This window comes from Fusibacillus kribbianus, assembly GCF_030053595.1.
Classification (GTDB): domain Bacteria; phylum Bacillota; class Clostridia; order Lachnospirales; family Lachnospiraceae; genus Lientehia; species Lientehia kribbiana.
The window spans coordinates 1-55,348 of record NZ_JASGBQ010000020.1 but is presented as its reverse complement, the minus strand read 5'-3'; the positions used below and the strand labels follow the sequence as shown (position 1 = coordinate 55,348).

53 protein-coding genes, 2 tRNA genes and 2 pseudogenes are annotated in these 55,348 nt (G+C 49.5%); 41 read left to right on the top strand and 16 right to left on the bottom strand.

Features of this window, described 5'->3' with window-relative positions; all coding sequences use genetic code 11:
- Positions 1–158 precede the first annotated feature (158 nt).
- Both QJ036_RS10490 and aroC read right to left on the bottom strand, forming a co-directional pair.
- A complete protein-coding gene (locus tag QJ036_RS10490) occupies positions 159–791 on the bottom strand; it encodes an SGNH/GDSL hydrolase family protein (RefSeq protein WP_283231334.1) in 633 nt (210 codons plus the stop codon).
- Positions 792–813: 22 nt separating this feature from the next.
- Complete coding sequence (gene aroC / locus QJ036_RS10485) at positions 814–1,929, bottom strand: chorismate synthase (protein ID WP_283231333.1); 1,116 nt, start codon at positions 1,927–1,929, stop codon at positions 814–816.
- Positions 1,930–2,060: 131 nt separating this feature from the next.
- Here aroC and QJ036_RS10480 point away from each other — a divergent pair, with 131 nt between their 5' ends.
- Entirely contained in the window at positions 2,061–2,738 is a 678-nt protein-coding gene (locus tag QJ036_RS10480; RefSeq protein ID WP_283231332.1) for an HAD family hydrolase, read from the top strand.
- A gap of 28 nt (positions 2,739–2,766) precedes the next feature.
- On the opposite strand, the gene QJ036_RS10475 is transcribed toward QJ036_RS10480, so the two are convergent.
- Positions 2,767–3,570 (bottom strand): MBL fold metallo-hydrolase, encoded by an 804-nt coding sequence (locus QJ036_RS10475; RefSeq protein ID WP_283231331.1) that lies wholly within the window; start codon positions 3,568–3,570, stop codon positions 2,767–2,769.
- Positions 3,571–3,741: 171 nt separating this feature from the next.
- Here QJ036_RS10475 and QJ036_RS10470 point away from each other — a divergent pair, with 171 nt between their 5' ends.
- The 6 genes from QJ036_RS10470 to QJ036_RS10445 all read left to right on the top strand — a co-directional run bounded on the left by QJ036_RS10470 (position 3,742) and on the right by QJ036_RS10445 (position 7,443).
- A complete protein-coding gene (locus QJ036_RS10470; protein ID WP_283231330.1) occupies positions 3,742–4,176 on the top strand; it encodes a hypothetical protein in 435 nt (144 codons plus the stop codon).
- Positions 4,177–4,258: 82 nt separating this feature from the next.
- Positions 4,259–4,331: transfer RNA gene (locus QJ036_RS10465), tRNA-Trp, on the top strand.
- 21 nt (positions 4,332–4,352) lie between these two features.
- Positions 4,353–4,425, top strand: a tRNA-Ala gene (locus QJ036_RS10460).
- A 172-nt stretch (positions 4,426–4,597) separates the two neighbouring features.
- On the top strand, positions 4,598–5,677 hold the full coding sequence (locus QJ036_RS10455) for an ABC transporter substrate-binding protein (protein WP_283231335.1): 1,080 nt from the start codon (positions 4,598–4,600) through the stop codon (positions 5,675–5,677).
- A 36-nt stretch (positions 5,678–5,713) separates the two neighbouring features.
- Positions 5,714–6,643 (top strand): ABC transporter permease, encoded by a 930-nt coding sequence (locus tag QJ036_RS10450; RefSeq protein ID WP_283231329.1) that lies wholly within the window; start codon positions 5,714–5,716, stop codon positions 6,641–6,643.
- 2 nt (positions 6,644–6,645) lie between these two features.
- Positions 6,646–7,443: an ABC transporter ATP-binding protein gene (locus tag QJ036_RS10445; protein ID WP_283231328.1), complete on the top strand. Its 798-nt coding sequence runs from the start codon at positions 6,646–6,648 to the stop codon at positions 7,441–7,443.
- Between the two features lie 82 nt (positions 7,444–7,525).
- Here QJ036_RS10445 and QJ036_RS10440 read toward each other — a convergent pair whose 3' ends face one another.
- Positions 7,526–9,154, bottom strand: coding sequence for an ASKHA domain-containing protein (locus tag QJ036_RS10440; protein ID WP_283231327.1), 1,629 nt, complete (start codon positions 9,152–9,154; stop codon positions 7,526–7,528).
- A gap of 299 nt (positions 9,155–9,453) precedes the next feature.
- Here QJ036_RS10440 and QJ036_RS14245 point away from each other — a divergent pair, with 299 nt between their 5' ends.
- From QJ036_RS14245 to QJ036_RS10425, 3 genes are all read left to right on the top strand, one after another.
- A complete protein-coding gene (locus tag QJ036_RS14245; RefSeq protein WP_334305452.1) occupies positions 9,454–9,588 on the top strand; it encodes a winged helix-turn-helix domain-containing protein in 135 nt (44 codons plus the stop codon).
- Entirely contained in the window at positions 9,585–10,640 is a 1,056-nt protein-coding gene (locus tag QJ036_RS10430) for a hypothetical protein (protein ID WP_283231325.1), read from the top strand. Before QJ036_RS14245 ends, QJ036_RS10430 begins: the two co-directional genes overlap by 4 nt.
- A 258-nt stretch (positions 10,641–10,898) precedes the next feature.
- The gene (locus QJ036_RS10425; RefSeq protein ID WP_283231324.1) at positions 10,899–12,218 is read left to right on the top strand and encodes an NCS2 family permease; all 1,320 of its coding nucleotides are present in this window, start codon (positions 10,899–10,901) and stop codon (positions 12,216–12,218) included.
- A gap of 164 nt (positions 12,219–12,382) precedes the next feature.
- Here QJ036_RS10425 and QJ036_RS14395 read toward each other — a convergent pair.
- A pseudogene (locus tag QJ036_RS14395) lies at positions 12,383–12,814 on the bottom strand (transposase); the annotation flags it as partial.
- Positions 12,815–13,582: 768 nt separating this feature from the next.
- Between QJ036_RS14395 and QJ036_RS10420 the strand changes: the two are divergent.
- Together QJ036_RS10420 and QJ036_RS10415 are read left to right on the top strand one after the other, a co-directional pair.
- The gene (locus QJ036_RS10420) at positions 13,583–14,410 is read left to right on the top strand and encodes an SH3 domain-containing protein (RefSeq protein ID WP_283231323.1); all 828 of its coding nucleotides are present in this window, start codon (positions 13,583–13,585) and stop codon (positions 14,408–14,410) included.
- Between the two features lie 91 nt (positions 14,411–14,501).
- Positions 14,502–15,536: a DUF2804 domain-containing protein gene (locus tag QJ036_RS10415; RefSeq protein WP_283231322.1), complete on the top strand. Its 1,035-nt coding sequence runs from the start codon at positions 14,502–14,504 to the stop codon at positions 15,534–15,536.
- A gap of 107 nt (positions 15,537–15,643) precedes the next feature.
- On the opposite strand, the gene QJ036_RS10410 is transcribed toward QJ036_RS10415, so the two are convergent.
- A complete protein-coding gene (locus QJ036_RS10410; protein WP_283231321.1) occupies positions 15,644–16,141 on the bottom strand; it encodes a superoxide dismutase family protein in 498 nt (165 codons plus the stop codon).
- Entirely contained in the window at positions 16,138–16,635 is a 498-nt protein-coding gene (locus QJ036_RS10405; protein ID WP_283231320.1) for a manganese catalase family protein, read from the bottom strand. Before QJ036_RS10405 ends, QJ036_RS10410 begins: the two co-directional genes overlap by 4 nt.
- Before the next feature lie 98 nt (positions 16,636–16,733).
- On the opposite strand from QJ036_RS10405, the gene QJ036_RS10400 reads away from it, so the two are divergent.
- From QJ036_RS10400 to QJ036_RS10380, 5 genes are all read left to right on the top strand, one after another.
- Positions 16,734–17,438 carry an SDR family NAD(P)-dependent oxidoreductase gene (locus QJ036_RS10400; RefSeq protein ID WP_283231319.1) on the top strand — a complete coding sequence of 235 codons (705 nt, stop codon included), beginning with the start codon at positions 16,734–16,736 and terminating at the stop codon, positions 17,436–17,438.
- Positions 17,439–17,478: 40 nt separating this feature from the next.
- Positions 17,479–18,165, top strand: a complete 687-nt coding sequence (locus QJ036_RS10395) for a DUF5714 domain-containing protein (protein ID WP_283231318.1) — start codon at positions 17,479–17,481, stop codon at positions 18,163–18,165.
- 123 nt (positions 18,166–18,288) lie between these two features.
- Positions 18,289–18,609: a rhodanese-like domain-containing protein gene (locus QJ036_RS10390; RefSeq protein WP_331487527.1), complete on the top strand. Its 321-nt coding sequence runs from the start codon at positions 18,289–18,291 to the stop codon at positions 18,607–18,609.
- A 126-nt stretch (positions 18,610–18,735) separates the two neighbouring features.
- Entirely contained in the window at positions 18,736–18,924 is a 189-nt protein-coding gene (locus tag QJ036_RS10385) for a hypothetical protein (RefSeq protein ID WP_283231316.1), read from the top strand.
- Positions 18,911–20,407 carry a recombinase family protein gene (locus QJ036_RS10380; RefSeq protein WP_283231315.1) on the top strand — a complete coding sequence of 499 codons (1,497 nt, stop codon included), beginning with the start codon at positions 18,911–18,913 and terminating at the stop codon, positions 20,405–20,407. The genes QJ036_RS10385 and QJ036_RS10380 overlap by 14 nt, the downstream gene beginning before the upstream one ends.
- On the opposite strand, the pseudogene QJ036_RS14240 reads toward QJ036_RS10380, so the two are convergent.
- The 3 genes and pseudogenes from QJ036_RS14240 to QJ036_RS10365 form a co-directional block, all read right to left on the bottom strand.
- Positions 20,365–20,556 (bottom strand): annotated as a pseudogene (locus QJ036_RS14240) (manganese catalase family protein); the annotation flags it as partial. The gene QJ036_RS10380 and the pseudogene QJ036_RS14240 sit on opposite strands and share 43 nt — an antisense overlap.
- A complete protein-coding gene (locus tag QJ036_RS10370; protein ID WP_283231314.1) occupies positions 20,520–20,804 on the bottom strand; it encodes a spore coat protein CotJB in 285 nt (94 codons plus the stop codon). The gene QJ036_RS10370 and the pseudogene QJ036_RS14240, both read right to left, overlap by 37 nt.
- The gene (locus QJ036_RS10365) at positions 20,801–21,211 is read right to left on the bottom strand and encodes a spore coat associated protein CotJA (protein WP_283231313.1); all 411 of its coding nucleotides are present in this window, start codon (positions 21,209–21,211) and stop codon (positions 20,801–20,803) included. Before QJ036_RS10365 ends, QJ036_RS10370 begins: the two co-directional genes overlap by 4 nt.
- A 151-nt stretch (positions 21,212–21,362) precedes the next feature.
- On the opposite strand from QJ036_RS10365, the gene hemA reads away from it, so the two are divergent.
- From hemA to guaA, 16 genes are all read left to right on the top strand, one after another.
- Complete coding sequence (hemA, locus tag QJ036_RS10360; protein WP_283231312.1) at positions 21,363–22,601, top strand: glutamyl-tRNA reductase; 1,239 nt, start codon at positions 21,363–21,365, stop codon at positions 22,599–22,601.
- 15 nt (positions 22,602–22,616) lie between these two features.
- Positions 22,617–23,084: a precorrin-2 dehydrogenase/sirohydrochlorin ferrochelatase family protein gene (locus tag QJ036_RS10355; protein WP_283231311.1), complete on the top strand. Its 468-nt coding sequence runs from the start codon at positions 22,617–22,619 to the stop codon at positions 23,082–23,084.
- Positions 23,085–23,106: 22 nt separating this feature from the next.
- Positions 23,107–25,563 carry a uroporphyrinogen-III C-methyltransferase gene (gene cobA / locus QJ036_RS10350; RefSeq protein WP_283231310.1) on the top strand — a complete coding sequence of 819 codons (2,457 nt, stop codon included), beginning with the start codon at positions 23,107–23,109 and terminating at the stop codon, positions 25,561–25,563.
- Positions 25,564–25,580: 17 nt separating this feature from the next.
- Positions 25,581–26,564 (top strand): porphobilinogen synthase, encoded by a 984-nt coding sequence (hemB, locus tag QJ036_RS10345; protein ID WP_283231309.1) that lies wholly within the window; start codon positions 25,581–25,583, stop codon positions 26,562–26,564.
- Positions 26,565–26,574: 10 nt separating this feature from the next.
- Complete coding sequence (gene hemL, locus QJ036_RS10340) at positions 26,575–27,864, top strand: glutamate-1-semialdehyde 2,1-aminomutase (RefSeq protein WP_283231308.1); 1,290 nt, start codon at positions 26,575–26,577, stop codon at positions 27,862–27,864.
- Positions 27,865–28,060: 196 nt separating this feature from the next.
- On the top strand, positions 28,061–29,029 hold the full coding sequence (locus QJ036_RS10335) for an ABC transporter ATP-binding protein (RefSeq protein WP_283231307.1): 969 nt from the start codon (positions 28,061–28,063) through the stop codon (positions 29,027–29,029).
- Positions 29,030–29,231: 202 nt separating this feature from the next.
- Positions 29,232–30,320 (top strand): PucR family transcriptional regulator, encoded by a 1,089-nt coding sequence (locus QJ036_RS10330; protein ID WP_283231306.1) that lies wholly within the window; start codon positions 29,232–29,234, stop codon positions 30,318–30,320.
- A 15-nt stretch (positions 30,321–30,335) separates the two neighbouring features.
- Complete coding sequence (ftsE, locus tag QJ036_RS10325) at positions 30,336–31,034, top strand: cell division ATP-binding protein FtsE (protein ID WP_283231305.1); 699 nt, start codon at positions 30,336–30,338, stop codon at positions 31,032–31,034.
- The gene (gene ftsX / locus QJ036_RS10320; protein ID WP_283231304.1) at positions 31,024–31,932 is read left to right on the top strand and encodes a permease-like cell division protein FtsX; all 909 of its coding nucleotides are present in this window, start codon (positions 31,024–31,026) and stop codon (positions 31,930–31,932) included. The genes ftsE and ftsX overlap by 11 nt, the downstream gene beginning before the upstream one ends.
- A 31-nt stretch (positions 31,933–31,963) precedes the next feature.
- On the top strand, positions 31,964–33,343 hold the full coding sequence (locus QJ036_RS10315; protein WP_283231303.1) for a murein hydrolase activator EnvC family protein: 1,380 nt from the start codon (positions 31,964–31,966) through the stop codon (positions 33,341–33,343).
- A 45-nt stretch (positions 33,344–33,388) separates the two neighbouring features.
- Positions 33,389–34,600, top strand: coding sequence for a S41 family peptidase (locus QJ036_RS10310; RefSeq protein ID WP_283231302.1), 1,212 nt, complete (start codon positions 33,389–33,391; stop codon positions 34,598–34,600).
- Between the two features lie 170 nt (positions 34,601–34,770).
- Positions 34,771–36,765, top strand: a complete 1,995-nt coding sequence (uvrB, locus tag QJ036_RS10305; RefSeq protein ID WP_283231301.1) for an excinuclease ABC subunit UvrB — start codon at positions 34,771–34,773, stop codon at positions 36,763–36,765.
- 12 nt (positions 36,766–36,777) lie between these two features.
- Complete coding sequence (gene uvrA, locus QJ036_RS10300) at positions 36,778–39,630, top strand: excinuclease ABC subunit UvrA (RefSeq protein ID WP_283231300.1); 2,853 nt, start codon at positions 36,778–36,780, stop codon at positions 39,628–39,630.
- A 23-nt stretch (positions 39,631–39,653) separates the two neighbouring features.
- The gene (locus QJ036_RS10295) at positions 39,654–40,271 is read left to right on the top strand and encodes a histidine phosphatase family protein (RefSeq protein ID WP_283231299.1); all 618 of its coding nucleotides are present in this window, start codon (positions 39,654–39,656) and stop codon (positions 40,269–40,271) included.
- Positions 40,272–40,342: 71 nt separating this feature from the next.
- Positions 40,343–40,819, top strand: coding sequence for a zinc ribbon domain-containing protein (locus QJ036_RS10290; protein WP_283231298.1), 477 nt, complete (start codon positions 40,343–40,345; stop codon positions 40,817–40,819).
- A 215-nt stretch (positions 40,820–41,034) separates the two neighbouring features.
- Positions 41,035–42,576, top strand: coding sequence for a glutamine-hydrolyzing GMP synthase (guaA, locus tag QJ036_RS10285; protein WP_283231297.1), 1,542 nt, complete (start codon positions 41,035–41,037; stop codon positions 42,574–42,576).
- Between the two features lie 224 nt (positions 42,577–42,800).
- Here the strand turns inward: guaA and QJ036_RS10280 are convergent, their stop codons facing one another.
- The gene (locus QJ036_RS10280; RefSeq protein WP_283231296.1) at positions 42,801–43,349 is read right to left on the bottom strand and encodes a helix-turn-helix domain-containing protein; all 549 of its coding nucleotides are present in this window, start codon (positions 43,347–43,349) and stop codon (positions 42,801–42,803) included.
- A gap of 396 nt (positions 43,350–43,745) precedes the next feature.
- On the opposite strand from QJ036_RS10280, the gene QJ036_RS10275 reads away from it, so the two are divergent.
- Positions 43,746–43,931 (top strand): AlpA family phage regulatory protein, encoded by a 186-nt coding sequence (locus QJ036_RS10275; protein WP_015560978.1) that lies wholly within the window; start codon positions 43,746–43,748, stop codon positions 43,929–43,931.
- A 93-nt stretch (positions 43,932–44,024) separates the two neighbouring features.
- On the top strand, positions 44,025–44,999 hold the full coding sequence (locus tag QJ036_RS10270; RefSeq protein WP_283231295.1) for a site-specific integrase: 975 nt from the start codon (positions 44,025–44,027) through the stop codon (positions 44,997–44,999).
- On the opposite strand, the gene QJ036_RS10265 is transcribed toward QJ036_RS10270, so the two are convergent.
- The 5 genes from QJ036_RS10265 to mobV form a co-directional block, all read right to left on the bottom strand.
- Positions 44,979–46,802, bottom strand: a complete 1,824-nt coding sequence (locus QJ036_RS10265; protein ID WP_283231294.1) for a recombinase family protein — start codon at positions 46,800–46,802, stop codon at positions 44,979–44,981. The genes QJ036_RS10270 and QJ036_RS10265 overlap by 21 nt on opposite strands.
- Before the next feature lie 272 nt (positions 46,803–47,074).
- Positions 47,075–47,323 carry a hypothetical protein gene (locus QJ036_RS10260; RefSeq protein ID WP_283231293.1) on the bottom strand — a complete coding sequence of 83 codons (249 nt, stop codon included), beginning with the start codon at positions 47,321–47,323 and terminating at the stop codon, positions 47,075–47,077.
- Positions 47,324–47,496: 173 nt separating this feature from the next.
- Complete coding sequence (locus tag QJ036_RS10255) at positions 47,497–49,119, bottom strand: recombinase family protein (protein WP_283231292.1); 1,623 nt, start codon at positions 49,117–49,119, stop codon at positions 47,497–47,499.
- A gap of 86 nt (positions 49,120–49,205) precedes the next feature.
- On the bottom strand, positions 49,206–49,397 hold the full coding sequence (locus QJ036_RS10250; RefSeq protein WP_107617399.1) for a hypothetical protein: 192 nt from the start codon (positions 49,395–49,397) through the stop codon (positions 49,206–49,208).
- 43 nt (positions 49,398–49,440) lie between these two features.
- Positions 49,441–50,385, bottom strand: coding sequence for a MobV family relaxase (mobV, locus tag QJ036_RS10245; RefSeq protein ID WP_107617398.1), 945 nt, complete (start codon positions 50,383–50,385; stop codon positions 49,441–49,443).
- Positions 50,386–50,589: 204 nt separating this feature from the next.
- Between mobV and QJ036_RS10240 the strand changes: the two genes are divergently transcribed.
- The 6 genes from QJ036_RS10240 to aac(6')-Im all read left to right on the top strand — a co-directional run bounded on the left by QJ036_RS10240 (position 50,590) and on the right by aac(6')-Im (position 54,877).
- Positions 50,590–51,393, top strand: a complete 804-nt coding sequence (locus tag QJ036_RS10240; RefSeq protein WP_107617397.1) for a helix-turn-helix domain-containing protein — start codon at positions 50,590–50,592, stop codon at positions 51,391–51,393.
- A 38-nt stretch (positions 51,394–51,431) separates the two neighbouring features.
- The gene (gene cas1 / locus QJ036_RS10235) at positions 51,432–52,337 is read left to right on the top strand and encodes a type II CRISPR-associated endonuclease Cas1 (protein ID WP_107617396.1); all 906 of its coding nucleotides are present in this window, start codon (positions 51,432–51,434) and stop codon (positions 52,335–52,337) included.
- The gene (cas2, locus tag QJ036_RS10230; protein WP_080568455.1) at positions 52,334–52,639 is read left to right on the top strand and encodes a CRISPR-associated endonuclease Cas2; all 306 of its coding nucleotides are present in this window, start codon (positions 52,334–52,336) and stop codon (positions 52,637–52,639) included. Before cas1 ends, cas2 begins: the two co-directional genes overlap by 4 nt.
- An 85-nt stretch (positions 52,640–52,724) precedes the next feature.
- The gene (locus QJ036_RS10225) at positions 52,725–53,255 is read left to right on the top strand and encodes a phage major capsid protein (protein WP_283231291.1); all 531 of its coding nucleotides are present in this window, start codon (positions 52,725–52,727) and stop codon (positions 53,253–53,255) included.
- Between the two features lie 142 nt (positions 53,256–53,397).
- A complete protein-coding gene (gene aph(2'')-IIa / locus QJ036_RS10220) occupies positions 53,398–54,297 on the top strand; it encodes an aminoglycoside O-phosphotransferase APH(2'')-IIa (RefSeq protein WP_002592615.1) in 900 nt (299 codons plus the stop codon).
- A 43-nt stretch (positions 54,298–54,340) separates the two neighbouring features.
- Positions 54,341–54,877 (top strand): aminoglycoside N-acetyltransferase AAC(6')-Im, encoded by a 537-nt coding sequence (aac(6')-Im, locus tag QJ036_RS10215; protein WP_283231290.1) that lies wholly within the window; start codon positions 54,341–54,343, stop codon positions 54,875–54,877.
- The last annotated feature ends 471 nt before the right edge of the window (positions 54,878–55,348 follow it).

Genomic DNA, 55,348 nt, shown 5'->3' with positions numbered 1-55,348 from the left:
GGACCTCCTATGCTTTTATATTTGTGGTTTGCAGACCTACTTTTATTCTAGCATAGGAGTACTTTAATCTAAAGAACTGCCCTCCCCCTGCATAGCAGGGGGTTTATTTTTACTGTGACACAAAAATGCAGGGGATGCCGGCCGGCATCCCCTGTTATTCAGGCAAACTGTTTTCTTACGATCGCTTCCATGGCGTCGGCCAGCTTTTTGTGGCCTTCCGGCGTCAGATGAAGTCCGTCGCCGCCCAGGTCCTGTTCACTCAGTACCGTCTGGGCGTTGAAGAACAGGCACCCCAGCTCCTCTGCCAGCGCCTCGTACCGGGCCGGCAGCTCCTTTGCCTTTCTGGCGGAAGCCTCGTCAAAGGCCGGATCGTCCTTGTCTCCGATGAGGGGACCGGGCGCCACCAGAAGAATGGGCGGCATGGGATATTTGTCCGTCGGATAATAGAAGCGGAGCTTCTGGATGAGATTCTTCATGCCGTCAGTGATCTCCTTGGAGGAAACGCAGTAACGGGCTTTGGTGTCATTTGTTCCCAGCATAATGATGACCAGATCAAGCGGTGCGTGGGTCAGAATGCAGGGGGCAATGTAGTCGAGGCCGTTGCGGTAGGGCTCCAGATAATCGGTGAAGGCTGTGGTTCTCCCGTTTAAGCCCTCCTCGATGATGTGAAAGTCATCGCCGAGAGCAGCTGCCAGAAGTCCCGGCCAGCGTTCAGCCTCCGTATAACGGGTACGGACAAGGGGCATGTAGCCCCAGGTGTTGGAATCTCCGTAACAGAGAATGTTTATCATAATAAGATGCCTCCTTTTTATACTATTCCTCCGGAGAACGGCCGAAAAAGCTGCAGATCCGATCCATCCGTGCGGTCATGCCCGCAAAGAGCATGTCCACCAGCGTGACGGCTGTCATAGCTTCCACCACCACCACGGCCCTGGGAACAATGATCGGGTCGTGGCGCCCCCGGATGGAAATGCTGATGGGATCGCCGTCTCGTGTCACGGTCTGCTGCTCCTTCCCGATGGAAGGGGTCGGCTTGACGGCAGCCCGGATGCGGATGTCAGAGCCGTCGCTCATACCGCCCAGGATGCCTCCTGCATGGTTGGAGGCCTTTTTCAAAGGCTCCCCTGTATGTTCTGCCGGAAGAAATTCATCGTTATTTTCGGAGCCGGTGCTTCTCGCTGCGGCAAATCCGTCTCCGATCTCCACGCCCTTCACTGCGCCGATGGAGAAAAGGGCCCTGGAAAGGTTGGCATCCAGCTTCTCGAAGACAGGCTCGCCGATGCCTACCGGCATATGCTTCACGACGCAGGAAATAATGCCGCCGATGGAATCGCATTCGCTCATCCGTTTTTCCGCCAGGGCCTGAACCGCTGCGGCAGCGTTTGCGTCGGGCATATAAAAAGGATTCGTGTCCCGCAGGGAAGGATCCACAGTCTCACAGCGGATCCCGCCGATCTCTTCGGCGTAGGCAAACACCTCGATCCCCAGGGCGTGCAGGATCTTCATGGCTACAGCGCCTGCCGCCACGCGGCCGATGGTCTCCCTGCCGGAGGAGCGGCCGCCTCCCCGGTAATCCCGAAAACCGTATTTTGCATCAAAGCAGTAGTCGGCATGACCGGGCCGGTAATAGGAAGCGATCTCCGAATAATCTCTGGACCTCTGGTCCTTATTGAAAACCACCAGAGAAATGGGCGTGCCGGTGGTGCGTCCCTCAAAGACGCCGGACAGGATCTCCACCGCATCGTCCTCGGCCCGTTTCGTGGTATAACGGCTCTGGCCGGGCTTCCTCCGGTCCAGATAGGACTGGATATCCTCCTCACAGAGGGGGATGCCGGCGGGACATCCGTCAATGCAGACGCCGATGGCCTTTCCGTGGGATTCGCCCCAGGTGGTAAATGAAAACAGTTTTCCGTATGATGAACCTGACATGTAAGCCTCCTTGAAATAAATCCGTTATAAACAGTATATCGCAGGAAAAAAGTAAGGGCAACGTCTTCTTGAATTTTGCGGAAAAATTTTCTATAATGACAGGGACAAACGGAAAAGAGGAGAACGAGACAATGCTGAAGAGTATTATTTTTGACATGGATGGAGTGCTTGTGAACAGTGAACCGGTCCATTACCGGGCTTATCTGATGGCTCTGGAGAAGTGGGGACAGACTCTTTCCTATGAGGAATATAAAACCTATATCGGCACCACAAATGCGGTGATCATCGATGCTCTCATTGAAAAATTCAGCCTGCCCATTGACCGGGAGGGCTTCAACGACATGATGAAGGGCTATAAGGCCTTCCTCTACGAGCGGGACGGCTATCCGGGAGTGGACGGAGTGCCGGAAATGCTGGAATCCCTGAAAAAGGCCGGATACCGCCTTGCAGTGGCATCCTCATCCCCCTATGAGAATATTGTGCTGGCCACGAAGGCTCTCGGCATTTATTCCTGGTTTGATGAGCTGGTCAGCGGGGAAAGCGTGGCGAATCCCAAGCCTGCGCCGGATGTGTTCTTAAAAACAGCCGGGATTTTCGGAACCGAGCCGGGAGACTGCCTGGTGGTGGAGGATTCCTGCCACGGTGTTCATGCAGCAAAGAATGCAGGAATGGCCAGCATCGGTTTTGTCAATCCCGATTCCGGCGATCAGGATCTGTCCTGCGCCACAAGGCTGACGGAGAATTTCCATGAAGTGGATGCGGCTTATGTGGAAGCAGTTTACGCGGATTATCACAAAAGTACAGAATAAAGCGACAGGGAAAAGAAGAGCGGCGGTCCTACAGGACCAGCCGCTCTTTGTCATCGGGCACAAAAAGCTGCCCGGAATAATATTCTTTCCCTTCTTTTGTATACCGTTCCTTCCGGTGGGCGATATCCTTGTCCTCCGTATGCCACAGAACCAGATTGGGGATATGGAGGCTTTCGGCCAGCTCGCAGGCATCCTTGACGGTACTGTGGTGTTTTTCATAGGGCTTGAACCGGTCTCTGTCCTCATAGAGGCAGAATGCCTCGTGGAGGAGCCAGTCGCTTCCTGCCACATAACGTTCGCATCCGGGATTGTAGGGCTCGTCCCCGGCACAGGTCAGCTTTTTGCCGTTTTTCAGGACAGTGGTAAAACCGAACTGTCTGGCCTTGGTGGACAGAATATCGAAAAAGGTCACTTCATAATCAAGGATCTGCCTGGTATCCCCGTCCTTCAGAGGGACAAACAGGATCCTGTCGTCAAAGCATTTGCAGAATTTTTTCTGGATGGTGAGGGTGCACAGGGTCTTAATGGTATCTACCAGGCCGTCATGACAGTAGATCGTCAGATTTCCCTCATAGCTTCCTTTCAGGATCGCCGTGGCGATCATCCGGATCATCCAGACCATACCGAGAATGTGGTCATTGTGCTCATGGGTAACGAAGATATGATGGATGCTGGTCAGGGGAATATCCATGTCCTCCAGGATCCTTAAGATCCCGTTGCCGCCTCCGGCATCCACAAGAAAATATTCGTCCCCGTCCCGGACGGCAAAACAGGTATTGTAGCATCTGGTAGCCTGGGCATTGCCCGTTCCCAGAACATATAATTCTTCCATAAAAAAGCTCCTTCCTTTGTCTGAAAAGGCCGTCGGCATCCCTTCGGCCGGCTTTTGCTATTATACTATGGAACGGCGGCAACTGCAAGAAGACATCGAAACAAACTCCTATTTATAAAAAATTCAGAATTGTTTTTTCTGCATTCATTGACGGAGGATGGGAAAGAGACTATGATTAATGGAAAGCAGAGAGGAGAGAATGCGATGAGTGGATTTCGGGATAAGATGACAAGGTTCATGTACGGGCGGTACGGGACGGATCAGCTCAATAAATGTATTATGGTGATCACCATGGTGCTTCTGGTGTTTTCCCTGTTTATCCGATATCAGATCTTTTACTGGCTGGCGGTTGTGGGGATCGTGATCATGTATTTCCGCATGCTGTCAAAGAATATCTACAAGAGGGCGGCGGAGAATACCAGGTTTTTAAATGCCACGACCGGAATCCGGAAGAGTGTTTCCCGCATGAAGAACCGGAGCCGGGATAAGGAGCACTGTTATTTCAAGTGTCCTTCCTGCAGTCAGACGGTACGCGTGCCCCGAGGAAAAGGGAAAATCAGCATTACCTGTCCCAAGTGCAGGACCGAGTTCGTAAAGAAGACCTGAAAAAAGAAACAGGGAAAAAGGAATTTTCAGTTGACAGAGGAGCGAACCTGTGATATAAATGGAGGGTAGGTTTCGCTTACACAGGGGTGTAGTTCAGTCGGTAGAACGTTGGTCTCCAAAACCAAATGTCGAGGGTTCGAGTCCTTCCGCCCCTGCTTCTTTATAATAAAATAAACGGGGCATTAGCGCAGTTGGGAGCGCGCCACACTGGCAGTGTGGAGGCCAGGGGTTCAAGTCCCCTATGCTCCATGAAAAAGGCTCAGAGAGCCTTTTTTTCGTGACGGAGAGGACCGCATGATGAGTGGAGCTTTGAAGGTCACTTTAACACTTTAAATCACAACGCTTTAGTGTATTGACTTTCCGGCGCTTTTGTAGTATGCTGTACATCAGCTTCAAAAAACAAAAAGAGAGGATTTTTATGATGAAAAAAAGAGTATTAGCAGTAGTAATGGCAGCGATGCTTGCCATGGGTGCTCTTGCAGGCTGCGGCAGCAAGGACACAAAGGAAACAGCCAAGTCCGAGACAAAGGCTGCAGAGACCAAGGCAGAGACAACGGCAGCTGAGACAAAGAAGGAAGAGACCACCGCTGCAGCAGCAGACGGTGAGACTGTAAAGATCGGTGTGATCCAGCTGGCAGAGCATCCCGCACTGGATGCCAGCTATCAGGGCTTTGTAGACGCACTGAAGGAAGCCGGCTATGAGGAAGGCAAGAACCTGGAGCTGAATTTCAACAATGCACAGGGTGACACCTCCAACTGTGAGACTATTGCCACAAAGCTTGTGAACAATCAGAGTGATCTGATCCTGGCGATCGCAACTCCCGCTGCACAGGCTGCAGCAGGCAAGACTACTGATATCCCGATCCTGGCAACTGCCGTTACCGATTTTGTGGCAGCAGGCCTTGCGGACAGCGATGAGGCTCCCGGAAGCAACGTATCCGGTTCTTCCGATATGAACCCCATTGCCGAGCAGTTCGATCTTCTGACTGAGCTTCTTCCCGATGCAAAGAAGGTGGGCATCATGTACTGCTCTTCCGAGGATAACTCCATCGTTCAGGCAGACATTGCAAAAGAGGTCTGCAAGGAGAAGGGTCTCGAGTACGAGGAGTTTACCGTATCCGACAGCAGCATGGTTCAGTCTGTGGCTGAGTCCATGATCGGCAAGGTCGACGCTGTTTATATTCCCACTGACAACCTGCTGGCAGAGGCAATGTCCACCGTTTCCATGGTTACCAATCCCAACGGGCTTCCCTGCATCGTAGGCGAAGAGGGCATGGTTGTGAACGGCGGTCTGGCCACCTACGGCCTTGAATATTATGCACTCGGCAAGCTGGCCGGCCAGATGGCTGTTGAGGTCCTGAACGGCGCCGACGTGAGCAAGATGCCCGTTCAGCACATCAGTGCAGAGGACTGCGCACTGTCTGTAAACTCTGAGGCTGCCAAGGAGCTTGGTGTAAGCCTGGACGCTGTTATGGACAGAGCAAAGGACGTGGCACAGTAATCTTCGTTTAGAGAAAGTCAGGAGGAGAGTAACAGTATGGGAATCTTATTGGCGATTCAGGGTGCCGTCAGCCAGGGTGTTCTTTGGGGAATTATGGCGCTTGGCATTTATCTGACCTACAGGATACTGGATGTGGCGGACCTGACCGTGGATGGGAGCTTCGCTCTGGGCGGCTGTACCTGCGCGGCGCTGGTCACAGCCGGGATGAATCCCTGGCTGTCACTGGTGGTGGCCGTGGCGGCAGGCATGATTGCGGGCTTTGTGACCGGCATGTTACATACGAAATGCGCCATCCCCGCCATTCTGGCCGGAATCCTGACTCAGATCGGTTTATATTCCATTAACCTGCGGATCATGGGGCGTTCCAACACGCCGCTTCTCAAGACTCCGACCATCTTCAAAAGTCTTGCTTCCATGACGGGGCTGGCCCAGAACTGGGTCTCCATGATCGTAGGTGCGATTTTTGTGATCGTGTTGATCGCAGTGCTGTACTGGTTCTTCGGTACAGAGATCGGCTCGGCTATCCGTGCCACAGGAAATAATGAAAATATGGTGCGTTCCCTGGGTATGAACACCAACACCCACAAGGTGATGGGGCTGGCTTTAAGCAACGGTCTGGTAGCCCTCTCCGGCGCGCTGGTTACCCAGAGCCAGGGCTACGCCGACGTCAAGCAGGGAACAGGAGCCATTGTCATCGGTCTGGCTTCCATCATCATCGGCGAGGTGATCTTCGGCAAGAAGAACAGCTTCGGTACGAAGCTTGCTTCTGTGGTCATCGGTTCTATCATTTACCGTATCATCGTTGCCGTGGTGCTTCAGATGGGTCTCAATACAGACGACTTAAAGCTTCTGACTGCGCTTCTCGTTGCAGCGGCCCTGACGGTGCCCGTTATCCTTGATAAGAGAAGACAGGCGGCAAGCTACGATCCGATGACAGATAAAAAAGACGGAAAGGGAGGAAAATAAGCATGTTGACCATAAGCCATGTAAGCAAAACCTTTAATCCCGGAACCGTCAATGAAAAGAAGGCTCTGCAGGACATCAACCTGCATCTGGAGCCGGAGGATTTTGTCACGGTGATCGGCGGAAACGGAGCCGGAAAATCCACAACTCTGAATATGATCGCAGGTGTGTATCCCATCGACTGCGGAACCATTTACCTGGACGGCGTCAATATTTCCAGACAGCCGGAGTACAAGCGGGCAGCCCTTTTGGGCCGCGTGTTCCAGGATCCCATGATGGGAACGGCAGCCAATATGCAGATCGAGGAGAATATGGCGCTGGCGCACAGAAGAGGCAGAAAAAGAGGCCTCAGATGGGGCGTCACCAAAGAGGAAAAGGAAGTCTTCCATGAGGAGCTCAAGCGGCTGGGACTCGGCCTTGAGGACAGAATGACTGCCAAAGTAGGACTTTTGTCCGGCGGACAGCGGCAGGCGCTGACTCTTCTGATGGCAACCCTTCAGAAACCGAAGCTTCTCCTTCTGGATGAGCATACGGCGGCGCTCGACCCCAGAACTGCGAAAAAAGTGCTGAGTCTGACTGAGGAGATCGTCACTGAGGAACGTCTGACGGCTCTGATGGTGACCCATAACATGAAGGACGCGCTTCGTCTCGGAAACCGTCTGATCATGATGCATGAGGGACGCATTATTTACGATGTCCGCGGTGAGGAAAAGAAAAAGCTCACCGTAGAGGATCTGCTGAAAAAATTTGAGGATGCCAGCGGCGGCGAATTTGCCAACGACCGGATGATCCTGGCAGAATAAAAAAGGCGAAAGCCTGAAATATGAGAAAAAATATTGGGAGACCATTGCAAAAGCGATGGCCTCCCGGTTTGTTTTTGTTCCGTTATTTTAACACGCCTGCCTCCAGAAGCTTTGCCTTCACGGTGGGATAGGCATCCAGGTTGGTGTGGGGAAAGAATTTGGAGGCCTGCATCTGGGTCACAAAATCCTCCACGGTTGCAAACTGGAGATAGTGCATATTGGGGATGAAGCGGGCAAGCTTTTCAAACAGCCTCCGGTCGGCGAGCAGGGCACAGGCACCCTTTAAGGAACCATTCCCCACGCAGGAGAACCGTTCTCTGGGCACATCAGGGTAAAGACCAATGGTTATGGCTGATTCCAGGTCAAGGTATTTGCCGAAGGAACCGGCCATGTATATGTGATCCATGTCATCGGGAGAGAAGCCGGTTTCCGACAGCAGGCAGGAAACCATGGTACTGGCGGCAGCCTTGGTATCCATAAAGCTTAAAATATCCGACTGGGTAAAATAGCGGTCCTCCCCGTCTGCCGTTTCGCTGCGGCCGTCACCGGGGCAGGCACCCCAGCCGTAGACGACAGCCGGTTCTCCATCCTTCATAACGATCCGTTCCGACTGCTCCGGCTGCAAAGTTCCCCGAAGATCCATCCATCCGTTTAAGAGAAGCTGGGCCAGAAGGTCCACGATACCGGAGCCGCAGATCCCTCTGATCGGTTCTCCACCGATAGTGGTGACCGTAAAAACACCGTCTTTCACGGATACACTGTCCACTGCACCTGCGTCGGCCCGCATGCCGTAACGGCTGATGCCGCCCTCCAGTGCAGGACCGGCGGCTCCGGCACCGGCCACCAGAAATTCTGAGCTTCCGATGACCATTTCTCCGTTTGTTCCGATGTCGATGTAGAGGGAAATTTCTTCGTTTTTCATCATGTCGACGGCCAGAAGGCCGCTGAGAATATCACCGCCCAGGTAATTGGCAGCGGAGGGAATGCAGTAGACGAGCCCTTCAAAGGGCATGGACAGTTCCCTTCCGGGGATAAATCCGCCGTCATTGAATACAGGAGCAAAAGGTGACATAAAGACCGGGAAAGCATCAATGCCCAGCAGAAAATGGATCATGGTGGTATTGCCTCCGATGACCATAACGGAGCTTTTGGATACGTCGATGCCCGTATGGGCAGTCAGCCGGTCCATGAGCCCGGTGAAGGTGGAAACCGTGGCTTCCTGAAGCTCCTTCTTCTGAGCCTCCCCTGCCTGAGTGTGGAAGATCCTGGTGAGAATATCCTCGCCATAGGAAATCTGCCCGTTGAAGCAGCCCTCTTCCCGGATGATCCTTCCGGTATTCAGATCCATGAGATTCATGACGACGGTGGTGCTTCCCAGATCAACCGCCAGACCGTAATGGAAGGCGGTGGTATCGCCGGCCTCCAGAGCGGAGACCTGCCAGCCGTCCCCGGTAAACACCAGGGTGACGGTAACCCTCCAGTGATCCAGCCGAAAGGCCGGGTAATCTCTTTTTAAAACAGAATAAGGAAAGCTTACCGGCCCGTCCACCTGGTTTTCCAATGCGTACAGAAGCCGCTCACGGTCAGCCATGGTGTCTCCCTCCGACGGGGGCGTAAGCTCCAGATACAGCTTTTTGCTCAAGGAAAGGCCGGAAAGGCAGCCGGTATAGACCTCTGAGATATTTTCTGTGGTTGCAGTCGAAAATGCCATGGAAGACCTCCTTACAGAGATATTATGTCAATGGATAAATTGTACGTAAGAAACAGAATCTGTCTATATTCTAGCACATTTACAACTTGTTTACAAAGAGAATCGTGCTTCTTTGCATGGATATGGTAAAATAAAAGAGACGAAGAGGAGGGGAACTCCATGGATAATCATATTTTTATTATCGAGGACAATCCGGCCATCGCAGAGCTTCTGGTGCGGGTGGAAAAGGTTCTGGAACGGACTGGCCGGCTGCAGAGCCGCATCAGAGTGGGGAATGTGGAGATCCGCCTGGACAGGAGGTGTGGGGAGATCTGTATATCGGAGAGACAAGGACAGTGGACGTTCATGTTGGGCAGCTCAGAAAAAAGCTGGGTGAGCCGGAGCTGATACAGACTATTCCCAAAATCGGTTACCGGCTGGAGGATACGGAATGAAGCTTTATCAGAAAATAATGGTTTCGATTTTTGCAGTACTGACGGTCTGTGGGATCTTCTTTGGCTGGTTCATGGGTACATATTTTGAAAACCGGCAGATAAGCAGAGCGGCGGAAACGGAGCTCCATAGCTACGAGACAGCTCTCTATACACTGGAAAAGCTGTATGCGATGGAAACAGAGGAGGATGCTTCGGAAAAAAATGCCCGGATGATCATGGACAGTCTGTTCAGCCACAAAATGTACCGGGATTATATCTGCCTGAAAAACGGTCAGGTCTTCAGCGATTCCTCGGAATATGTTATCCGTTTTGATCCGGGGTGGCTGGAGCAGGGGAGGTTTGAGGAGACTGAATATGTGATCGAGGAGAATAACGGGGAATATCTGATGGTCATCGGTACAAGGATTCCCTGGTTTCAGGAGAACGGGTATCTGTTTACCGTGCGGGATCTGACGGATATTCACAGGGATGTAAGGGATTTTCTTGGACAGTTTGCCATGCTTCTGATCGTGGGCCCGATCCTTGATACCAGCTCGGTATTTCTGACTCTGCCTCAAATCACAGGCAGCGGCGCTCTGGCAATTTTTCTTCGGATGGTGCCCAGATGCAGACAGGAGGCCGGAAGAATCCATAAAGCACAGCAGGGAATCGGTCGGGGGATCGGCCAGGGAAGTGTTTTGCAGAGAATCCGAATCGGATTGCGTATCTTTTCCATGTTAATCACCTGGCTGATCGATCACCTGACAGCTGCCTCTGAATCCGTGCGCAGCCGGGGCAGCAGTCTACGGGGAAAAACTGCCTTTTCTGCCTACCGCTTTGACAATCGGGATCGTGCGTATGTGATCGCACTGTTTACCTGCCTGAGCATGATATGGATGGCAGTGATGCTGCGCCAGACGGATATGGTCTATGATCCGAGAATGATCTGGACATCAATCACTTCCATGTCCTGGCTGTTCTATGGCGGCTATGTGATCTTTTGCCGCATGCCAATGTTTTTGGATCTGTGGACAGAATATCGGTTCCGAAATGCAGGGAGGAAAGCGTTTTGAAACGAGAACAGTTTTATATCTCGACTATTGCACCGGATGCCGCAGAAGCTGCCCGGATGCGACCTTTACGCTGGAGGTGACTGAGGTAGAATATGCCATGAACTGGCTGGAGGATAATTTATGGAATTTTATGCATTTTTCTCATTGAGTTTATAAAAATTTTATGATATTATAAAAATTGATTTTATATTATTCCAGCCGGAATGGGGAAGTTCCACCCTGTTCCGGCATGTTATGTTCAAGAAACGGAGGATAAAAATGGAAAAGCTTTTCAAACTGAAAGAGCACGGTACCAACGTAAGGACTGAAGTCGTTGCAGGTATCACCACCTTCTTTGCCATGGCTTACATCATTTTTGTAAATCCTACCTATCTGTCCCAGACCGGTATGGATTTCACTGCAGTCATGGTTGCCACCTGCCTTTCTGCAGCAATCGGAACTCTGCTCACCGCGTTCATTGCCAATGTGCCTTTCGCACAGGCCCCCGGCATGGGTCTGAACGCCTTCTTTACCTACACCGTATGCTTCGGTATGGGCTATACCTGGCAGCAGGGTCTGACTATCGTGCTGATTTCCGGTATTCTGTTCCTGATCGTTACGGTTTCTCCTCTGAGAAGCAAGATCATTGAGGCGATTCCCGCCTGCCTTAAGAATGCCATTTCCGTAGGTATCGGTCTGTTTATCGCATTTATCGGCCTTCTGAATTCCGGTATCGTACAGTGCTTCGGTCCTGAGGGCGGAAGCTATACCGATATGGGAGCCATCACCGGAGGTTCCGCTCTGCTGGCGATCATCGGCCTGCTGATCACCGGTATTCTCATTGCATACAAGATTAAGGGTGCCATCTTCATCGGCATTATCATCACCACCATCATCGGCATCCCCATGGGAATCACCAAGATGCCTGAGACCATGACCATGAGCCACATCGGCAATATCAGCCTGACCGCATTCCAGCTGGATTTCGGCGGCGTAATGTCCATGGGCATCCTGCCTCTTGTGACGGCAGTGATCAGCTTCTTTATCGTGGACTGCTTCGATACCGTAGGAACCCTTCTCGGTACTGCCGGAAATGCCGGTATGCTTGACAAGGATGGAAACCTTCCCGGCGGTGACAGAGCTCTGATCGCAGATGCTCTTGCTACCTGCGTCGGCGCATGCCTCGGTACCTCCACCGTTACCACTTATGTTGAGTCCTCCACCGGTATCCAGGAGGGCGGACGTACCGGCCTTACTTCTGTTGTGACCGGTCTTCTGTTCCTGCTCTGTGTACTGCTGGCTCCCATTGCCGGTATCGTTCCCAGTGCTGCAACTGCTCCTGCTCTGATCATCGTAGGCGTTTACATGATGATGGGCGCTGCAAAGATCGAGTGGAATGATTTTGAGACAGCGCTGCCCTGCTTCTTAACCATCGCCATGATGCCCTTCTCTTACAGCATCTCCGATGGTATCGGCTTTGGCTTCATCTCCTACGCCGTGATCAAGATCTTCCGCGGCAAGGCAAAGGAGGTACCTGTGCTGGTATACATCCTTTCCGTTATCTTCATTGCCATGTATGTTCTGGGTGCAAGCGTCTAAGCACGTGTAAAAATATACCTTATCGCACGAAGTGCGCCAGCCTGAAGGGCTTGCATTGACGAGTGCCATTAGGTATACAGAGACAGATATTGACCCGCATCGGACGTTGTCCGGTGCGGGTTTTTCGTATTATATTAAAGGAAAGTTCTCCTTTCGGAGAACCCTTAATTGAAAAATGCCCGCTGGAAGCGAGCATAATAAGACAGACGATGGTTAAAAAAGATCAATATAGAAGCCTTCTTCAAATTCATCATCTCAAGAAAGAGCATTTCTTTTTTACAGTTTGGACATTGCAGCGGGTCGTAGCCCATGGTGAGCAGGAAGAGTCTTTCTAACGAAAGAATTATCTTCATGTTTGTTGTAATGAAAGGTCACGTTATCACTATCGTAAGAATCAATTCTGGAAAGGGCGATGACTGGGCGGCCGGGGTGCGGCTGACATACTTGACAATAGAGTTCGGGTCGCAGAGATTTGGTTTTGCGTAAATATAAAAGCCATTTTTGTCTTTAGGGTATATTTCAGATTTTGTTTTTTTAAAAGAAGAGCCAATGCGCTTTTCAAGTTTATTTTTGTACCGGATTTTGAAGAATTTCTGGTTAAACTGATCGTCACAGATAATTATTTCAAATATTCAACCGCTGTTCCAATTCTGGAAAATGTGGAGCTTGAAACCACGAATGACTATGTCCATTATTTTTCATTTCAGATTGATAAATAGAAATGAAGGAGATACTTCCATACTTTTCTGTAGTAAATATAGTTTATTCCGGAGCAATTATTCTTCTGTCGGCAAAATAAAAAACTGACCTATTTCAAATACTGTGGCACGATTTTTAGTTGAAATTTTGCCGCTTAACTGTGAAAAAGAAATCTTAATTCTTTATTAGAATTGACTGGAAACTCCGAATAGGCCTTTACCTGTTCGCCAAAACGTGATAAAATAACGAAAGCTACAAGCAGTGCAGCGGAAAACAGATGCACGCAGAGCCATGCTTGCATGGCGATGTGGGCATCTGTTTTCCGCTATAGGGCGCGAGCCCGAAAGCGTCAGAGCGGAAGCTCTGGCGCGAAGCACTGAGCAGGAAAGCAGAGCGAAAAGGGCGCGAGGCACTGCACAGGAAAGCAGAGCGAAAAGGGCGCGAGCCCGAAAGCGTCAGAGCGGAAGCTCTGGCGCGAAGCACTGAGCAGGAAAGCAGAGCGAAAAGGGCGCGAAGCACTGCGCAGGAAAGCAGAGCGAAAAGGGCGCGAGCCCGAAAGCGTCAGAGCGAAGCTCTGGCGCGAAGCACTGCGCAGGAAAGCAGAGCGAAAAGGGCGCCAGCCCGAAAGCGGCAGAGCGGAGCACAGCGGATAATGGAGGATAGATATGCGGGGAATTCGACAGTGGATGTCCGATCACAGTGAGATAACAGGGATTTTTGTGTTTTTGCTGATTGTTATTATAATCGGAGGCGCCTCATACGGCATCAGCTATGCCGTTGGCGGCGGTGTGAAGAATACAGCACCGTCAGGGCAGGTGGCTGATGGGGGGACAAAGTCTTCTGACAGCCAGTCGGGAGCAGCCGGTGAGTCCGGAGATAACGCCTCCCAGCCGTCAAACGGCGGGGAAAGCAGTCCTTCTCAGCTGGAATCCAGTTCGGAAGCTTCTGAGAGCAGCCAGCCGTCTGACGGCCAGAATGGACAGAACGCGGCCCAGCCGTCAAATGCGGACGGCCAGTATGCTGTGGGCGACACCATCAATGAGTACGGTGTTTATTTCCAGATCGTAGATGAGCAGGTGACAGCGAAGATCGAAACAAATCTGCGGCGTGTGCCCAGTACCGAGAAGGATGAGGATGTCATTGCCACTATCTATAACGGAGACTGGATCAAACGTACCGGTATTGGTCACAATGGATGGTCCCGGGTGGAATATCAGGGACAGGTCCTTTACGCGGTAACCAGCTATCTGTCCACAGACGGAACTTCCTCGTCAGTTCCCACCTATCAGGAAGTGAGCGAGCAGGTGACGGCAAAGGAAGAGGTCCATCTGCGCTCTGAGCCCAATTCCGGTTCGGAGGAGAATATTGTTGCCACCCTGACCAACGGAGAATTCATAACCCGTACCGGTATCGGCAGCAATGGCTGGTCAAGGCTTGATTACAACGGGACGGAGGTCTATGCGGTAACCAGTCTGCTGACAACAGCGCAATAGAGAGGAAAAAAGCAGGCACAGGATGTGAGTTCACGAAGACCGCAGTCCTGTGCCTTTGTAAAACATATCATATGCGGAAGGGGGAAATCGTATGGAACAGCATGAAATCAGGGAACGTCATCCGCTATTGGATGAAAAGGGGCGGCTTGTGGAACCGGGCTATGCAAAAGAGCTTTTGCTGGATTACGACAGAAACGCTATAAAAGCGGGAAAATTAAGGATCAAGGAATGGGATTATTATCTCATTTCCAACGGAGCATTTGCGGTGGCTCTTACCATTGACGACAATTCTTATATGGGCCTGGACAGTATTTCCCTCCTGGATTTTCGAATCCCCTGGTGCCACACCAAGAGCGCCATGGCCGCCTTTACCATGGGGAAAAAGAAACTTCCCTCCTCCAGCAGGGAAGGGGACGTGACCGCCGTCGGAAAGAATTATAAAATGAAATTTGAGAATAACGGAAGCGAGCGGGTGCTCCTGTTTCAGATGGATGATTTCTGCGACGGAAAACCGATTCGCGGCAGGCTTCGGTTGGAATGTCCGGAGACAGAATCCATGGTGATTGCGACTCCCTTTAAAGGTAAAACGAAGGCATTCTATTATAACCAGAAAATCAACTGTATGCCGGCTTCCGGAAAGGTGGAATTCGACGGAAAGCTCTATGAATTTAAAAAGGGAGAGGCCTTCGGTGTTCTGGATTGGGGCCGCGGAGTCTGGACCTACAAAAACACCTGGTACTGGGGAAGCGCTTCAGGCCAGCTGGACGGAGTTCCTTTCGGTTTGAATATCGGTTACGGCTTTGGGGATACTTCTGCTGCCAGCGAAAACATGCTGTTTTATGATCACAAGGCTCACAAGCTGAGTCAGGTCCACTTTAACATCCCCATGAAGGATGGAAAGGAGGATTACATGAGCCCCTGGACCTTTACCAGCGATGACGGCCGGTTTGAGATGGACTTTGTTCCGATCCTCGACCGGGCGTTCTGCGCCGATGTGAAAATCATATGCTCCGATCAGCATCAGGTGTTCGGAACCTTCACGGGTGAGGCAGTGCTGGATGACGGAACGGTCCTTGAAATCAAAGATTTCCCCGGTTTTGCGGAAAAGGTCTTTAATAAATGGTAAATTGCCTGTTTTACTGCAGAGAGAGTATCCCTCAAGTCATGAAATGCGACTTTTGGGATACTCTTTTTCAGATTACCTGTTGAAAACAGAAATGGTCCGGGGCAGTCTCAGGGTTCCTGGTCGCGGATCTCTCCGCAGGCCATTTTCTTCCCGGAATGGCCGGAGGGCTGACTTGTAAAATCATCTGTCATTTCATGGATAACTGCTGTCCGTCCGACCACCTCCTCCGGCCGGAAACGGTCAGTATAGAACATGGTCAGTGCGTAGCCGTTATTTCCAAAGAGAGGCGGCAGATCGCCCGCATGAGCCGGATGCTCACAGTTTTCCGGGTTATAATGTTCTCCTGTCGCTGAGAAGGAATCCTCCTCCGTTCCAAGGCAGATCGTTCCCTCATGAATGTGGAAGCCGAAGATCTTTCCCTCGCAGGGTTCATCGGTGAACGGTAGTCCGGCAGCCTCCACGATCACCAGGGAGCCGTCCCAGAACGGAAAAAGATACATGCTGCCGTGGACATCCGGGTAATCGTCGCTTCCGAGAAGCATGGCATAGGCGGCGGGAGACGAAGTTAAAATCGTGTCAAAGGCCTGATTCAGTTCCTGTCTCATGGCTGCTTCCCACAGGAGCAGTTTTTGCTGTCCATCTTATCAAAGGCAGGATTGAAGGCATAGAAGTTTCTGGAGTCCAGGTGATCCTGAGTTACGCGCAGTGCTTCACCGAACCGCTGAAAGTGAACGATCTCTCTCTGACGGAGGAAACGGATCGGGTCACAGACCTCCGGATCCTTCACAAGACGGAGGATATTGTCGTAAGTGGTGCGGGCTTTCTGTTCGGCGGCCATATCCTCGTACAGGTCTGTGATCGGATCGCCTTTGCTCTGGAACTCACAGGCGTTGAAGGGGATTCCGCCTGCGGCCTGGGGCCAGATACCGGCCGTATGATCCACATAGTAGGGGGAGAAGCCCTGTTCCTGCAGTTGTTCGGCGCTTAAGCCCCGGGTCAGCTGATGGACGATCGTGGCAACGATCTCCAGGTGAGCCAGTTCTTCTGTACCTGCAGAAGCATCGGAAATGCGGATTTTGACAATAAACGTGCTGCACATCGGCTTTTTGTTGGCAGCTGTGAATTGATATAAAGGGCGTTCTGTGATACATTAGGTAAAAAGGACATCGAAACGGTTCTTATGATAAGGGAGGAATCATGTTTCAGGATAAGGTCATTGTTATTACCGGCGGTGCCGGCGGAATCGGCAAAAGCATCCGGGAAGAATTTGAAAAAGAAGGAGCCAGCGTCTGCATTATAGATACTGCAGAAAACCCGTATTTTGTAGGAGATGTCGGTGAGGAAGCGGTTCTCCGCCGCTTTGCGGAAAAGGTGATCACAGAATATGGCAGGGTGGACTGCCTCATTAATAACGCTCCGCCCCTCTTCAAGGGTATCAGCGAATGTACCTACGAGGAGTTTAATTATGCACTTCGGGTGGGGGTTTCTGCCGCTTTTCTGCTGACGCAGCTATTTCTGCCCTGGTTTGCCCCCGGCTCCAGCATCGTCAATATTTCCTCCACCCGTGACCGTATGAGCCAGCCCCAGAGCGAGAGCTATACGGCGGCCAAGGGAGGCATTTCCGCTCTTACTCATGCACTGGCTGTGAGTCTTGCCGGAAGGGTGCGGGTCAATTCTATTTCTCCCGGCTGGATCGACACAGATTACAGGGTTTACGAGGGCTCTGACGCGCTCCAGCAGCCGGCAGGCCGTGTGGGAAATCCCATGGATATTGCCAGTATGGTTCTGTTCCTCTGCTCGGACAAAGCCGGCTTTATTACCGGTGAAAATATCTGCATCGACGGCGGACAAACCCGGCTGATGATCTATCATAACGACTGCGGCTGGAGCTATCAGCCATAAAAGGATATAACCGTCAAAACGGAGAAAGAGGGAACATCTGATGAAGGAAGAATGTCTGATCTGCAAAGCACCGCTTCAATATCTGGTCAGGGATGAGCTGATGGAGTGTGCCATTTGTCATAAACAGGAAATGAGCAAGACCCGCTGTATCAACGGTCATTATGTATGCAGCGAATGTCATACAAAGGGAATGGACAGTATTTTTGGCCTGTGCCTGTCCGAGACCTCGACAGATCCCATGGAGATCCTCGAAAAAATGATGGGGCTTCCCTTCTGTCATATGCACGGACCGGAGCATCATGTGATGGTTGGTATGGCGCTGTTGACAGCCTATAAAAACGCGGGAGGCAGACTGGAGTTTGAGGAAGCTTTGAGGGAAATGTACAGCCGGGGCAAAGCGGTTCCCGGTGGAGTATGTGGATTTTGGGGCGCCTGCGGCGCAGGAATCAGCGCGGGGCAGTTTATTGCTATCGCCACCAGCTCCACACCTCTGGCCCAAGAGCCCTGGGGGCTCAGCAATCGTATGACATCCCAGGCATTGGGCAGCATCGGTGCAGTGGGCGGTCCCCGCTGCTGCAAACGGGATTCATATCTGGCTGTTCTGGCTGCCATCGACTTTGCACGGGAGGAATTGGGCGTGAAAATGACACGGACGGTCCCTGTATGCAGACGTTTTGCACAGAATAACCAGTGTATCGGCAGACGGTGCCCTTTCCGGCAGGGCTGAACGGTGGAAAAGACTGGCGGCACGATAAAAGTGACGATTAAAGGGGACAGATAAAATATGAAACGCATATTTACGGTGATTTTGATAATGATAACAGTATTGACAGGATGCGGAGGGAAGAACGTGGAAAAGAATACGTATCAGCAGATCTCGCAGGATAAAGCAAAGCAGATGATGGAGGAGCAGGAGGATGCCATCGTTCTGGATGTCCGGGAAAAGGAAGAATATGAAACCGGCCACATTCCGGGGGCAGTTTTACTGCCGTTAGGAACCATCGATGAGGACAGTGCCGCATCGGTGATTCCCAAGAAGGATTCTGTGGTCCTGGTGTATTGCCGAAGCGGCCGGCGGAGCAAACAGGCTTCTCAGGCTCTGGCAGAACTGGGCTATACGCAGATTTATGAGTTTGGAGGCATCAATGACTGGCCCTATGAGGTGGAGTAAGAAGTTTCCGCAGCGATTTAACAACAACAGCGCTCACTTGTGAAGTGGGCGCTATTTTTTACCCGTTTGTTCTATGGTACAGCCATTGCCCCATATATATGGAACAAAATGAGGAGACAGCGGCTAATGTACAGAGAATTTGTTTATTCCGGTGATCCGCCTCCGGAATTAAAGGGAGAGGAGTACGAAGCATTTCTTATGAACATACAGAAATCAGTTCTTTTTTCTCTGGAACAGAGAAAGCTGTTAAGCCCGGAACAGAGGAAACGCTGCCTGGCCGAGCTGGAAAGAAGGGGCAGCAATGGACCGGTATGAACGGTTATATCAGGAACAGAAAGCTGTGGATGAGAAAAAGCGTGTGGCTGCCTATTGCCGGGTGTCCACGGACAAGGAGGACCAGGCAAATTCCTTTGAAAATCAGTGCAGATTTTTCCGTCAGTACATTGCAGCCAGTCCTAATTGGGAGCTTTACGGGATCTTTGCTGACGAGGGGATTTCCGGGACCAATACAAGAAAGCGGAAGGAATTTAACCGTATGATAGCCTGCGCCCAAAACGGCGACTTTGATCTGATCATAACCAAGGAAATTTCCCGCTTTGCGAGAAATACGCTGGACAGCATTTATTACACCCGGGAACTGAAAAGCCGTGGTGTCGGCGTGATCTTTATGAATGATAATATCAACACTCTGGACAGTGATGCGGAGCTGCGTCTTGCAATTATGTCCTCCATCGCACAGGAGGAGAGCCGAAGAACCTCCGAGCGGGTAAAATGGGGACAGAAACGCCGGATGGAGCAGGGGATCGTCTTCGGCAGGAGTATGCTTGGCTACGATGTGAAAGACGGAAAAATGACGGTCAATGCGGAGGGAGCAAGGACGGTACGCCTGATCTTTCACAAGTTTGTCCATGAGGGAAAGGGAACTCACATCATTGCCCGGGAGCTTCGGGAGGAAGGCATTCATCCGATGTATGCTGGGGAATGGCAGAATACGGTTATTCTCCGCATTCTCCGAAATGAAAAATACTGCGGCGATCTGGTTCAGAAAAAGACCTATACTCCGGACTATTTGTCCCATTCAAAGAAATATAACAGGGGCCAGGAGGAGTTTGTGATTCTGCGGGATCATCATGAACCGATCATTTCCCGGGAACTCTTTGAAAAAGCAAACCGCATACTGGATGCCAGGTCCCTCTCGCAGAAAGGAAGATCAAAACACAGCAGCAGGTATCCCTTCTCCGGGAAAATCAAGTGCGGCCGCTGCGGCAGTAGTTGCGTCGCCAGATATAAGACACGGAAAGACGGAAGCCGCTATAAAGCGTGGCGTTGTGCAGAAGCGGTGAAGAACGGAAGCCCTCATATAGATCAGGCAGGAGATCGGGTGGGTTGTGTCGGGCAGAGCATTCGGAACGAAGAGGCCATCCATATGATGAGGCTGGTTGCCGGAGGCCTGAACTATGACAGGGAGAAGCTGGAAGAGCAGCTGACTTCCGTTGTCAGAGCTACGGTTTCTTCCGAACTGTCTGTCCCGATGAAGGAGATTGAGGAAACCATCCGCGAAATTGTCGGCGGAGTGGAACAGGAGGACGAGTTCTATAAGGGGATCCTGGATAGAATAGTGGTAAATGACAGGGACAACGTTGACATATATCTGAAGCTGCTTCCGTTTAAATGGAGCTTTACAGCCCGGAAGTCTTTCGACGGAAAAACGGAAAATTTCAGAGCAGTTTGTAAAAAGCGGAACATTTCAGAGGCTTCTCTGCCGATATCTGTCAGCACTGCCTTACATTCCCTGTAGGGCATTACGTAGCGTTGGGAGAGGTAACGCATGGAGGCGCCCATTTCTCCGTCGGGGCCACCGTATTGACTGATAATGATCTTCGCCAGCTCCGCATTTGGCGTGCTGATGTTTACCGGGTACTGCAGCCTTTTTTCATAGTTCCACATGAGCAGGCACCTCCTTCCCAGGGCCAGGGATCGTTCACCCAGGTCCAGTAATCGGCGTCATCCTTTACGCCGTCCTTGGTCAGAGGGCCGAACTGGCATTCATACGCCTTTACAGCGGTCTCTCTGGCTTTTTTCATGTTCTGATAATAGGCCAGGGCCTCCTGGCAGTCGGGATGAGTGTCCAGATAAAGCTGCACATCATCCAGAGCAAAACTGAATTTGTAGATATCATTCATTAATTCATTCATGGCCGGACTGCACACCTCCCGATGACGAATGGTTTGTCAAGAGACGGAAATACCGTTCCGATGAAAAGACCCTTATCCAAAGGGTAGGTACATTCCCATTGCTGCCAGGGTACATAGCCCATGGCGACATCCCGATTGCTGTCGGACGGACACTGTCCGGAACGGCAGACATTAAAATCTGCCCGCGGGGCAGAGGGGCAGCCACAGGAATTTTCGCGGGAAACAGGTGCTCTGCAGTGGGATCCCTCCAGGGAGGAAGAACCGCTGCAGCGGGAGGACTCATAGAGAGTCGGTTTGGGGCAGCTGCGGGGAGCGGGATCACAGGATACCTGTGCCGGACCCGGGCAGAAGCCGGGCATGGAGCCGCCGCGCCTGCAGTCTGCCCGGCGCTGATTATAACGTTCCAATATAAGAATTCCTTTCCGAATGGGTGGTTACTAGTAATATATGAGAAAACCGGAGGAAGGTGCGCAAATTCGGGACGGGGAGGCTTGCTTATTCCCAGGGAAGATGTTATGATTTCTAAGGACAAGAAACGTGAGAAAAGAGGAAAGAACGTTGAAGATAAAGATGGCCGGAATAGATTACCGGAAGGCACCGGTTCAGGTCAGGGAGCAGTTTTCCATGACGGCTTCCATGGTGGAGCGGGCACTGAAGGAGAGCAGAAAAGCAGAAGGAGTCACAGGCTGTGTGATCATTTCCACCTGCAACAGGACAGAATACTGGATCAGCGGGGAGGCGGACAGCTTTTACGGGCTCAATCCTGCGGCCCTGCTCTGCAGAGAAAAGGAACTGGACTATTCCGATTATGCTTCCTATTTTACTGTACGGGAGGGGAAAGAGGCAGTCCATTACCTGATGGAATTGTGCTGCGGCCTCCAGTCCCAGATCTTCGGGGACGACCAGATCATCAGCCAGGTGAAGCGGGCTGTCGACGTGGCCAGGGAGCAGGAAGCACTGGATTCGGTGCTGGAGATCCTGTTTCGCACGGCAGTGACCGGTGCTAAAAAAGTGAAAACAAAGGTGCTTCTCACCAACGTGGACCGTTCCGTGGCGGCAGCCATGACAGCGCTCCTTCGCAAAGAGGGAATTTCCATAAAGGGAAAAAACTGTATGGTGATCGGAAACGGGGAGATCGGCCGGCTGGCCGCTTCAGAGCTTGTGAAGGCCGGAGGTTTTGTGTCCATGACTCTGCGTCAGTATAAGACCAGAGAGGCGATCATTCCCGCAGGGTGTCGTGTGATCGATTACAACGACAGGTATGAGAAGCTTTCTCACATGGATATTGTGGTGAGTGCCACAGTGAGCCCTCATTATACGCTGACGGCGGAACGGGCAGCGGAATGTCTGTCAGACGGTGAAAGGGTATTCATTGATCTTGCAATCCCCAGAGATCTGGAGCCGGAGCTTGGGAAGCTGTCGGGAATCCGTCTTTTTGATATGGACAGCTTCAGCCAGTTAAAATATGAAGGGGATCTGAAGCAGATCGCGGTAGCTGATGAGATCCTGAAGAAATATGAGTTGGAATTTGAACAGTGGTATGAGTTTCGGGAGTATGTGCCGGTGGTGAAGGAGATCGCCCGGGCAGCAGGGGAAGATACGGCGGCACGGCTTCGAAAGGAACTGAAGAGTTATTCACTGGAGCGGGAAGAACGGGAGGAACTGGAAAAGGCCATCGAGAAGGCGGCGGCCAAGGTGGTGGCCAAGCTTTGTTACGGCCTCCGGGAGGACATGGAGCCTCAGAGCTGGAAGCCCTGTCTCGATGGGCTGAAGCGTTCTTCAGATAATCTGGAATAGAAAAGGAAAAGAAGCATGAAATTTCCGATGTTTGTGGAGCTTGATGGGAAAAAGGCCGTGGTTGCGGGTGCCGGAGTGATCGGCACAAGGCGCATTCAGGTGCTGGAGGAATTCGGCGCCCGGGTTTTTGTGGTTTCACCGGAGATTTCTCCGGAGGTGAGAAAGCTTTGGGAGGAGGGCCGCATAAACTGTGAGCTCCGCATCCTGGAAAAAAGGGATCTGGATCAGGCCTTTCTGGCGGTGGCGGCGACTGACAGCCGGGAGGCAAACCATCAGGCGGCAGTCTGGTGCCGGGAGGCAGGGATTCCGGTCAACGTGGCGGACAAAAAAGAAGAGTGTGATTTTTATTTTCCCGGAATTGCCAGAGGGGGGCTTCTGACGGCAGGAATCTGTGCCGGAGGAAAGGATCACCGGATGGCAAAGGAGGCTGCGGCAGAGGTCCGGCAGCTTTTCGCGGAAAAGTATAGTAGTAAGGAACCTTGAAAGAAAGGATAATCAGGCTATAATGGCAGAAAATAAGAAAGTGATTCGCGTGGGCAGCCGGGAAAGCCGGCTGGCGGTGGAACAGACCATGCTTTTGCTCAGGCAGATTGAGAAGAGTCATCCGGAACTCACCTTTGAGCTGGTGACCATGAAAACAACAGGAGATATGATTCTGGACAGAAGCCTGGATCAGGTGGGCGGAAAGGGTCTGTTTGTCAAGGAGCTGGACAAAGCGCTCCGGGAAAAGCAGATCGATTTTTCCGTACACAGCCTGAAGGATATGCCTATGGAACAGCCGGAGGGGATGCCCATTGTGGCCTTTTCCGGGAGGGGAGAGGTCCGGGATGTGCTGGTTTACCCGAGAGGAAGAGAGAGATGGAGTCCGGACTGCGGACGCCCTTTTGTGATAGGAACCTCCAGCGAGCGGCGGCGGCTGCAGCTGGCGGCCATGTTTCCGGAGGCGGAGTTTTCCCTGATCAGAGGAAATGTACTGACCAGGTTAAAAAAGCTGGATGAGGGGAAGTATGACGCCATTGTGCTGGCTGCTGCAGGCTTGATACGCCTGGGGCTTTCCGACAGGATCGATACATACCTGGAGCCGGACCAGGTGATTCCTGCGGCAGGGCAGGCAATTCTGGCAGTGCAGGGCCGGACGGGAGAGGATTACTCTTACCTGGACTGCATCGCCTGTGAAAGTGCCCGTCAGGAGGCAGAGGCGGAGCGGGGGTTTGTACGGTATCTGGACGGAGGCTGTTCTTCCCCTATTGCCGCATATGCTGTGAAGGAAGGAGAACTCCTCCGGCTGCGGGGCCTGTATTATGAAGAAGAAACAGGCCGGTATCTGACCGGTGAACTGACCGGTCCGGCTGAGGAGGCTGAAGCACTGGGCATCGCTCTTGCAAAAAAGCTTCAGGCTTCAGTGGGCGGGCGCACTTCGTGCGGTAAGGTTCGCCCTGGGGCACCCCTCAATGCATGCCCTGCGGGCAGGCGCACTTCGTGCGGTAAGGTATGGCTGGTGGGAGCAGGACCCTCCGATCCCGGTCTTTTTACCCTGAAGGGGCAGAAGGTCCTTTCAGAGGCCCAGGTGGTGGTCTATGACCGGCTGGTGGGACCGGCGATTCTTCAGATGATGCCGGAAAAAGCGGAAAAAATTGATGTGGGCAAACGGTCCGGAGATCATCCGGTGCCCCAGGAGGAGATTAACCGGATCCTTCTTGAGAAGGCCCGGGAAGGAAAACGGGTGGTTCGCTTAAAAGGAGGCGATCCCTTCGTTTTCGGCCGTGGAGGAGAGGAACTGGAGCTTTTGGCAGAACACCATATTCCCTTTGAGGTGGTACCGGGGGTGACTGCTGCAGCGGCAGTACCGGCCTACGCGGGAATTCCGGTCACCCACAGGGATTACTGCTCCTCTGTGCACCTGATCACGGCCCATAAAAAGCGTGGCAGCGGAGAGACACTGGATTTTGATACATTGGCAAAGCTGGACGGAACGCTTGTGTTTTACATGGGACTCAGTGCTCTCGGGGATATCTGCCGGGGTCTTGTAGCGGCAGGAATGGAGGAAGACATGCCTGCAGCGGTGCTGGAACGGGGAACCACGGCAGCCCAACGGAGGGTGGTGTCCACCGTATCCCGGCTTCCTGAGGAGGCCCGGAAAGAAAAGATCCAGTCTCCTGCTCTGATCGTGGTGGGAAAGGTGTGCAGCCTTTCGGAAACCTTCCGATGGGCGGAGGACCGGCCGTTGGGAAAGCAGCGGATCATTGTGACGAGGCCGAAGAAACGGAGCCGGAAGATGGCTGACAGGCTGACGGCCCTTGGGGCCGAGGTGATCCTGCTTCCGGCCATCGAAACGGAGCCAATCGGAAACAATGAGCCTCTGGAACGGGCATTTTCTCAGCTTGAGACCTACAGCTGGATCGCCTTTACCAGCGCGGAGGGTGTCGACTGCTTCTTTGATAAGCTGTATGAGGCGGGCATTGATATCCGGAACCTTTCCGGAATCCGTTTTGCGGCCATCGGGCCGGCTACGGAGAAAGCCCTTGCAAAGAGAGGGATTTTCGCGGAGGTGAAACCCACCGTGTATACCGGTGAAGCGTTGGGAACGCTGCTCGCCGAACAGGTCGGGCCGGGAGAACGGCTTCTTCTGCCCCGGGCAGACATCGGAACGGAGCAGGTGACAGCGCCGCTTCTGGCAGCGGGCATTGCCTTTGATGATGTGGCTGTTTACCGGACGGAGCTGTCTGACGGTGAGGGGAACGGTCTGGATATAAGGCCGGAGGATATTGTGACCTTCACAAGTGCTTCCACGGTGCGGGGATTTGTCAGGATGTTTCCCGGACTGGATTACCGGAAGGTGCGTGGTCTCTGCATTGGAGAGCAGACGGCAAAGGAAGCGGAACAGTACGGCATTCAGGTGATCGTTTCCGACCGGGCCGATATGGACAGCATGGTGGAAAAGCTGCTGGAGATCGTAAAATAGAATCAGGAGGAAATAAAATGGATATGGTAAAGCGCCCCAGGCGTTTAAGAGGAAATACGGCACTGAGAAAGATGGTTCGGGAGACAAGAATGGACAAGTCTTCTCTGATCTATCCGATGTTTGTGGTGGAAGGAACGGGTATCCGGCATGAGATCCCTTCCATGCCGGGACAGTATCATTACAGTCTGGACATGCTGCCGGAAGCGCTTTCCGAGGTGGCTGATTCCGGTGTTTCCTCGATCCTGCTTTTCGGAATACCGGATAAAAAGGATGAGATCGGAAGCAGCGCCTGGGCAGAGGACGGAATCGTACAGAAGGCACTTCGGATCGGGAAAAAAGAGGTGCCGGAGCTGTATTATATTACCGACGTGTGCATGTGCGAATACACCTCCCATGGTCACTGCGGTGCCCTGTGCGGCCACGATGTGGACAATGATGAGACCCTGCCCCTGCTGGCACGGACGGCCCTTTCCCATGTGGAGGCCGGTGCTGATATGGTGGCGCCTTCCGATATGATGGATGGCCGGGTGGCAGCCATTCGGACTATACTGGATGAAAACGGACACAAGGAAACTCCCATCATGTCCTATGCGGTGAAATATGCATCGGCCTTTTACGGCCCCTTCCGGGAGGCAGCGGATTCCGCTCCCAGCTTCGGAGACAGAAAAACCTATCAGATGGATTATCATAACGCAAAGGAAGGAATCAAGGAGGCGCTTCTCGACGTGGAGGAGGGAGCCGATCTGGTGATGGTAAAGCCGGCCCTTTCCTATATGGATGTGATACGGCGGGTTTCCGAGACCGTTCATGTGCCGGTGGCGGCCTACAGTGTCAGCGGGGAGTACGCCATGATCAAGGCGGCAGCTGCCAAAGGCTGGATCAATGAAGAGGCGATCGTGTGTGAGTCTGCCGCATCCATTTACCGGGCAGGAGCGGATGTGCTGATCACGTATTATGCCAAAGAGCTGGCAAAATTCATGGAGGAAGGCCGTATTGGCTGAGGAGGTAGTTATGAACAGATCGGAGCAGTTATTTGAACGGGCAAAAAATGTGATTCCCGGTGGTGTCAACAGTCCTGTCCGGGCATTTCAGGCGGTGGGAGGAAGACCGCGCTTCATCGCGAAGGCGGAAAAGGAAATGATCACCGATGTGGATGGAAACACCTACATTGACTATATCGGTTCCTGGGGACCCATGATCCTGGGTCACAATCATCCTGCTATTCGGGAGGCAGCCATGGAGGCAGCGGGAAGAGGGCTGTCCTTTGGAGCAAGCTGTCCCGCTGAGGTGGAGATGGCAGAGCTGATCTGCCAAATGGTGCCTTCCATCGAGCTTGTCCGCATGGTAAATTCCGGTACAGAGGCAGTGATGTCCGCTCTCCGTGTGGCGAGAGGCTATACAGGTAAAAACAAGATCATCAAATTCGAGGGCTGCTATCACGGACATTGTGATTCCATGCTGGTGAAGGCCGGATCCGGCGTCATGACCAGCGGCGTGCCGGACAGTGCCGGTGTGCCTGAGGGCTGTGCTAAGGATACGTTGACAGCTGTTTACAATGATGCAGACAGTGTGAGAAGCCTGTTTTCCCAGTTCCCGGGTGAGATCGCCGCAGTGATCGTGGAGCCGGTGGCAGCCAATATGGGCGTCGTGGTTCCGAAGGAGGGCTTCCTTTCGGAGCTTCGCAGGATCTGTGATGAGGAGAAAGCGCTGCTGATCTTTGACGAGGTGATCACCGGTTTCCGTCTGGGCTTTGACGGTGCTCAGGGCTATTACGGTGTGACGCCGGATCTCACCACCTTTGGAAAGATCATTGGTGCGGGAATGCCGGTGGGCGCCTATGGCGGACGCAGGGAGATCATGGAAATGGTGTCTCCGGTGGGAAGCGTTTATCAGGCAGGTACCTTAAGCGGAAATCCGGTGGCCATGGCGGCAGGTCTTGCACAGCTTCATATATTAAAGGAGAATCCGAAGATCTACGAAGAGATGAATGCCATGGGCGATTATTTCCGGGCGGAGCTTTCGCAGCTGGTGAAAACGGCCGGAGCGCCCTGTCGGGTGACCGGTGTCGGTTCTCTGTCCTGCCTGTTCTTTACCGGAGAAGAGGTGGTGGATTACCGATCGGCAAAGACTTCTGATGTCAGCGCCTTTGCTGATTATTTCCGCTATATGCTGGCTCATGGAATCTATGTGGCACCGTCCCAGTTTGAGGCCATTTTCCTTTCTTCCGTTCACACAAAAGAAGATGTGGACAGGACTCTTACCGTAATAGAGGACTACTGGAAGGAAAAGGCGCATCGTTAAACTGCCGAAATGTGTCTCGAATAATATAGTAAATCTTTACAGGAAACCTGTCCAAATCTGCAGCCGGATTGTCAGTTCTATGATGGGCTGTACAAAGTTGCTAAAGAGAAAAAATGCTTTTTGTTGATTTCGGTCATGGCTTTTTACAAATCCATGGGGTATGATGAAATTAATGATAAAAAGCGGGAGGTTTCTGATGGCAGAGATTTCATTTCGGAATGTGACAAAAACATTTCCCAACGGAAAATCGGCGGTGAGGGATTTCAGCCTGGAAATACATAGCGGAGAGTTTCTTGTACTGACAGGGCCTCAGGGCTCAGGGAAGGCCACAGTCCTTCGGATGATCGCAGGCATGGAGCCCATCAGCAGCGGAGAGCTTCGGATCAACGGTGAGATAGTGGAGAACGGAAAGCCCGAAAAACGGAACATGGGTATGATCTTTCAGCATTACACTCTGTATCCCGGCATGACGGTCCGTGATAATATCAGCTTCGCCATGAAGCTGCACCAGGAGCCGGAGGATGTCATACGCCGTTCAGTGGAGGAAACAGCCAGAATATTTAAGATTGAAAATCTTCTTTCCTGTTATCCCAGGGAGCTCAATGAGCTTCAGAAGCAGTATGTGGCCATGGCGCGGGCCCATGTGCACCAGCCGGAGGCTTTTCTTTTGCTGAATCCCGTAAGAAGTCTGGATCTTCAGGCCAGGAAAAAGGCACGGAACCGTCTGAAGGAGCTTCAGGAAGAGATTGGGACGACCCTGATCTACGCCACTGACGATGCGGCGGAGGCAGCTTTTATGGGAACAAGAACCGTCATCATGCGGCGGGGCCGTATCATACAGGTGGGAACCGCCGAAGAGCTTATGGAAAATCCCTGCTGTTTCTTTGTTGCCCAGTTTATGAATGAGCCGGGTTTTGGAAGCGGTGAGGTGAGAATCGTTAAGGGTAAGACTGCTGTGGAGGCAGTGGCGGACAATTTCAGCGTGGACGTACCTCCGGAGTGGATCCCCCGGCTGGAACAGGCGGGTTATGTGGGAAAACGGGTACTTATGGGCTACACGGTCAGCAGGCCTTCCGACGAGGAGGACATGGGCTGTGAGCTTTTGCCGGATGGAGAGTCAAGATTTTTCTTCTTTGACAGAGAGACACAAAAATCCATCGTATAAGTGTTGTTGATGCATTAGAAAGAGAAATGCGGCAGCTTTTGTGCAGGGACTACCTGGGAAAAGCTGCTGTTTCTTTTTGTTTTTTTTAAAATCAATATAAAAAAATTACAAAAAACCCTTTTATTTTTGCCCATTTTGCATTAAGATAAAGTCAGGATTTTAGTGGGTATTAATAAGATGAGATAGTGGCAGGGGTGAAACTATGATATCAAATCAGATTTTACAGAACACGATTGAGGGATTGAAAGGGATCATGAGAATCGAACTCTGTATCTGTGATACGGAGGGAAAGGTTCTGGCAACCACATTCCCGGACGCGGAGGAATACGAATTTTCTGTACTGGCTTTTGTGGAGTCACCGGCAGACAGTCAGGTGATCCAGGGCTATCAGTTTTTTAAGGTGTTTGATGAACATCAGCTGGAATATGTTCTTCTGGCCAGGGGGGCCGGAGACGATGCCTACATGGCAGGCAAGGTAGTGGTATTCCAGATCCAGAATCTTCTGGTGGCCTATAAGGAACGGTTTGACAAGGATAACTTTATCAAGAATCTGCTGCTTGACAACCTGCTTCTGGTCGACATTTACAATCGTGCCAAGAAGCTTCATATTGACATCAATGTACGCCGGGTGGTGTTTGTCATTGAGACACAGACGGAAAATGACACGGTGGCTCTGGAGACGGTGAAAAGCATGTTTTCTGCCAAGTCCAAGGATTTCATCACCGCAGTGGATGAGAAAAATATTATCCTGGTGAAGGAACTCAAGACTGGCGAGAGCTACGAGGATATGGATAAGGTAGCCAAAATGATCCTCGATATGCTGAACACGGAGGCCATGGCCACGGTCCATGTGGCATACGGAACCATTGTCAACGAATTAAAGGAAGTATCACGCTCCTACAAGGAGGCCAAAATGGCCCTTGATGTGGGTAAGATCTTCTACAGTGACAAGAACATTGTGGCTTACAACAATCTGGGAATCGGCCGTCTGATCTATCAGCTGCCTGTTTCTCTTTGCAGAATGTTCATCAAGGAGATCTTTGACGGAAAATCCCCCGATGATCTGGATGATGAGACGCTTGTGACCATCAATAAATTCTTTGAAAACAACCTGAATGTGTCTGAGACCTCCAGACAGCTGTATATTCACAGAAATACTCTGGTTTACCGGCTGGATAAGCTGCAGAAGAGCACAGGCCTGGACCTTCGGGTATTCGAGGATGCCATTACCTTCAAGATCGCTCTTATGGTAGTGAAGTATATGAATTACATCGAAACACTGGATAATTAGAATTGAGGTTTTTTAATGATTGAGTTTGAACACGTCAGTAAGACATACGACAAGGCCACCGACCGGGAAACAAAGGCTGTGCGGGATATCAGCCTGAAGATCGGAAAGGGTGAGTTTGTCTTTATCGTGGGAAACAGCGGTTCTGGAAAGACAACTCTGATCAAGCTGCTGTTAAAAGAAATTGAAGCAACTTCCGGTAATATCCGTGTCGGTGACACGGATATTACAAAAATGAAGAGGAAAATGATACCCAGGTACAGACGTCGCCTGGGCGTTGTTTTTCAGGATTTTCGTCTGCTCAAGGACAGAAATGTGTATGAGAATGTGGCATTTGCCCAGCGGGTGGTGGTGACCCCCACCAGGGAGATCCGCAAGCGGGTGCCGGAGGTGCTGGCCATGGTGGGCCTTTCCTCCAAATATAAATCCCTGCCCAGTCAGCTTTCCGGCGGAGAGCAGCAGCGGGTTGCCATTGCCAGGGCTCTTGTGAACCGGCCGGAGATCCTTTTGGCCGATGAGCCCACAGGTAATATGGACCCCGGAAACGCGTGGCAGATCATGAAGCTTCTGGAGGAGATCAATGAGATGGGGACTACCGTTGTCGTCGTGACCCACAGCAAGGAGATCGTGGACAAGATGAAGAAACGGGTGATCACCATGAAGCATGGAGTCATTGTGACCGATAAGGAAGAAAGCGGGTACGGGAATGAGAATTAGCACATTATGGTATTGCATCAAACAGGGCTTCCGGAGTATCCGGAAGCACAAGCTGTTCACGCTGGCTTCGGTGGGAACCATGGCTGCCTGCGTGTTTTTGTTCTGCATATTTTATTCCATTGTGGTAAATGTACAGTTCATGGTCCGGGAGATGGAAAACACCGTGGGAGTCACGGTGTTCTTTGACGAGGGTCTTTCTGAGGAGGAGATCCAGGCCCTGGGAGAGGTGATCGGTGCCCGGTCCGAGGTGGCCGACATGCGTTATGTTTCGGCTGAGGAGGCATGGGAAACCTATAAAAAGGATTACTTTGCCGACGCTCCGGAGCTCGCCGAGGGCTTTGAACAGGACAATCCGCTGGCAAATTCGGCTTCCTACGAGCTTTATCTGAATGATATCGAAGACCAGCAGAGCTTTGTGGATTATCTGAAGACGATCGATGGGGTACGGAAGGTCAATTATTCGGAGATCGCTGCCACAGGTCTTGCCAGCATCAATAATGTGGTGGGGTATGTGTCCATGGGGATCATCCTGATCCTTCTTGGGGTGGCGGTGTTCCTCATCAGCAATACCATTGCCATTACCATTACCGTCCGCAAGGAGGAGATCAAGATCATGCGGATGATCGGAGCCACCAATTTTCTGATCCGTGCACCGTTTGTGGTGGAGGGAATTATCATCGGCCTTTTCGGTGCCGGAATACCGCTGGCTCTTGTTTATTATGCATATGGATATGCGGTTCGGTTCTGCCTGAGCCGTCTGAGCATCCTGTCCAGAATTCTGACACTGCTTCCGGTGGGACAGGTATTTCAGGTACTGATTCCGGTTTCGATGGGCCTGGGCCTTGGAATCGGACTGTTTGGCAGCTTCTTCTCCATCAGAAAGCATCTGAAGGCGTAGCCCTGCCAAATCAGAAAGGAATGACAGGAATATGAAATGGAAATACAAAAGACTGTTCTGCCTGTTCTGTGCTCTTTGCCTTTGGGCAGGAGGACTTCCCGGGGCGCGTGCCTCTGAAGATCTGGAAAGCAGACAGGGGCGGATCGATGCCATTGAGGAGGAAAAGGAACGGGTCCAGAATAAGCTTTCGGAGCTTGACAAGCTGAAGGATGATGCCAGTGCTTATCTTGCAGGTATCAATGAGGAACTGGCAGCGGTCGAGTCGAGTCTGTCGGATATTGAGGGGCGCATGGAGTCCACCAGACAGGAGATTGATGAAGCGCTTCTGGAGCTGGAAACGGCCAGAGAGACGGAAAAGACTCAATATGAAAATATGAAGCTCCGTATTCAGTATATGTATGAAAAAGGAGATACCTATTTCCTGGAGCTGTTGTTTGAGTCGGCTGATCTTTCGGAGTTTCTCAGTCAGGCCGAGTATATTTCAAAAATATCAGAATATGATAGAACTATGCTGGCTGCTTATCAGGATACAAAGGAATTTATCGCTTCCAAAACAGAAGAGCTGGAGGCCTCCTATGCCAGCCTGGAGATCATGATGGCTGAGGCTGAGGCAAAGCAGACGTCCCTTTCTGAGCTGGAAGCGGCGAAGCAGACAGAGCTGGCAGCCATTAACGACGAAATCTCTGAAAACCAGGAGCTGGTGGCCGATTACGACGAGGCTCTGAAGGAAGAAATGGCGGAATTCCAGGCGTTGGAGGAGGAGATCCGGAAACGGGAGGAGGCTGAAGCTCTGGCAGCAAGCAAAGCCGCGGAAAAAGCGACAGAGTCAGAGCAGGTGACAGAAGTGCCTGAAGCCCCGTCCACGGATACGGGGGGAGCTGCAGAGCCTTCTTCCGGCGAAACAGAGTCGGCAGCACCGCCCACGGAAGCGCCCACAAAGCCTTCCACGGAGGCACCTGCAAAGCCGCCGGCAGCTACCGGTTTTATCTGGCCGGTTCCCAGCTGCGGCAGGATATCATCCGGTTATGGAAGCCGGGATGATCCTCTCACCGGAGAATCCGATGGAGCATTGAGTGATCATCACGGGATTGATATTGCACTGCCCGGAGGAGCTTTGGCAGGTGCGGATATTGTGGCGGCAGCCGACGGTGAGGTCATTATCGCCAGAAAAAGCAGTTCCGCCGGCAACTGGATCATCCTGTATCACGGAAACAGTACATACACGGTATATATGCACTGCCAGAAGCTTTTCGTTTCCGAGGGCGACCGGGTGAAACAGGGGGAAACCATTGCGCTGGTGGGAAATACCGGCTGGTCCACGGGACCGCATCTCCATTTTGAAGTTCGTGTGGGCGGCTTCAGCAGTTCCAAATATTCCAGGAATCCGCTGAATTATGTATCACCGCCCTGACAACGGCTTTCGTTATAAAGCAGTGAAGGAAAGAAGGAATCGTGCATGGAAAGACGTGACAACCGTTTTGCGAAGGGAGTGCTGACCGGGATCCTGTGCAGCCTGGCAGTGGCAGCAGCAGCTACCTGGGGAATCTACTTCCTTTTGACGGCAAGGCAGAAGGCAGCTCTTCCACAGGAAGAACAGGCAGCCGGCCTTGATTACGGGGAGATCGAGGAAAAGCTTGAAAAGTTAAAAACCATGGTGGATGCTTCTTATCTCTATGATGTTGATGAAGAAAGCATGAGAGATGGAATTTACAAGGGGTTCATTGCATCATTGGGTGATCCCTATACCGTTTATTATACGGAGGAGGAATACAAGGAGCTGCAGGAATCCTCCAGCGGTGAATATGTGGGAGTCGGAGTCCAGATCAGTCAGGATCCGTCGACGAATCTGATCACGGTGATCCGGGTATTCCGGGGCTCCGGTGCAGAAGAAGCCGGACTTCTGGCGGGAGATGTGCTCTACAAGGTGGACGACGAGGATATTACCACGGAAGATATCAATAATGTGGTTGCCAAGATCAGGGGCGATGAAGGAACCACAGTGAAGCTTGAGGTGTACCGGGAGTCGTCTGGCGGATTTGTGGCTTTGGATGTGGAACGCAGATCGGTCAGTATGGATACGGTGGAATGGAAGATGCTGGAAAACGGCATCGGGTATCTCCAGATTACGGAATTCGACGGAGTTACCTACAGCCAGTTTACCGAGGCGCTGACAGATCTGAAGAGCCAGGGAATGAAAGGACTTTTGCTGGACCTGCGGGATAATCCCGGCGGCCGTCTGGATCAGGTAGTGGAAATTACCGATGACTTTCTGACAGAGGGGGTCATCGTATCCACCAAGGATAAGAACGGGCAGGGAAGTACCTATGAAGCGGATGAGGAGCTTGCTTTTGACGGACCGGTGTCAGTCCTTGTCAACGGAAACTCCGCCAGTGCATCGGAGATCCTGGCCGGGGCCTTAAAGGATTACGGCAGGGCAAAGATCGTGGGAACTACTACCTTTGGAAAAGGAATCGTTCAGAATATCTATCCCCTTGGCGATGGAACAGCCATGAAGGTGACCGTGTCCGATTATTACACGCCAAACGGAACCAGCATCCATAAAATCGGCATTGATCCGGATGTGGCTGTGGAGAAGTCTGAGGAAGAGGACGGTACCGACAATCAGCTTGAAAAAGCAAAGGAGGTTCTGCTGGAAGAACTTTCCTAATAGACAGGACGGCAGCTGCGGCTGCCGTTTTTGTTGCCTGAATTTGTAAAAAACAGAACAAATGTTCATTTCCCTCTGTACTTTTTTAGGCGGGGATGTTATACTGGTAAGGAACTTCAAAGAAGGCAGCCAACATAGGTGGATGTTTTGATGATTAAAAGAGGAAAATCATGGACAAATTCATATTACACTCTGAATATGCCCCAACCGGCGACCAGCCGCAGGCGATCGAACAATTAGTAAAGGGATTCAAAGAGGGCAACCAGTTCCAGACTCTTCTCGGAGTTACCGGTTCCGGCAAGACTTTTACAATGGCAAATGTTATTCAGAAATTAAATAAACCGACGCTTGTTATTGCCCATAACAAAACACTGGCAGCTCAACTTTACAGTGAGTTTAAAGAATTTTTTCCGGAGAATGCGGTAGAATATTTTGTGTCTTATTATGATTATTACCAGCCGGAGGCCTATGTGCCTTCGACAGACACATATATTGAGAAGGATTCGTCGATCAACGATGAGATCGATAAGCTGCGCCATTCGGCCACAGCGGCTCTTTCGGAGCGGTCGGACGTGATCATCATTGCGTCGGTATCCTGTATCTACGGTCTGGGCAGCCCCATCGATTATAAGAAGATGGTGATCTCCCTGCGGCCGGGAATGGAACGGGAGCGGGATGATGTCATTCACAAGCTGATCGAGATACAGTATACAAGAAACGATATGGACTTTAAACGGGGATCCTTCCGGGTGAGGGGAGATGTGCTGGAGGTCTATCCGGCCTACAGCGAGGGAACGGCTTATCGGATAGAATTTTTCGGAGATGAGGTGGATCGGATCTCTGAGATCGATCCTCTGACAGGGGTGGCCAGAAGCCTCCTGGAGCACATTGCCATTTTTCCTGCCTCCCATTATGTGGTACCCAGAGACAAGATGCTGAAGGCTACGGAGACCATTGCCAAAGAGCTGGAAGAGCAGGTTGCGTATTTCCGCAGTGAGGACAAGCTTCTTGAGGCGCAGAGGATTTCCGAACGGACCAATTTTGATATTGAGATGATGCGGGAGACCGGATTTTGCTCCGGCATCGAGAATTATTCCAGACATCTGACCGGGCAGGAGCCGGGGCAGCCGCCCTGCACTCTGTTTGACTATTTTCCGGATGATTTTCTGATCATCATTGATGAATCCCATATGACTGTGCCTCAGATCCGAGGGATGTATGCAGGCGACCGTTCCAGAAAAACAACTCTGGTGGAGTACGGCTTCCGTCTGCCGTCGGCTCTTGATAACCGGCCGTTGAATTTCGGTGAGTTTGAGGAACGGATCGATCAGCTTCTGTTTGTTTCCGCTACGCCGGGACCTTACGAGGCCGATCACGAGCTCCTTCGGGCGGAACAGATCATCCGTCCCACGGGCCTTCTGGATCCAAGAGTGGAGGTCCGGCCGGTGAACGGACAGATCGATGATCTGATCTCCGAGGTCAATCAGGTGGTGGAAAAGAAACAGAAGGTGCTGGTGACCACTCTGACAAAGCGTATGGCGGAAGATTTGACGGATTATATGCGTGAGGTAGGAATCCGGGTAAAGTATCTTCACTCAGATATTGATACGCTGGAGCGGAGCGAGATCATTCGGGATATGCGTCTGGATCTGTTTGATGTTCTGGTGGGAATCAACCTTTTGAGAGAAGGTCTGGATATTCCGGAAATCGGTCTGGTGGCGATCCTGGATGCGGACAAGGAGGGCTTTCTGCGGTCAGAGACCTCTCTCATTCAGACCATCGGACGGGCGGCGCGCAATGCGGACGGCTACGTGATCATGTACGCAGATACCATAACAGATTCCATGCGGGTGGCCATCGACGAGACGGAACGCCGCCGTAAAATTCAGCAGGCGTATAACGATGAGCACGGCATTACGCCCACTTCCATCAAGAAGGCAGTCCGCGATCTGATCCGTATTTCCAGGACTGAGGAGAAACCAGTCCGGGGTATGAAGCTTCAGAAGGAACCGGAATCCATGAGCGAGAAGGAGCTTTTGAAGCTTATCGAGAAAATCCAGAAGAAAATGCAGAGAGCGGCAGCGGAACTGGATTTCGAGCAGGCAGCAGAGCTGCGTGATCAGATGCTGAGTCTGAAAAAACACTTATATTCAAGGGATAAATGACAGGAGATTGAAATGGCAGAAACAAAATATATCAGGATTCGCGGGGCCAATGAGCATAACCTGAAAAATATTTCGGTGGATATCCCCAGGGACAAATTTGTGGTACTGACCGGTCTTTCCGGTTCGGGAAAATCTTCTCTGGCCTTTGATACCATCTATGCAGAGGGGCAGCGGCGTTATATGGAATCTCTGTCTTCTTATGCAAGGCAGTTTCTGGGACAGATGGAGAAGCCGGATGTGGAAAGCATTGAGGGACTTTCTCCGGCCATTTCCATTGATCAGAAATCCACGAACAGGAACCCCCGTTCCACGGTGGGAACAGTGACGGAGATCTATGACTATTTCCGTCTGTTGTATGCGAGAATCGGAATTCCCCACTGCCCCAAATGCGGGAGGGAGATCAGGAAGCAATCCATCGATCAGATGGTGGATCAGATCCTGGAGCTTCCGGAGAGGACGAAGATCCAGCTTCTGGCTCCGGTGGTCCGCGGGCGGAAGGGACGCCATGAGAAGGTCCTGGAACAGGCGAAGCGAAGCGGTTTTGTGCGTGTCCGCATTGACGGGAATCTTTATGAACTGACAGAGGAAATTGCCCTTGATAAAAATATCAAGCACAATATTGAGATCGTGGTGGATCGTCTGATGGTGAAAGCAGGCATTGAAAAACGGCTGACGGATTCCATTGAAACGGCGATGCAGCTGTCGGACGGACTGATGATCGTGGACATTCCTGACGGCGAGCCGATGAATTTCAGTCAGAGCTTTGCCTGTCCGGACTGCGGTATCAGCATCGAAGAGGTGGAGCCCAGAAGCTTTTCCTTCAACAATCCTTTCGGAGCCTGTCCGGAGTGCTCCGGACTGGGCTACAAGATGGAGTTTGACGAGGATCTGATGATTCCCGATAAAAGTCTGAGTATCAACCAGGGTGCTATTGCCGTCTGCGGCTGGCAGTCCTGTACCACAAAGGGAAGCTTCAGCCGGGCAATCCTGGAAGCACTGGCGGAAACGTATGATTTTGATCTGGATGTGCCCTTTCAGGATTATCCGAAAACGGTCCATGACATTCTGCTCCATGGAACCGGCGGCCGCGAGGTAAAGGTCCATTACAGAGGCCAGAGGGGGGAAGGCATCTACGATGTGGCCTTTGAGGGACTGATCCGCAATGTGGAGCGCCGTTATCGGGAAACCGGATCAGACACTACGAAAGCAGAATATGAGACCTTTATGAGAATTACTCCCTGTAAGGTCTGCGGCGGCCGCCGTCTGAAGCAGAGCTCTCTTGCGGTGACGGTCTGCGATAAAAATATTTATGAGATTACATCCATGTCGGTGGGAAATCTGAAGAAATTCCTGGAGCATATCGAGGACAGACTGACTCCCACACAGGTGGCAATCGGCGGAATGATCCTCAAGGAGATCCGCGCCAGAGTGGGATTTCTGGTGGATGTGGGCCTGGATTACCTGTCTCTGGCCCGCGGCACGGCCACGCTGTCCGGCGGCGAGGCACAGCGGATCCGTCTTGCCACTCAGATCGGCTCCGGCCTGGTGGGGGTGGCGTATATTCTGGATGAGCCCAGTATCGGACTTCATCAGCGGGATAATGATAAACTGTTAAGGACACTGATCCATCTGCGGGATCTGGGCAACAGTGTGCTGGTGGTGGAGCATGACGAGGATACGATGCGGGCTGCCGATTATATTGTGGATATCGGTCCAAGAGCCGGTGAACACGGCGGTGAGGTGGTGGCTGTGGGGAAGGCCGGGGACATTATGGCCTGTGAAAAATCCATTACCGGTGCTTATCTGAGCGGACGGATCAAGATTCCTGTGCCTTCCTCCAGAAGAAAACCCAACGGCTTTCTGAGGGTTCGGGGAGCAGCGGAAAACAATCTGAAGGATATCGATGTGGAGATTCCGCTTGGAGTTTTTACCTGCGTGACCGGAGTGTCCGGGTCGGGAAAATCGTCTCTTGTCAATGAGATTCTCTACAAAGCGCTGGCAAAGAAGCTGAATCGGGCCAGAACCATTCCGGGAAAGCACAAAACCATTGAGGGAGTGGAAAAGCTGGATAAGGTCATTGCCATTGACCAGTCGCCCATTGGCCGGACACCGCGATCCAATCCGGCTACCTATACCGGGGTCTTTGATATGATCCGGGATCTGTTTGCGTCCACGGCGGATGCCAAGGCAAGGGGATATCAGAAGGGGCGTTTCAGCTTCAACGTGAAGGGTGGGCGCTGTGAAGCCTGCGGCGGAGACGGCATCCTGAAGATAGAGATGCATTTTCTGCCGGATGTATATGTCCCCTGTGAGGTCTGCGGCGGCAAGCGCTATAACAGGGAAACGCTGGAGGTCAAATATAAGGGAAAGAGTATCTATGATGTTCTGGATATGACGGTGGAGGAGGCGCTTCGCTTCTTTGAGAATGTTCCTTCCATCCGCAGAAAAATTGAGACGTTAAACGATGTGGGACTTTCCTATATTAAGCTGGGACAGCCATCCACCACATTGTCCGGCGGCGAGGCCCAGCGGATCAAGCTGGCAACGGAGCTTTCCAGGCGCGACACCGGAAAGACGATCTACATTCTGGATGAGCCGACAACAGGCCTTCATTTTGCAGATGTGCATAAGCTGGTTGAAATTCTCCAGCGTCTGTGCGAAAATGGAAACACTGTGATCGTCATTGAACATAATCTTGATGTGATCAAAACGGCGGATTATCTGATCGATATGGGACCGGAGGGCGGTGACGGCGGCGGAACTGTGATTGCAAGAGGCACTCCGGAGGAGGTGGCCGAAAATCCCATATCCTATACAGGACAGTATGTGAAACGGTATCTGAGCGAGAAGCCGGAAGGCGTGTAAGAGCAGGAATAAGGAGAACAGAGATGAGATTTATATTTGTAAGGCATGGAGAGACGGAATGGAATGTGACCGGCCGTTATCAGGGACAGACAGATGTTCCTCTGTCGGAAAAAGGCAGGGCTCAGGCAGAAGCTTTAGGAAAGCGGTTTGCCGACATCCATGTGGATGAGGTGTATTCTTCGCCCCTTAAACGGGCTTATGACACTGCCAGAGCCATTGCAGAGCCGAAGGGCCTCCCCATTCACAAGGTGGATGGGATCAAAGAGCTGAATTTCGGGGAATGGGACGGTCTGACAAAAGAGCAGCTGACAGAGCAGTTTGGTGAAGCCTTTGTAAAATACAGAATAGAGCCCTTCCATTACCCCATGGCCGGGGAGGGGACGCTGAACAGGGCCAAGCTCCGTGTCGGCGCAGCCCTGGAGGATATCAAGGAAGAATTCCGTCACACCGACAAAACGATCGTTGTGGTGGCTCACGGAGGAATTCTGAAGCTGGCAATCTTTTATCTTCTGGACATCAGTTCCAGACTGTATCGGTGTATTGAGCTGGACAATACTTCGCTGACGATCATTGATGTGGAGGAGGATCGCTGCATTCTCCGGGTCCTCAACGATGCCCATCATCTGGACGGAAGTCGCTGATTGACATTTATAATAGATGAAATTATAATGAAAGAATGTGGGGGGACTTTTCTTTTGAGAGGAGGATTCAAATGGGATTTTTTGATACGTTAAGTGAGACGGTTGCAAATACAGGCAGAGCATTGGGAAACAAGACAAAGGAAGTGGCAGGCTCCACTAAGCTGAGCCTTCAGATTTCCCAGGAGGAAGCGAAGTTAAAGAAGGCGTATGCAGCTCTCGGCGAGGCATTTTACAATGAGCATAAGGATGATATGCCTGAGAAATACGCTGTTTATGCGGCTGATATCAAAGAATGTGCGGATCGGCTGGAGAGTCTGACAAAAGATAAACAGATTCTCAAAAATCAGAAGCACTGCACCAGCTGCGGCGCCTGGATGCCTAATGAGGACCGGTTCTGCGGAAAATGCGGAGCAGAAAATGAAATTCTCGTGAAGGAGCCGGAAGCAGAGGAAGAAGAGGAAGGAGAAACAAGAATTTGTCCTTCCTGCCATGCCAGTGTGAAGGCAGAGCTGTTTTACTGCCCGGAATGTGGAGAAAAACTGTCGTAAAGTTTCACTGACGGGAAACCTTCGCGTATAAATGGATATATGCAAAGATTCCTGTCAGGTGCATTTTGTGCGGCAGGATAAGTTACGGCAGCCGACAGCACATGGGAACAGGCAGAATTACACAGCCTGAGGCGTGTTGCTCCCTGTTAACCGACGCTATCTTTATTTTTGGATCGAAATATTACTAACAGAGAAACAAGCAGGAGGAGATCTTTGTGAAAAAAGAGATGATTATTGTGCTGGATTTTGGCGGCCAGTATAATCAGCTGATTGCCAGACGGGTCCGGGAATGCAATGTCTATTGTGAGGTGCATCCCTACAGCATGGACCTGGAAGCAATTAAGGCCATGAATCCCAAGGGTATCATTTTTACCGGCGGCCCCAACAGTGTTTACGGGGATGACTCGCCCCGCTGCCGTCAGGAGCTTTTCGATCTGGGCATTCCCATTCTGGGAATCTGTTATGGTTCCCAGCTGATGGCGTATATGCTGGGCGGAAAAGTGGAGACGGCTCCTGTCAGCGAATACGGCAAGACAGAGGTGGAGGTTGACAATACTTCTGTCCTGTTTGGCGATGTGTCTGCAAAAACGATCTGCTGGATGAGCCATACCGATTATATTGCAGCAGCTCCGGCAGATTTCAGGGTGGTGGCGCACACGCCTGTGTGTCCCGTAGCTGCCATGGAGTGCCCGGACAGAGGGCTGTATGCGGTTCAGTTCCATCCGGAGGTTATGCACACCCAGGAAGGCATGAAGATGCTCTCCAATTTTGTGTATAAGGTATGTGGCTGCCGCGGCGACTGGAAGATGGGTTCCTTTGTGGAAGAGACCATCAAGGCTCTGCGGGAGAAGATCGGAGACGGCAAGGTGCTCTGTGCCCTTTCCGGCGGCGTGGATTCTTCTGTGGCAGCAGTTCTTTTATCCAAGGCGATCGGCAAACAGCTGACCTGTGTCTTTGTCGATCATGGTCTTCTCCGCAAGAATGAAGGCGATGAGGTGGAGGCTGTATTTGGTCCCAACGGCCCTTATGAATTGAATTTTATCCGTGTCAATGCCCAGGAGCGTTATTATAAGAAACTGGAGGGCATTACGGAGCCTGAAAATAAAAGAAAAATTATCGGTGAAGAGTTCATTCGCGTATTTGAAGAGGAAGCGAAGAAGATCGGCGCCGTAGACTATCTGGTACAGGGAACGATCTATCCTGATGTGATCGAGAGCGGTCTTGGAAAATCTGCCGTTATCAAATCACACCATAATGTGGGCGGACTTCCCTCTGTTGTGGATTTCAAGGAGATTATTGAACCTCTGCGTCTCCTGTTCAAGGACGAGGTGCGAAAAGCCGGTCTGGAGCTTGGCATTCCCGAATACCTTGTGTTTCGCCAGCCTTTCCCCGGCCCCGGTCTCGGAATCCGTATCATAGGTGAAGTGACTGCCGAAAAGGTTCGCATCGTTCAGGAAGCTGACGCAATCTACCGCGAGGAGATCGCGAAGGCCGGTCTGGACCGCTGTGTCGGTCAGTATTTCGCTGCCCTGACCAACATGCGTTCTGTGGGCGTTATGGGTGACGGAAGAACTTACGATTACGCCGTCGCACTGCGCGCAGTGAACACAAGCGACTTCATGACCGCGGATGTGTCAGAGATTCCTTTCTCCGTGCTGACCCATGTGGCAAATCGGATCGTCAATGAGGTCAAGGGGGTCAACCGGGTAATGTATGATCTTACCAGCAAGCCGCCGGGAACGATTGAGTTTGAATAATTTTCAAAAGCTCGCAAAGCCTAGTAAAATGGGCATTTGCGAGCTTGTTTTTTGCCTTGTGGTACTATTTTGGTACTAAAGTGAGTTGTGCGGGAATAGAAAATTGATGGCTTGGAATGCTTGCATTCCATAGACAGCAGGTTTCTATTCATATAGGGCGAACGCCCTCCATCGAGATGCAGCGAAGCGGAATCGAGATGGTGCACAGCGGATGACATTATGTTTCACGCATGAGGCCATGTTATTTTCCACTCAAAATACTCGTTAGGAGAAATCTCTCCATTATTTAATTTCGTTTTCATTTCACACCATTCCGAAAGGAAATCATTTACCAATCCATATTCAAAAGTTAATGCGACAGGTGAGCCTGCACTGTCATAATCATCTTTATTGTAAGTTGGTCTGGCAGTCTCGGAAGGTTTTGCAGGTGTCATTGCAGTCAGATGAATCAGGTTGCCGGGAGCTGTATACTCTGGAAATCTTGTGCCTTTTCCACGTGCCGGGAGAGATGTGGCACTTTCTTCAAGCCAGAAAAGTGTTTCGATGATATCTTCAGCAGCACCAAGGCTGTAATCAGAGATTGCCTTGTAATTGCAGTGCAAAGCATCAGCAAGCTTTAGAATCATATCTTCACCGGGAATGCGGGCACCGGTTTCATACTGGGATATACGGACCGACATATTTTTGCCTTCAAATCCAAGTGCACCGCCCAGCTCGTCCATTGTCATTTTACGGAATACCCGTATTTTCTTTATTCTTTCACCAATTGTCATAGTGTAGTTACCTCCGTTTATCTGTCCCTGATGGACTGTTAAAGACAGTATAACACGGAAAAAATGAAAATGGAAGTTTTTCTATACGAAAGCATTAGAAAAACTACTTGACAATTCAATACCACACGGTATAGAATAATACCAATTCAATTATCTATACGGTATGGTATTGAAAAAACAACTGAATGAGCGGTATCAGAAATCTAACAGGCATTTGCCAGGACATTCATAGGAATCGAGCGAATGTAGACACTCCCCCAAGCGGACCGAGTACCTCGAGCAGGAGCGGGCGGTATTACAGGAGATCATCTCAGGTAAGGAGGCTGGTTGTGACATCAGCAGAACTGGTATGGAGAAACGCCAAAACAAATTTTAATGGAAAGGTGGTGAAAGGGCATGAACGAAAAGTTTTTAGAAGTAGGAGATGTGATGCAGATTCTTGGAATTTCAAGATCCGCAGCATACAAGCTTATGAGACAGATCAACAGTGAACTTGAAAAGAAGGGTTACATTGTAATCCGTGGAAAAGTAAGCAGAAAATATTTTGAAGAACGCATTTATGGTATGAGTGATGCAGGATAAGCAACAGGTAAGAAGATTGAGACAGAGGCAGGTGCAAAAGTTATATCGGCTTAGGCATCTGCTTTTGCATATGAAAAGAAGGAGATGATGAATATGCCAGCTTATAAAGACAGTAAGACAGGCACCTGGTTCGTCAAATTCTATTGTAAGGACTGGACCGGGGAAAATAAACAGATAAAGAAGAGAGGATTTGCAACAAAAAGAGAAGCGTTGGATTATGAGCGTAATTACAAAATACGGCAGGAGAATAATCTGGATATGACATTTGGAGAGTTCTGGAAGCTGTATACAGAGGATGTGAAAAATTATGTCAAACTCAACACTTGGCTTACAAAAGAACACATTGTGGATACAAAGATACTTCCATATTTTAAGAATCTTAAGATGAATGAGATTACACCGGGAGATGTACGCAAGTGGCAGAATGAGATGGTTGCATTTCGTAATGAGAATGGGAAGAGTTATTCCCAGACTTACAAGAAGACAATGCACAACATCTTAAGTGCGATATTTAACCATGCGTGCAGGTTTTATAATCTGAAATCAAATCCGGCAAGACAGGCCGGAAATATGGGCAGGGAAGAAAAGAAGGAAATGCTTTTCTGGACAACTGAAGAATATAAGAAGTTTTCCGAAGCGGTGATTGACAAGCCGGTTTCATTTTATGCATTTGAAATGCTGTACTGGACGGGAATGAGATTAGGTGAGCTGCTTGCTCTTACGATGGAAGATTTTGATTTTGAAAAGAACACAGTCAGAATAAATAAATCGTATCAGCGACTGCAGGGGCAGGATGTTATTACAACACCGAAAACACCTAAGAGCAACAGAACAATCAAGCTGCCAAAATTCCTTGCGGAAGAAATGCAGGAATATTTTGCAATGTTATATGACCAAAAACCAACAGACAGGATTTTTCTGGTAACAAAGAGCTTTCTTCATCATGAGATGGAGCGTGGATGCAGATTATCCGGTGTGAAGAAAATCAGAATCCATGATCTAAGGCATTCGCATGTTTCACTATCACAGGGTTATTTCTGGGACAGTCTATCCGACTGCCTCAGATAACCCTTTTTCTTTTGTTCCACGTTCCGCCTTTTCACGCTCGTATTTGCGACGCATATAGGTACGATTCCATGCACGTTTACGGCGTTTGCGGTCTTCTTCTTTTATCTGTTCGGGAGTAAGCACCGGCATCGGAACATCCAGTTTTCCTACATACTTAAGATAAATATCAATCTGCTGGATTCTGTCCCCGGTAGATTTGTCTGCTTCATGTACTACAATCTTATCAACAAATTCATGGATCATCGGAGTAGTAAGTTCTGTAAAATCTGTAAACTTGCGTACTAGTTCAACAAACTTATCTACATTATCCGTATTTTCCTGATATTCGTTTAGGGAACGTTCCATAGCTTCCACTGATAATTCCAATTCACTTTGTTCTGCTTCGTAGTCAGCCAAAAGCATTTCAAATCGCTTGTCACTTAACTTCCCGTTTACATTGTCCTCATAGATTTTCTTTATGAGGATATTTAGTTCATTGATACGTTTCTGCTCTCTGGAAAGACGCTTTTTCAGTGCTTTGGCTTCACTTTCCTGTTGAAGTTCCGTAGCACCGCGAACCTTTTCGATAAATTCTGCTTCATGCTCTTTTACATAACTGCTGGTAGCCTTAATGGTTTCCAAAAGCAAATCACGGACAACATCCGTGCGGACATGGTGTTGTGTACATTTGTTCTCAAACTTGCTTTTCGCTTTGCTGTAAGTGGAGCAGGTGTAATTGTCCTGTGCGTTGGTGTACTTGCCTGTAGGATTACCGTTTTTGTCCTTCTTTTCATAACCATTCGTGCGATGATTGAACATCTTGGCACCACAGTCGGCACAATAAACCAGTCCGGTTAAAGGATTGATGTCACCTTTCTTGCTGGGGCGGTGCTTGGTCTCACGGATTTTCTGAACAGTAAGCCAAGTCTCTTCATCCACAATTGCCTCCTGCGTGTTTTCAAAAATAATCCAGTCTTCCGGTGAGTTATGAACGGAATATTTATCCTTATAGGATAATTTCTTGGTACGGAAATTCACAGTATGCCCCATATACTCAGGCTTTCTTACAATGTCTGAAACAGTAGTGGCAGTCCATGTATATGGTCTGCTCATGTCACAGCTTCCCCGACAGGTTCCAAGACCCTGCTTTGCAAGATAATAAGAAGGTCTTTCGATTTTTTCATCCTTCAGTATCCTTGCTACCTGCATCGGTCCGTTTCCTTCTATGATAAGCTGATAAATTCGTCTTACCACAGCGGCAGCTTCTTCATCAATAATCCAATGATTTGGGTCATCAGGATCTTTCTTGTACCCGTAGATTGCATTACTTGTCAGATGCTTTCCATCCATTCCTTTATTATGAAGCACGGATTTTATTTTCCGACTAGTATCTCTTACATACCATTCATTCATAATGTTAAGAAATGGGGCAAATTCGTTACTGCAATCGTTCAGGGCACTGTCCACATTATTGAAAATGGCGATAAATCGAACATTTTTCTTTCGAAACAGCACTTCCGTATAAAAGCCCACCTCAAGGTAATTACGCCCGATACGGCTCATATCCTTTACAATAACACATCCTACAATACCATCTTCAATGTCTGCAAGCATACGCTTCCAGTCAGGTCTGTCAAAATTGGTTCCCGACCAGCCATCATCTGTATAATGATGCAGATTGGTAAATCCCTGTTCAGTTGCATATTTCTCCAGCATTTTCTTCTGGTTTATGATACTGTTGCTGTCACCGCTTTGCTCATCATCACGGGATAATCTCTCGTAGAGTGCAGTGATTTTGTTTAGTTCCGGTTGTTTGGTTTTCATAAGATTCTCCTTTCAAAACAAACAACCAGCTTATCTGTGGTTTTATTCTACCACGAATAAGCTGGTTTGTGTAAAAATAATTATTGTCTCACTAATAGGAGAAATCCGAAAGAAAATCGGAACTGTCTTATAAGTATCATAAAATTTTAATTCCATAAATTTATGGGAGATATATTGATATCTTTGTTGTAAAAATATCAAGCTTTCTGTCTGTTGTCATTTTGGCAAGCTTAAATTTTCCTCATCTAATAAAAATATAAAACCATAAATTCTTACACAGTAAGTTCGTATTTGATTTTTTTTGCCAGGTAATTAATTGCAAAACCACATGCCAAAATAAAAATTCCGATTAATCTCATTATTACATCTTGTATTCCTGATAACTCCAGTAAATGCGGAAATGAAAGTACCAATACCAATCCACATACAAGCAATCCATCTCCAACCAATTGCATAATAGCTAGTCTCTGCTTTCCTTTCTTATTATTAAATATTTGTAAAAAATTATTTTCTGCTTTCATGACATAATCCTCCTTATCAATTCTCTCTCCACTTAATAATTCATTTACAGTTATATCAAATATTTCACATAATTCCGGCATAACAGATATATCTGGAATGCTTTTCCCGGACTCCCATAGTTAAGGTTATTGCTTCCCCTGCGTACCGCATCCCGACACGCAGGGAGTTTCATTTAATCAATCTTTCCGATAAAGCGGTAGTAGATGTCTACCTTCTGTTTCCGGCAGCCATCCGGGCTTTTTACAGCTTCGTGCACCACGATTTTCTCAATCAGGGTGTTTAAAAGCTCGGTGGTCAGTTCCGTGGGACTGGCGTACTGCTTAATCAGTTCTACCCACTTTTCTGCATCGCTTTCCGTCTGTTCCATGGAGCTTAAGGCTTCCTGCAATTCCCGGATTTTTGTTTCCAGTTCCCGTTGCTCCGTCTGAAACCGTTCCGAAAGCATGGTAAAGTTGTATTCGGTTATCTTTCCCAAAGACCAGTCCTCGTACAGCTTTGTAAACAGTCCGTCTACCTCGGCTTTTCTCTTTGTGGCTCTTTTCAGTTCCACGGCTCTTTGTTTCTTTACGGCACTGCGTTCCTTGTTTCCGGCATTTAACAACTGCTGTAGCAGTTTTTCATCGTCCCGGTGCACCTGCTCCGACCAGTATTGCAGTCTGGAAAGCACATATCCGTAAAGCACATCATAGCGGATGTAGTGCATGGAGCATTGTCCCAGTCCCTGTCCGTTTTTCCCGCAGTGGTAGTAGCCGTAAGGTGTTTTGTTCTGCCGGTTGTCCGCATAAGAAAGCGTCCATCCGCAGTCGGCACACTTGATAAGTCCGGCAAATATCTGGGTCTGTCCGTTTTTGCATACCCGCCGGCGACCGGCTATCTGCTCCTGTACCTGTAAAAATACTTCCTTCGTGATGATGGCTTCGTGGGTATTCTCTACCCGGAACCACTCCGACTCGGGCTTTCGTACCACCTTCTTGTTTTTAAAAGAGACGGTGGACTGGCGGTTGTGCACGCTGTTCCCGATGTAGTTTTCATCCTTCAGGATGCTTTTTACCTGTGCTATCGTCCACTGATACCGTTTGGATTCCTCTGCTCCCTCAAATACATGGGCGAAGGTGCCGTTTCTTTGGAAATTTACCCACGCCGGGGTGGAAACCTTTTCCTCCATCAGTATCCGTGTGATTTTCGCTGCTCCTGCACCGTGCAGGGCAAGCTCAAATATCCTTTCGATAATCCACTTGGTATCCGGGTCAATCAGAAGGTGTCCCGTCTGCTCCGGGTCCTTTCGATACCCTAGGGGTGCATAGGCTCCGTAATGGGCACCATTAGCAAAGCGGGTGCGGAAGGCTGCCTTGACCTTCTTGCTGGTCTGTCTGGCGTGCATCTCATTCAGGATGTTTAAAAACGGGGCAAGCTCATTATCGCCGTTAAGGGTATCCACGTTGTCATTGATGGCAATGTAGCGTACTCCCTTGCTTGGGAAATAAAGCTCCGTGTACTGCCCGGTCAGAATGTAGTTTCTGCCAAGACGTGACAAGTCCTTTGTCACAACACAGTTGATTCTGCCATCCTCGATGTCATCAATCATCCGTTGGAACTCCGGGCGGTCAAAATTGGTGCCGGACCATCCGTCATCAATGTATTCACCCACCACGTTCAGACCGTGTTCGTGGGCGTATTCCCGGAGCATCATCCGTTGGGTGCGGATACTTCCGCTTTCTCCCTGAAGCTCATCGTCCCGGCTCAGACGAAGGTAAAGTGCCGTGTTATAAATGGTTGTATTGTTTGGTTGTTTCATCAAAATCCTCCTTTTTGAAACAACCCACGCTTACAATACTGCCTGTAAAAATATTATAGCGTAAGCATGGGTGATAATCAATGTATTTAAGCAGAAATCTTACCTTCCGCAGTGTATAGCATTACATCCGTAAGCAGGGCATCCAGCTTCTTACCGTTTGTGGCAAAGTGTTCGGATATCTCAATGTGGTTTTTCCCATACACAAAATACTGTTTTCCGTCCTCAGCCATAAGGACCTTTCCTGCCGGCGATTCCGTACCGTTTCGGTTCTTTCCCATAGGCATCCTCCTTTCCTTGGTTCCCGGCATCCAAAGATGCCGGCTATCGGTTTCTGTCTTCCTTTTTTGCTTCCTGTTTGAGTTCTGCTAAAAGCTCCGGTGGTATCCGGTCCATGAGCCGGTGTAGCTCCCTTAATTCGCTTTCCTGCTTCGCCCGTTCCATTGCATTCTTTAGTTTTCCGCTTTCCCCGGCTTTTGCCCGGGCTTCCAGTTCCCTGTTTTGGGAAATCAAATCGTCGATGGTAACCTGATACTTCTTTAGCTGCCCGAGGAAATTCTCCATCTGGGGAAACCACTTCCGTAAAAGCTGTAACGCTTCCTCCTTCTGTTTTCCGGCGTTAAACACGGTGATGTTATCCAATGTCTGCACGATTTTCTTTCCCTGTTTGGTAAGGCTGACCGCCTGCTTAAAGAGCCTTGTGGGGATATGCTTTCTTCCCGTGACTTGGGCACTTTCTCCACGTTCCAAGTCAGGATACTTCTCTGCCATGTAAGCATGGAAATCATCCTGCCATTTGGTAAGGCTTGCCCGGTTTCCGATAACCTCCTTGGCACAAAGCCGGTTATCCTTGGTTAGCGGAACAAAGGTCAGGTGCAGATGGGGTGTTTTCTCGTCCATGTGTACCACCGCAGAAATGATGTTTTCCCTGCCGACCCGGTCCGCAAGAAACTCCGTAGCCCGTTTAAAATAGGCTGCCGTTTCCTGTGTGGATTTCCCTTTGAAAAACTCCGGGCTTGCGGTAATTAACGTATCCACAAACCTTGTGCTGTCCTTTCTTGTACGACAGCCGGATTCCTCGATTCGGTGCTTGATAAATCGTGAATACCGCTCCTTCGGTTTGATGGTGTGGAAGTTGTATTTACTGCGTTCCGTATCAATGTCGGGATTACTGGCATACCGTTCTTTTTTCCGTTCGTGGTGGGCTTCCAGAGCCCCGGATGGGGCTCCCTTGTGCTTTGCAAATCGTAAAATAGCGTATTGTGGCATGTAACTCCTTCCCGTCCACAAAAGAGTGGACATTTCTTTATTTTCAAGGTACGGCTCATCGATGAACTAAGAAAAGTCTACACTTATTTTTCATGCTGTGCCGTATATCCGAAAGGCAGGAAATATAGGACATTTGGCAGGACTTTCCGCTTTTACGGAAATGTGGTAGAATGGAGAAGAAAATGATTATGAGGAGATGATACTGTGGCATTAACCATACAGGAACGATTAAAAGACCTACGGGTAGAGCGGGGACTGACCTTGGAACAGCTTGCCGGTGAAACCGGGCTGTCAAAATCTGCCCTCGGAAGCTATGAATCGGAGGATTACAAGGATATCAGCCATCACGCCATCAACCGTCTGGCTGACTTTTACGGTGTGACTGCCGATTATCTGCTTGCCCGGACAGAAACAAAACGTCACCCGAATGCAGAGCTTTCTGACCTGCATCTGAGTGACGAAATGATAGAGCTATTAAAGAGTAAACGGGTGGATACGGCACTGCTCTGTGAACTGGCAACCCACCCGGATTTCACAAAGCTTCTTGCCGACATACAAATCTATGTGGAAGGGATTGCATCCATGCAGATACAGAACCTGAATACATGGGTGGATGTGGCAAGGGCTGAAATCATGGAAAAGTATCAGACAACGGAACAGGACAAAACCATGTATCTGTTGCAGTCAGCCCATGTGGAAGAAGGCGACTATTTCCGTAGCCGGGTACATAAGGACATGGACGGCATTTTAGAAGATATCAGAAACGCCCACGTTGGAAGAAATGACGGAGCACCGAAGACCTCTGTGGCAGAAGAACTGCGACAGGATTTGGAGGAAGTGGCAGCCTTTGAAGGAAGCCGGGCAGAACAGCTTCTGTTGGTTTTCTGTAAGCAGACCAAGCTCCGTTACAATAAGCTGACAGAGGAAGAAAAACAGGCACTGATGCGGATAATGCAGAAGTCGGAGTTGATGAAAAGCCCTATTTCACAGAGGGGCAGGAAAAAATAAAATATGTATACTTAAAGATGCTTTGAGAGGTAACATTTATGGGATTTCGTACACTTGAAATTAGTCATGCAGCAGAAATACACATAAAAGAAGGGCAATTGGAAATCACAACAGACGATGGAATTGCAGTTGTGCCGATAGAGGACTTGAATCAGATTATGGTACATGGTGCTAATATACGACTTTCTACAATGGATTTATCTATCTTAAGTCAAAATAAGGTGGCACTGATGACGCTGGATGACAGATATTTACCGACAGCCATTGTGTTGCCATTTGAAGGTCATGCAAGGCAGTCTAAATTAATGCATGCACAAATAAATACTACACATGAAAAATATATGGAATTATGGATTGATATTATAAAACAAAAGATAAGTAATCAATCCAGAGCTTTGTCTATTATGGGTTTGGATGGTGCGGAAAGAATTGCAGAGCATGTGGCAACTGTAGATGAGGAAAATGTGGATTACTGTGAATCATTAGCTGCTAAAGAATATTTTGCATATTATCATGAGGGATTTAACAGAAGAAGTGAGGACCCTATCAATAGCAGACTGAATTATGGCTATGCTGTTGTAAGAAGTGCAATTGCAAGAAAACTGGTGGCAACGGGTTTTCATCCAACTTTTGGAATACATCATGACAATCAATTGAATGCATTTAATCTGGCTGATGATTTGATAGAACCGTATCGTGCAATAGTTGATTTAGTAGCACACAACAATATAGCGTCAAACATTCAGTTGACAAAATCAGAAAGAAGAGAATTGGCGCATGTATTACATAATGCCTGTATTGTCGATGGAGTCAAGGTTAATGTAATGTCGGCGATTGATATTATGGTGGAAAGTTTGAAGAGGATTATTTTAGATGCTTCGACGGAAAAATTAAAGGTACCAATGATTCTGCCGATTGAAAGTATGGAGGGAATTACGGAATGAGATTACTTGTTATTCTTAGTCCAACAGATAGATGGGGAACTAAAACAGAGTATACGAGGCTTCGAAAGTTTTTACATAAAGATGGCTATTTGCGAATAGCACCGGAAGCGTATATGCGGATAGTGCAAAATAGGAAAGCATCCGAAAAACATTACAGACGAATTGAAGAGTACGCACCTAAAACCGGAACAGTAAGACTTTTACGTTTGACAGAGAAGCAATATAATAACATATATTTGGTGACAGGAGAAGCAGATTATCAGGAAAAAGTAGTTGGCATAAACAGTCATATTATGTTATAATGAGACTTGTAACAGACTAATTATCTATATTTGGGAAGTTAATAAAACTTTGTACTAAATATAGTGGTTGAATGACCCGCCAAAAATGGTGCATCGTTCAACCCAGATGACCAAGCTGGAAAACACAGCTTTCATCCACACTACTCAGAGCACTCCGAATGTGCTTCCTACAACGATGCTCAATGAGATCTGGGATCTCGTATCTAAGGAGCACAGCATTGTTGGTGATGTCCGCACTCTTAAGACCGGCACAATCATCGAGATCGTAAAGCACACAGCTGTTGTTGCTGGTGCAGCTGTTAAGCAGACCAAGGCAAACGAAGGAAAGGCTCCTACAGACGATGAGCAGAATACTTTCGTGAAGGTTACTCTTTCCGGTAATGACTTCGCAAAGGCTGTCGAGCTCTCTTATGCTGAGGCTGAGATGAGCATCGATGCTCTTGAGCAGTACCTCATCCAGGAGATTGCAAAGAGCCTCGGCGATGCCATCGCTGATGACATGGTTTCCACTGTTAAGACCGGCACAGCTGCAGCAAACAAGACTACTTCTGCAACTGTTGGCAAGGTGACATATCCTGAGATCGCTGCAGCTTTCGCAGCACTCAAGGTTGAATGACCCGCCAAAAATGGTGCATCGTTCAACTGTGTCTGAACGTATAAAATGTGTTTAGAAAACTTAAATTTTCAGGCTTACGGAGAACTTGAAAGTAAGCGATTATATGATGTTTCTGTTAATACCTTACGTGAGGAAAAATGAAATGATTGATTTGGACGTAGAAATATATCAGCATTTGAATGAACAGATAAAAATAAATAAACTCTGCTATTTGTCATCAGGCGATGATAGCGATACTTTTTTATGTAATGAACAATATGTTGTGAAAGTTCCAAAGCGAGATTCAGTTAGATTTGCTCAGAAACGAGAGTTTGAATTGTATCGTTTTTTAGAAAATTGTAATTTATCTTATCAGACCCCTGCGGTAGTATATCAAAGTGACCGATTTAATATTATGAAATATATTAAAGGGGAACGTATTACTTATGAGCAGTATCATAAGTTGAGTGAAAAGGAAAAGGATGCCCTTGCATATGATGAAGCTACGTTTTTGAAAGAGTTACATTCCATAGAGATTGATTGTTCTGTCAGTTTGTTTTCAGATGCTCTGGTGAATAAGAAAGATAAGTTTTTGCAAGATAAAAAATTACTTATAAGTATTCTGGAAAAGGAGCAGCTGTTAACTGATGAGATGTTGGAACATATCGAAACAATATATGAAAACATATTAAGCAATGCTGTTTTATTTAAATATACCCCTTGTTTGGTACATAATGATTTCAGTGCAAATAACATGATTTTTAGAAATAATAGACTGTTTGGAGTTATTGATTTTGGCGATTTTAATGTAGGTGACCCGGATAATGATTTTTTGTGCTTGCTGGATTGTAGTACAGATGATTTCGGGAAAGAATTTGGCAGGAAGGTATTAAAATACTATCAGCATAAGGCGCCGGAAGTAGCAGAAAGAAAAGCAGAGCTTAATGATGTGTATTGGTCGATAGACCAAATCATTTATGGTTATGAAAGAAAAGATAGGGAAATGTTGATTAAGGGTGTTTCTGAATTGCTACAGACACAAGCAGAGATGTTTATATTTTAGCAGGAAAAGATGATGCGAAATTATATCATGGAAGAGGTGAATTATGTTGGAAGAAAAGCGAGTTTCCTTTCGCCCGATGAGTGAGGATGATTTAGTTCTAATGTTAAAATGGCTGACAGATGACCGTGTTCTTGAATTTTACGACGGTAGAGATAAAAAGCATACACAGAAAACGATTCGTGAGCATTATACAGAGCAATGGGCGGATGAGATTTATCGAGTCATCATTGAATATGATACAATTCCCATCGGTTACGCACAAATATACAGAATTCAGGGGGAACTTTTCGACGAATATGATTACCATGAGACGGAAGAAAAGATTTATGCGATGGACCAATTTATCGGTGAGCCGGAATATTGGAATATGGGAATCGGTGCAGAATATTGCAGAGTAGTATGCCAATATCTACGAACGGAAATGGATGCCGATGCGGTGATTCTTGACCCACGAAAAAATAATCCACGAGCGGTACGAGCATATCAGAAGGCGGGATTTGAAATTATTAAGGAGCTTCCCGAACATGAGCTACACGAAGGGAAGAAGGAAGATTGTGTGTTGATGGAATGGAGAGCGTAATGTTAATGAATTTTAATTTCTAAGGTTGCAAACTTTCAGTAAGTCGGCGCGTTTTACGGAAAGACGAAATTGAATTTGATGGACGCTTAGTTGAATGACCCGCCAAAAATGGTGCATCGTTCAACTATACCCTCTACCTGCTAATCAAAGAGCTTTACTTCTGTGACTGACACGGGCACAGAAACAAAGCTCTTTTTGTCTGCTTCAAAATCGACACCCCGAATCCAGTCCCCGACTTTTCGCAGACCCGCAGATAGAGGGTATAACACACTAGACTTTGCAAGCAAAGTCCGTGTGCCAAAAAGGGGCGTTGCCCCCTTTGGATTCCCCCGTCATTTCCGTTTCTCGGTAAGCGCCAAATATTCCTGCGGATTTTCTTATCTCCTGGATTCCTCTATAATTGTAAATGAAAGATAGTTAGACTATTTCACTACAATTACGGAGGATAGGTTATGACAGCTACACGCAAAG

Excerpts from the sequence above, each read along its gene's own strand:
- QJ036_RS10490 (WP_283231334.1), bottom strand. The coding sequence starts at position 791 with ATGATAAACATTCTCTGTTACGGAGATTCCAACACCTGGGGCTACATG.
- aroC (WP_283231333.1), bottom strand. The coding sequence starts at position 1,929 with ATGTCAGGTTCATCATACGGAAAACTGTTTTCATTTACCACCTGGGGC.
- QJ036_RS10480 (WP_283231332.1), top strand. The coding sequence starts at position 2,061 with ATGCTGAAGAGTATTATTTTTGACATGGATGGAGTGCTTGTGAACAGT.
- QJ036_RS10475 (WP_283231331.1), bottom strand. The coding sequence starts at position 3,570 with ATGGAAGAATTATATGTTCTGGGAACGGGCAATGCCCAGGCTACCAGA.
- QJ036_RS10470 (WP_283231330.1), top strand. The coding sequence starts at position 3,742 with ATGATTAATGGAAAGCAGAGAGGAGAGAATGCGATGAGTGGATTTCGG.
- QJ036_RS10455 (WP_283231335.1), top strand. The coding sequence starts at position 4,598 with ATGAAAAAAAGAGTATTAGCAGTAGTAATGGCAGCGATGCTTGCCATG.
- QJ036_RS10450 (WP_283231329.1), top strand. The coding sequence starts at position 5,714 with ATGGGAATCTTATTGGCGATTCAGGGTGCCGTCAGCCAGGGTGTTCTT.
- QJ036_RS10445 (WP_283231328.1), top strand. The coding sequence starts at position 6,646 with ATGTTGACCATAAGCCATGTAAGCAAAACCTTTAATCCCGGAACCGTC.
- QJ036_RS10440 (WP_283231327.1), bottom strand. The coding sequence starts at position 9,154 with ATGGCATTTTCGACTGCAACCACAGAAAATATCTCAGAGGTCTATACC.
- QJ036_RS10430 (WP_283231325.1), top strand. The coding sequence starts at position 9,585 with ATGAAGCTTTATCAGAAAATAATGGTTTCGATTTTTGCAGTACTGACG.
- QJ036_RS10425 (WP_283231324.1), top strand. The coding sequence starts at position 10,899 with ATGGAAAAGCTTTTCAAACTGAAAGAGCACGGTACCAACGTAAGGACT.
- QJ036_RS10420 (WP_283231323.1), top strand. The coding sequence starts at position 13,583 with ATGCGGGGAATTCGACAGTGGATGTCCGATCACAGTGAGATAACAGGG.
- QJ036_RS10415 (WP_283231322.1), top strand. The coding sequence starts at position 14,502 with ATGGAACAGCATGAAATCAGGGAACGTCATCCGCTATTGGATGAAAAG.
- QJ036_RS10410 (WP_283231321.1), bottom strand. The coding sequence starts at position 16,141 with ATGAGACAGGAACTGAATCAGGCCTTTGACACGATTTTAACTTCGTCT.
- QJ036_RS10405 (WP_283231320.1), bottom strand. The coding sequence starts at position 16,635 with ATGTGCAGCACGTTTATTGTCAAAATCCGCATTTCCGATGCTTCTGCA.
- QJ036_RS10400 (WP_283231319.1), top strand. The coding sequence starts at position 16,734 with ATGTTTCAGGATAAGGTCATTGTTATTACCGGCGGTGCCGGCGGAATC.
- QJ036_RS10395 (WP_283231318.1), top strand. The coding sequence starts at position 17,479 with ATGAAGGAAGAATGTCTGATCTGCAAAGCACCGCTTCAATATCTGGTC.
- QJ036_RS10385 (WP_283231316.1), top strand. The coding sequence starts at position 18,736 with ATGTACAGAGAATTTGTTTATTCCGGTGATCCGCCTCCGGAATTAAAG.
- QJ036_RS10380 (WP_283231315.1), top strand. The coding sequence starts at position 18,911 with ATGGACCGGTATGAACGGTTATATCAGGAACAGAAAGCTGTGGATGAG.
- QJ036_RS10370 (WP_283231314.1), bottom strand. The coding sequence starts at position 20,804 with ATGAATGAATTAATGAATGATATCTACAAATTCAGTTTTGCTCTGGAT.
- QJ036_RS10355 (WP_283231311.1), top strand. The coding sequence starts at position 22,617 with ATGAAATTTCCGATGTTTGTGGAGCTTGATGGGAAAAAGGCCGTGGTT.
- cobA (WP_283231310.1), top strand. The coding sequence starts at position 23,107 with ATGGCAGAAAATAAGAAAGTGATTCGCGTGGGCAGCCGGGAAAGCCGG.
- hemB (WP_283231309.1), top strand. The coding sequence starts at position 25,581 with ATGGATATGGTAAAGCGCCCCAGGCGTTTAAGAGGAAATACGGCACTG.
- hemL (WP_283231308.1), top strand. The coding sequence starts at position 26,575 with ATGAACAGATCGGAGCAGTTATTTGAACGGGCAAAAAATGTGATTCCC.
- QJ036_RS10335 (WP_283231307.1), top strand. The coding sequence starts at position 28,061 with ATGGCAGAGATTTCATTTCGGAATGTGACAAAAACATTTCCCAACGGA.
- QJ036_RS10330 (WP_283231306.1), top strand. The coding sequence starts at position 29,232 with ATGATATCAAATCAGATTTTACAGAACACGATTGAGGGATTGAAAGGG.
- ftsE (WP_283231305.1), top strand. The coding sequence starts at position 30,336 with ATGATTGAGTTTGAACACGTCAGTAAGACATACGACAAGGCCACCGAC.
- ftsX (WP_283231304.1), top strand. The coding sequence starts at position 31,024 with ATGAGAATTAGCACATTATGGTATTGCATCAAACAGGGCTTCCGGAGT.
- QJ036_RS10315 (WP_283231303.1), top strand. The coding sequence starts at position 31,964 with ATGAAATGGAAATACAAAAGACTGTTCTGCCTGTTCTGTGCTCTTTGC.
- QJ036_RS10310 (WP_283231302.1), top strand. The coding sequence starts at position 33,389 with ATGGAAAGACGTGACAACCGTTTTGCGAAGGGAGTGCTGACCGGGATC.
- uvrB (WP_283231301.1), top strand. The coding sequence starts at position 34,771 with ATGGACAAATTCATATTACACTCTGAATATGCCCCAACCGGCGACCAG.
- uvrA (WP_283231300.1), top strand. The coding sequence starts at position 36,778 with ATGGCAGAAACAAAATATATCAGGATTCGCGGGGCCAATGAGCATAAC.
- QJ036_RS10295 (WP_283231299.1), top strand. The coding sequence starts at position 39,654 with ATGAGATTTATATTTGTAAGGCATGGAGAGACGGAATGGAATGTGACC.
- QJ036_RS10290 (WP_283231298.1), top strand. The coding sequence starts at position 40,343 with ATGGGATTTTTTGATACGTTAAGTGAGACGGTTGCAAATACAGGCAGA.
- QJ036_RS10280 (WP_283231296.1), bottom strand. The coding sequence starts at position 43,349 with ATGACAATTGGTGAAAGAATAAAGAAAATACGGGTATTCCGTAAAATG.
- QJ036_RS10275 (WP_015560978.1), top strand. The coding sequence starts at position 43,746 with ATGAACGAAAAGTTTTTAGAAGTAGGAGATGTGATGCAGATTCTTGGA.
- QJ036_RS10270 (WP_283231295.1), top strand. The coding sequence starts at position 44,025 with ATGCCAGCTTATAAAGACAGTAAGACAGGCACCTGGTTCGTCAAATTC.
- QJ036_RS10265 (WP_283231294.1), bottom strand. The coding sequence starts at position 46,802 with ATGAAAACCAAACAACCGGAACTAAACAAAATCACTGCACTCTACGAG.
- QJ036_RS10260 (WP_283231293.1), bottom strand. The coding sequence starts at position 47,323 with ATGAAAGCAGAAAATAATTTTTTACAAATATTTAATAATAAGAAAGGA.
- QJ036_RS10255 (WP_283231292.1), bottom strand. The coding sequence starts at position 49,119 with ATGAAACAACCAAACAATACAACCATTTATAACACGGCACTTTACCTT.
- QJ036_RS10250 (WP_107617399.1), bottom strand. The coding sequence starts at position 49,397 with ATGGGAAAGAACCGAAACGGTACGGAATCGCCGGCAGGAAAGGTCCTT.
- mobV (WP_107617398.1), bottom strand. The coding sequence starts at position 50,385 with ATGCCACAATACGCTATTTTACGATTTGCAAAGCACAAGGGAGCCCCA.
- cas1 (WP_107617396.1), top strand. The coding sequence starts at position 51,432 with ATGGGATTTCGTACACTTGAAATTAGTCATGCAGCAGAAATACACATA.
- cas2 (WP_080568455.1), top strand. The coding sequence starts at position 52,334 with ATGAGATTACTTGTTATTCTTAGTCCAACAGATAGATGGGGAACTAAA.
- QJ036_RS10225 (WP_283231291.1), top strand. The coding sequence starts at position 52,725 with ATGGTGCATCGTTCAACCCAGATGACCAAGCTGGAAAACACAGCTTTC.